General features: G+C 38.8%; 49 protein-coding genes (1 of these 49 only partly in view). 37 read left to right on the top strand and 12 right to left on the bottom strand.

Translation table 11 applies throughout. The annotated features are described in order from the left end of the window. Nucleotides 1–796, bottom strand: the 5' portion of a protein-coding gene (locus tag CFS04_RS11505) for a CdaR family transcriptional regulator (RefSeq protein ID WP_088810834.1). Its footprint begins 86 nt before the window's first position; 796 of the gene's 882 nt are visible here — the first part of the coding sequence; its start codon is at nucleotides 794–796; its stop codon lies off the left edge, out of view. A 177-nt stretch (nucleotides 797–973) separates the two neighbouring features. Between CFS04_RS11505 and CFS04_RS11500 the strand changes: the two genes are divergently transcribed. From CFS04_RS11500 to CFS04_RS11470, 7 genes are all read left to right on the top strand, one after another. Next, nucleotides 974–1,402, top strand: coding sequence for a MarR family winged helix-turn-helix transcriptional regulator (locus CFS04_RS11500; protein ID WP_179946391.1), 429 nt, complete (start codon nucleotides 974–976; stop codon nucleotides 1,400–1,402). Further along, the gene (locus tag CFS04_RS11495; RefSeq protein WP_088810832.1) at nucleotides 1,386–2,738 is read left to right on the top strand and encodes an MATE family efflux transporter; all 1,353 of its coding nucleotides are present in this window, start codon (nucleotides 1,386–1,388) and stop codon (nucleotides 2,736–2,738) included. The genes CFS04_RS11500 and CFS04_RS11495 overlap by 17 nt, the downstream gene beginning before the upstream one ends. Nucleotides 2,739–3,057: 319 nt before the next feature. After that, nucleotides 3,058–5,673 (top strand): HAD-IC family P-type ATPase, encoded by a 2,616-nt coding sequence (locus CFS04_RS11490; RefSeq protein WP_088810831.1) that lies wholly within the window; start codon nucleotides 3,058–3,060, stop codon nucleotides 5,671–5,673. 279 nt (nucleotides 5,674–5,952) lie between these two features. Next, nucleotides 5,953–6,816: an LPXTG cell wall anchor domain-containing protein gene (locus tag CFS04_RS11485; RefSeq protein WP_159457905.1), complete on the top strand. Its 864-nt coding sequence runs from the start codon at nucleotides 5,953–5,955 to the stop codon at nucleotides 6,814–6,816. Between the two features lie 219 nt (nucleotides 6,817–7,035). Next, on the top strand, nucleotides 7,036–8,247 hold the full coding sequence (locus CFS04_RS11480) for an LPXTG cell wall anchor domain-containing protein (RefSeq protein WP_088810829.1): 1,212 nt from the start codon (nucleotides 7,036–7,038) through the stop codon (nucleotides 8,245–8,247). Between the two features lie 374 nt (nucleotides 8,248–8,621). Next, nucleotides 8,622–9,473: a MurR/RpiR family transcriptional regulator gene (locus CFS04_RS11475; protein ID WP_088810828.1), complete on the top strand. Its 852-nt coding sequence runs from the start codon at nucleotides 8,622–8,624 to the stop codon at nucleotides 9,471–9,473. Between the two features lie 63 nt (nucleotides 9,474–9,536). Next, the gene (locus tag CFS04_RS11470) at nucleotides 9,537–10,046 is read left to right on the top strand and encodes a dihydrofolate reductase family protein (protein ID WP_088810827.1); all 510 of its coding nucleotides are present in this window, start codon (nucleotides 9,537–9,539) and stop codon (nucleotides 10,044–10,046) included. 62 nt (nucleotides 10,047–10,108) lie between these two features. Here the strand turns inward: CFS04_RS11470 and CFS04_RS11465 are convergent, their stop codons facing one another. Next, nucleotides 10,109–11,167 (bottom strand): DUF871 domain-containing protein, encoded by a 1,059-nt coding sequence (locus tag CFS04_RS11465; protein ID WP_088810826.1) that lies wholly within the window; start codon nucleotides 11,165–11,167, stop codon nucleotides 10,109–10,111. Nucleotides 11,168–11,299: 132 nt separating this feature from the next. Here CFS04_RS11465 and murQ point away from each other — a divergent pair, with 132 nt between their 5' ends. The 4 genes from murQ (at nucleotide 11,300) to CFS04_RS11445 (ending at nucleotide 15,143) form a co-directional block, all read left to right on the top strand. Then, the gene (gene murQ / locus CFS04_RS11460; protein WP_088810825.1) at nucleotides 11,300–12,184 is read left to right on the top strand and encodes an N-acetylmuramic acid 6-phosphate etherase; all 885 of its coding nucleotides are present in this window, start codon (nucleotides 11,300–11,302) and stop codon (nucleotides 12,182–12,184) included. 12 nt (nucleotides 12,185–12,196) lie between these two features. Next, entirely contained in the window at nucleotides 12,197–13,645 is a 1,449-nt protein-coding gene (locus tag CFS04_RS11455) for a PTS transporter subunit EIIC (protein WP_088810824.1), read from the top strand. A gap of 159 nt (nucleotides 13,646–13,804) precedes the next feature. Beyond that, nucleotides 13,805–14,290, top strand: a complete 486-nt coding sequence (locus CFS04_RS11450) for a tetratricopeptide repeat protein (RefSeq protein ID WP_088810823.1) — start codon at nucleotides 13,805–13,807, stop codon at nucleotides 14,288–14,290. Nucleotides 14,291–14,363: 73 nt separating this feature from the next. Then, entirely contained in the window at nucleotides 14,364–15,143 is a 780-nt protein-coding gene (locus CFS04_RS11445) for a PAS domain-containing protein (RefSeq protein WP_088810822.1), read from the top strand. Nucleotides 15,144–15,187: 44 nt separating this feature from the next. Here the strand turns inward: CFS04_RS11445 and CFS04_RS11440 are convergent, their stop codons facing one another. Beyond that, nucleotides 15,188–17,473: a bifunctional metallophosphatase/5'-nucleotidase gene (locus tag CFS04_RS11440; RefSeq protein ID WP_088810821.1), complete on the bottom strand. Its 2,286-nt coding sequence runs from the start codon at nucleotides 17,471–17,473 to the stop codon at nucleotides 15,188–15,190. Between the two features lie 178 nt (nucleotides 17,474–17,651). Here CFS04_RS11440 and CFS04_RS11435 point away from each other — a divergent pair, with 178 nt between their 5' ends. Continuing rightward, nucleotides 17,652–18,392 carry an EAL domain-containing protein gene (locus tag CFS04_RS11435; protein WP_088810820.1) on the top strand — a complete coding sequence of 247 codons (741 nt, stop codon included), beginning with the start codon at nucleotides 17,652–17,654 and terminating at the stop codon, nucleotides 18,390–18,392. A 42-nt stretch (nucleotides 18,393–18,434) separates the two neighbouring features. Here the strand turns inward: CFS04_RS11435 and CFS04_RS11430 are convergent, their stop codons facing one another. Continuing rightward, entirely contained in the window at nucleotides 18,435–19,949 is a 1,515-nt protein-coding gene (locus tag CFS04_RS11430) for a helix-turn-helix domain-containing protein (RefSeq protein ID WP_088810819.1), read from the bottom strand. 177 nt (nucleotides 19,950–20,126) lie between these two features. Here CFS04_RS11430 and CFS04_RS11425 point away from each other — a divergent pair, with 177 nt between their 5' ends. Together CFS04_RS11425 and CFS04_RS11420 are read left to right on the top strand one after the other, a co-directional pair. Next, nucleotides 20,127–20,837 carry an EAL domain-containing protein gene (locus tag CFS04_RS11425; protein WP_088810818.1) on the top strand — a complete coding sequence of 237 codons (711 nt, stop codon included), beginning with the start codon at nucleotides 20,127–20,129 and terminating at the stop codon, nucleotides 20,835–20,837. A 191-nt stretch (nucleotides 20,838–21,028) separates the two neighbouring features. Then, nucleotides 21,029–23,692 (top strand): collagen binding domain-containing protein, encoded by a 2,664-nt coding sequence (locus CFS04_RS11420; protein WP_088810817.1) that lies wholly within the window; start codon nucleotides 21,029–21,031, stop codon nucleotides 23,690–23,692. Nucleotides 23,693–23,772: 80 nt separating this feature from the next. Here the strand turns inward: CFS04_RS11420 and CFS04_RS11415 are convergent, their stop codons facing one another. Next, nucleotides 23,773–24,012 (bottom strand): hypothetical protein, encoded by a 240-nt coding sequence (locus tag CFS04_RS11415; protein WP_088810816.1) that lies wholly within the window; start codon nucleotides 24,010–24,012, stop codon nucleotides 23,773–23,775. A 100-nt stretch (nucleotides 24,013–24,112) separates the two neighbouring features. After that, on the bottom strand, nucleotides 24,113–25,591 hold the full coding sequence (locus CFS04_RS11410) for a helix-turn-helix domain-containing protein (RefSeq protein ID WP_088810815.1): 1,479 nt from the start codon (nucleotides 25,589–25,591) through the stop codon (nucleotides 24,113–24,115). Nucleotides 25,592–26,007: 416 nt separating this feature from the next. On the opposite strand from CFS04_RS11410, the gene CFS04_RS11405 reads away from it, so the two are divergent. The 15 genes from CFS04_RS11405 (at nucleotide 26,008) to CFS04_RS11335 (ending at nucleotide 41,793) form a co-directional block, all read left to right on the top strand. Next, nucleotides 26,008–28,590: an Ig-like domain-containing protein gene (locus CFS04_RS11405; protein ID WP_088810814.1), complete on the top strand. Its 2,583-nt coding sequence runs from the start codon at nucleotides 26,008–26,010 to the stop codon at nucleotides 28,588–28,590. A 72-nt stretch (nucleotides 28,591–28,662) separates the two neighbouring features. Next, nucleotides 28,663–29,205: a DUF4352 domain-containing protein gene (locus CFS04_RS11400; protein ID WP_088810813.1), complete on the top strand. Its 543-nt coding sequence runs from the start codon at nucleotides 28,663–28,665 to the stop codon at nucleotides 29,203–29,205. Between the two features lie 19 nt (nucleotides 29,206–29,224). Beyond that, nucleotides 29,225–30,379 carry a glycosyltransferase family 4 protein gene (locus tag CFS04_RS11395; RefSeq protein ID WP_088810812.1) on the top strand — a complete coding sequence of 385 codons (1,155 nt, stop codon included), beginning with the start codon at nucleotides 29,225–29,227 and terminating at the stop codon, nucleotides 30,377–30,379. Nucleotides 30,380–30,383: 4 nt separating this feature from the next. Then, nucleotides 30,384–31,052: a YveK family protein gene (locus CFS04_RS11390; RefSeq protein WP_088810811.1), complete on the top strand. Its 669-nt coding sequence runs from the start codon at nucleotides 30,384–30,386 to the stop codon at nucleotides 31,050–31,052. Further along, nucleotides 31,052–31,780 carry a CpsD/CapB family tyrosine-protein kinase gene (locus CFS04_RS11385; RefSeq protein ID WP_088810810.1) on the top strand — a complete coding sequence of 243 codons (729 nt, stop codon included), beginning with the start codon at nucleotides 31,052–31,054 and terminating at the stop codon, nucleotides 31,778–31,780. The genes CFS04_RS11390 and CFS04_RS11385 overlap by 1 nt, the downstream gene beginning before the upstream one ends. Continuing rightward, the gene (locus CFS04_RS11380; protein WP_088810809.1) at nucleotides 31,767–33,182 is read left to right on the top strand and encodes an O-antigen ligase; all 1,416 of its coding nucleotides are present in this window, start codon (nucleotides 31,767–31,769) and stop codon (nucleotides 33,180–33,182) included. The genes CFS04_RS11385 and CFS04_RS11380 overlap by 14 nt, the downstream gene beginning before the upstream one ends. Then, the gene (locus CFS04_RS11375) at nucleotides 33,169–33,942 is read left to right on the top strand and encodes a glycosyltransferase family 2 protein (RefSeq protein ID WP_088810808.1); all 774 of its coding nucleotides are present in this window, start codon (nucleotides 33,169–33,171) and stop codon (nucleotides 33,940–33,942) included. Before CFS04_RS11380 ends, CFS04_RS11375 begins: the two co-directional genes overlap by 14 nt. A gap of 11 nt (nucleotides 33,943–33,953) precedes the next feature. Continuing rightward, complete coding sequence (locus tag CFS04_RS11370) at nucleotides 33,954–34,607, top strand: sugar transferase (RefSeq protein WP_088810807.1); 654 nt, start codon at nucleotides 33,954–33,956, stop codon at nucleotides 34,605–34,607. A gap of 3 nt (nucleotides 34,608–34,610) precedes the next feature. After that, nucleotides 34,611–36,065, top strand: a complete 1,455-nt coding sequence (locus CFS04_RS11365; protein ID WP_088810806.1) for a polysaccharide biosynthesis C-terminal domain-containing protein — start codon at nucleotides 34,611–34,613, stop codon at nucleotides 36,063–36,065. Between the two features lies 1 nt (nucleotide 36,066). Further along, nucleotides 36,067–36,885: a hypothetical protein gene (locus CFS04_RS11360; protein ID WP_088810805.1), complete on the top strand. Its 819-nt coding sequence runs from the start codon at nucleotides 36,067–36,069 to the stop codon at nucleotides 36,883–36,885. Nucleotide 36,886: 1 nt separating this feature from the next. Next, on the top strand, nucleotides 36,887–38,227 hold the full coding sequence (locus CFS04_RS11355; RefSeq protein ID WP_088810804.1) for a nucleotide sugar dehydrogenase: 1,341 nt from the start codon (nucleotides 36,887–36,889) through the stop codon (nucleotides 38,225–38,227). Continuing rightward, on the top strand, nucleotides 38,217–39,410 hold the full coding sequence (locus tag CFS04_RS11350) for a glycosyltransferase (RefSeq protein ID WP_088810803.1): 1,194 nt from the start codon (nucleotides 38,217–38,219) through the stop codon (nucleotides 39,408–39,410). Before CFS04_RS11355 ends, CFS04_RS11350 begins: the two co-directional genes overlap by 11 nt. Nucleotides 39,411–39,426: 16 nt before the next feature. Further along, nucleotides 39,427–39,669, top strand: a complete 243-nt coding sequence (locus CFS04_RS11345; protein WP_240310386.1) for a helix-turn-helix domain-containing protein — start codon at nucleotides 39,427–39,429, stop codon at nucleotides 39,667–39,669. Between the two features lie 16 nt (nucleotides 39,670–39,685). Further along, nucleotides 39,686–40,639, top strand: coding sequence for an NAD-dependent epimerase/dehydratase family protein (locus CFS04_RS11340; RefSeq protein WP_088810802.1), 954 nt, complete (start codon nucleotides 39,686–39,688; stop codon nucleotides 40,637–40,639). Between the two features lie 50 nt (nucleotides 40,640–40,689). After that, nucleotides 40,690–41,793, top strand: coding sequence for an acyltransferase (locus tag CFS04_RS11335; protein ID WP_159457906.1), 1,104 nt, complete (start codon nucleotides 40,690–40,692; stop codon nucleotides 41,791–41,793). 77 nt (nucleotides 41,794–41,870) lie between these two features. On the opposite strand, the gene CFS04_RS11330 is transcribed toward CFS04_RS11335, so the two are convergent. Then, nucleotides 41,871–43,379, bottom strand: coding sequence for an IMP dehydrogenase (locus CFS04_RS11330; RefSeq protein WP_088810800.1), 1,509 nt, complete (start codon nucleotides 43,377–43,379; stop codon nucleotides 41,871–41,873). A 155-nt stretch (nucleotides 43,380–43,534) separates the two neighbouring features. Next, entirely contained in the window at nucleotides 43,535–45,181 is a 1,647-nt protein-coding gene (locus tag CFS04_RS11325; protein ID WP_088810799.1) for a peptide ABC transporter substrate-binding protein, read from the bottom strand. A 142-nt stretch (nucleotides 45,182–45,323) separates the two neighbouring features. On the opposite strand from CFS04_RS11325, the gene CFS04_RS11320 reads away from it, so the two are divergent. Together CFS04_RS11320 and yidA are read left to right on the top strand one after the other, a co-directional pair. Beyond that, the gene (locus CFS04_RS11320; protein ID WP_088810798.1) at nucleotides 45,324–47,663 is read left to right on the top strand and encodes an ATP-dependent DNA helicase; all 2,340 of its coding nucleotides are present in this window, start codon (nucleotides 45,324–45,326) and stop codon (nucleotides 47,661–47,663) included. After that, on the top strand, nucleotides 47,656–48,459 hold the full coding sequence (gene yidA, locus CFS04_RS11315; RefSeq protein WP_088810797.1) for a sugar-phosphatase: 804 nt from the start codon (nucleotides 47,656–47,658) through the stop codon (nucleotides 48,457–48,459). Before CFS04_RS11320 ends, yidA begins: the two co-directional genes overlap by 8 nt. A gap of 23 nt (nucleotides 48,460–48,482) precedes the next feature. Here yidA and CFS04_RS11310 read toward each other — a convergent pair whose 3' ends face one another. Beyond that, complete coding sequence (locus tag CFS04_RS11310) at nucleotides 48,483–49,793, bottom strand: right-handed parallel beta-helix repeat-containing protein (RefSeq protein ID WP_088810796.1); 1,311 nt, start codon at nucleotides 49,791–49,793, stop codon at nucleotides 48,483–48,485. Between the two features lie 197 nt (nucleotides 49,794–49,990). Continuing rightward, the gene (locus tag CFS04_RS11305; protein WP_088810795.1) at nucleotides 49,991–50,821 is read right to left on the bottom strand and encodes an STAS domain-containing protein; all 831 of its coding nucleotides are present in this window, start codon (nucleotides 50,819–50,821) and stop codon (nucleotides 49,991–49,993) included. 175 nt (nucleotides 50,822–50,996) lie between these two features. On the opposite strand from CFS04_RS11305, the gene holB reads away from it, so the two are divergent. From holB to rsmI, 6 genes are read left to right on the top strand one after another with little or no spacing between them, the layout of a single operon-like run. Next, a complete protein-coding gene (holB, locus tag CFS04_RS11300) occupies nucleotides 50,997–52,001 on the top strand; it encodes a DNA polymerase III subunit delta' (RefSeq protein ID WP_088810794.1) in 1,005 nt (334 codons plus the stop codon). After that, entirely contained in the window at nucleotides 51,994–52,818 is an 825-nt protein-coding gene (locus CFS04_RS11295) for a stage 0 sporulation family protein (RefSeq protein ID WP_088810793.1), read from the top strand. The genes holB and CFS04_RS11295 overlap by 8 nt, the downstream gene beginning before the upstream one ends. Before the next feature lie 10 nt (nucleotides 52,819–52,828). Further along, nucleotides 52,829–53,203 (top strand): initiation control protein YabA, encoded by a 375-nt coding sequence (locus tag CFS04_RS11290; RefSeq protein ID WP_088810792.1) that lies wholly within the window; start codon nucleotides 52,829–52,831, stop codon nucleotides 53,201–53,203. 46 nt (nucleotides 53,204–53,249) lie between these two features. Then, a complete protein-coding gene (locus CFS04_RS11285) occupies nucleotides 53,250–53,999 on the top strand; it encodes a tRNA1(Val) (adenine(37)-N6)-methyltransferase (RefSeq protein ID WP_088810791.1) in 750 nt (249 codons plus the stop codon). Beyond that, complete coding sequence (locus CFS04_RS11280) at nucleotides 53,983–54,267, top strand: GIY-YIG nuclease family protein (RefSeq protein WP_088810790.1); 285 nt, start codon at nucleotides 53,983–53,985, stop codon at nucleotides 54,265–54,267. Before CFS04_RS11285 ends, CFS04_RS11280 begins: the two co-directional genes overlap by 17 nt. Continuing rightward, nucleotides 54,245–55,129, top strand: coding sequence for a 16S rRNA (cytidine(1402)-2'-O)-methyltransferase (gene rsmI / locus CFS04_RS11275; protein WP_088810789.1), 885 nt, complete (start codon nucleotides 54,245–54,247; stop codon nucleotides 55,127–55,129). Before CFS04_RS11280 ends, rsmI begins: the two co-directional genes overlap by 23 nt. A gap of 98 nt (nucleotides 55,130–55,227) precedes the next feature. Here the strand turns inward: rsmI and CFS04_RS11270 are convergent, their stop codons facing one another. Together CFS04_RS11270 and CFS04_RS11265 are read right to left on the bottom strand one after the other, a co-directional pair. Further along, entirely contained in the window at nucleotides 55,228–56,034 is an 807-nt protein-coding gene (locus tag CFS04_RS11270) for a hypothetical protein (RefSeq protein ID WP_088810788.1), read from the bottom strand. 10 nt (nucleotides 56,035–56,044) lie between these two features. Then, nucleotides 56,045–57,325, bottom strand: a complete 1,281-nt coding sequence (locus tag CFS04_RS11265; RefSeq protein WP_088810787.1) for a helix-turn-helix domain-containing protein — start codon at nucleotides 57,323–57,325, stop codon at nucleotides 56,045–56,047. Nucleotides 57,326–57,671: the final 346 nt, after the last annotated feature.

The raw sequence follows: 57,671 nt of genomic DNA, 5'->3' as shown, positions 1-57,671 counted from the left end.
GCTCGTGGAATTTGTCAATGCGATATTGAATCGTGTTGCGGTGCATGAAAAGGGCTTTAGCCGTCATGCTGATGTTTCCTTGGTTTTCAAATAGGGTGGCAATCAATGGGAGCAGCGAGTCGTCTTTTTCAAAGGCAGCGTTTAGTTCTGCGGAAAGAGTGCTCGAAAGAAGTGGGCGCGCAAAATGTTTCAAGCTAGCTGATTCAACCGTTTGGACAAGCGCCTTGTCTTGCAAATCGAATAGGCGGCGCTCTTCGTTAAAGGCATCGCGCATGGACAAATGTTTTTTGTGGAACAGGCCGACGAAAAAATGTACAGGGAAATAAAAATCGGCTTCCAGCGTCGTCGCAACAGCCGCAAGTTCGTCCTCACCTAAGATTGAGCCTTCAATTTTCTCAGCGATGACACCGTACGTGCCAAGTTCGATCATTTCTGCTTTTTTGTTGAAAAAACTAAGTAAGGCTTTTTTCCACTCGGAAAATTCTTTTTTTGTGTAAGTTTCTTTCCGAATGTGGAATTGAACGAAGCGATAGCGCGAAGAACTTTCGGTTAGCGGCACCGCTTTTTGGGTGAATAAAAGGTCATACCAAAGTTGACTTTCCGCCGACTTAAAAGCCGGTTTGGGTGCATCAAAAAGCAGATTTAAAAAGGCCGCATCATTTTCTGCCACTTCATGTTTGGCAATAGTAAAATAATAAGGCTCTTCAAAGAAAGATAAGACGGTTTCATCAGTTGAAATTGGTTTTTTGGATACTTGTAAACTTGGGAATTTTTCCTTTAACTGGTAGATGTTCAAAGCGATTGCCCCCACGTGTTTTTAATTTTATTGTGACAAATTGCGTGCGACAAGTCAACCGCAAAATTAGTTGACCAGTCAACTAATTTTTGATACGCTAATTAGGCTGGTATTTAATTTTCAGAATGTAAGGAGCGGCTTCAATTGGGGGGAAACCACGAAATTGTAACGAAATCGATGTCAATCATTCACCGAGCTGAGCACACGTACAAAGAGGCGAAACTGGAGGAAACGGGTCTCCGCGTTTCGCAGCTCCGCTATTTATGGACGCTATATCAGGAAGACGGGATGTCACAAGAGCAACTGCGGCAACGGTTTATGACGGATAAGGCGAATGTAACGCGGCACATTAAACAGCTTGAGAAACTAGGTGTGATTCGGCGCGAATGTGACGCCCGCGATAAGCGAATGCAACGTGTTTTTTTGACGGAAAAAGGTCACAGCATGAAAGACTTGATTGCGGAAGTGACGGATACGTGGAGCGATATTTTAACCCAAGGCTTCTCGAAAAAAGAAAAAGATGATGTGTTGCGTCTCCTTGTGCAGATGGCGGACAATGCAACGCGTTTTGCGGAAGGGAGTTTAAAGAATGAAAGAACAAAGTAAACGGCTTGGTGTAGAGGGAATTGGCTCCCTGATGGCACGCCTTTCGATTCCTGCTTTTGTGGGCATGTTTGTGATGGGCATGTACAACATTGTTGATACGATTTTTGTTTCATATGGCGTTGGCTCAGACGGTGTTGCGGCGCTTTCGATTGCCTTCCCAGTGCAGATGATTTTAATGGCTATGGCGGCGATGTTCGGTATCGGGGGAGCCTCGATTATTTCGCGGTCGCTAGGCGCGGGCGAACAAGTTCGGGCGAATCAAATTTTCCATCAAGTCATTTGGTTGGTCATTTTGTCGAGTATTTTTATTGCCATTGTTACCTTTATTTTTATTGACCCGCTAATTACGATTTTCGGTGCACCGGCAGAAATCCACGGCATGACAAAGGACTTTCTATCACTCATTTTACTAGGCGCGGCTTTTCAGACGTTCGCGATGGCGATGAACAACATTGTTCGCTCGGAAGGAAATGCCAAAACGGCGATGCTGACGATGATTATTTCAGCGGTGCTAAATATGATTTTAAATCCGGTTTTCATTATGGGATTAGGCATGGGGGTGCGCGGTTCCGCGCTCGCAACAGTCATTGCCCAAGCCGTAGGCGCGGTTTGGCTCTTCATCTACTTTTTATCCGGAAAAAGCACGTTATCTCTTAGCGGTTTTAAATTCCGTCTGGACGGCAAACTGAGTCTGCGCATTATGGCAATTGGCTTCCCGTCTTTCATCATGATGTCCGCGGGGAGCGTTGTGACCATCGCCGTGAACTGGATGTTGCAACTTTTCGGCGGAACACTGGCGATTGCGGTTTATGGTGTCGCCAACCGAATTGCGAGCTTCGTCATCATGCCGATAAACGGTATCACACAAGGCATGCAACCCATCGTCGGCTTCAACTACGGATCGCGCCAACTTGACCGCGTTATCCGCGCCGTAAAACTGGGCATAATTGTTGCAACGTTGTTATCGCTCATCGCGTGGGGCATCGTGGAACTTTTCCCAAGTGAACTCGTGCGCATTTTTTCAAGTGAACCAGAGATGATTTCGGAGGGAACGAATGCCCTGCGGCTCATGCTTCTTGCCGCCCCAACAATTGGCTTTCAAATTGTGTGCGGTGGACTCTATCAGGCGCTAGGTCAAGCGCGCATTTCATTTGTTATTTCTCTTATGCGCCAAATCATTTGCCTTGTCCCACTACTGCTTATTTTGCCCCAATTCTTCGGGCTAATGGGCGTCTGGTACGCCTTCCCAATTGCTGACGTCATCGCCTTTTCCGTCTGCTTCTTCATCTTAACAAAAACATGGCGCCGGATGTTTAAAAATCCGGATATGGTGTGATGGGTTTAAAGAGCAAATATAGAAAATGCACAAATATATTCTGATTTTGATTGCATCACTAATAATAAAAAAGCTTTTGATATTTTATATGAATTGCAAGATAATGGCTCCATATTTTCCGACAAAGAAGCTATCTTGAAAACCTACGCTCGCATCACAGAAGAAAATAACCCCAATTAACACAGCCTAAAAACTACCGATTTCGGTAGTTTTTTTATTGGCGGAACCAGCGTTTAGTGCACATTGTTTTAGGGAATTTTAAGGTGAGGCAAGTTAAAATGACGGTGTCAATGTGGCCTGGTTATGAGGAGGGAATTTAATGGATTGGTACAAATTGCCACTTGGTGAAATTTTTGAAAAAATGAGGGCAAATGAAGCGGGACTTGCGAATTCGGAGCGCGGCAGGCGCCTCGCTGAAAATGGGTCCAATATTTTAAGCAAAGGGAAAGAGGACAGCGAACTAAAAAAGTTTTTGAAGCATTTCAATGATTTGTTAATTTATGTGCTGATTGTCGCGGGTGTTTTGAAGGGCGTCGTTGGCTCGTACATTGAAATGGTGATTATTTTCGTCGTCGTGATTATTAACGCGATTATCGGCTACTCGCAGGAACGGAAGGCGACGAACTCGCTAAATAGTTTGACGAATATGTTGAGTGAAGAAGCTACTATTCTTTCGGAAAATCAAAAAGAAATCGTTCCTGCTGAATCTTTAGTTGCCGGTGATGTCGTTTTGCTAGGCCCTGGTGATATTATCCCAGCCGATTTACGTATTATTGAGGCGTACAATTTAGTTGTGGAAGAAGCGATTTTGACGGGAGAATCAACTCCGGTCACGAAAAATAGTGATGTTATCGCTCGCAACGCGGATTTAGGTGACCGTCTGAACATGGTGTTTTCTGGCACGCTTGTTGGAAGTGGTTCTGGGAAAGGGATTGTGACGGAAACGGGCGATAATACGGAGCTCGGGAAAATCAGTCGTAATTTGAAGGAAATGGAAAATACGGAAACGCCGCTCATTAAAAAAATGAAACAGCTTAACAAGCAAGTTTTCTACATTTTATCGGCTCTGATTGTATTTTTACTTTTCTATAGTATTTTCTATCATGATTTTTCCATGAATGAACTAGTGTCGGCTCTAATCGCGCTAGCAGTATCCGCGGTGCCGGAGGGCTTGCCGGCTGTTCTTTCAATTATTTTATCCCTCGGAGTTACACGTATGGCGAAAGAAAAGGCTATCATCAAAAAGATGCCTGCGGTCGAAACGCTTGGTAGCATGAGCGTCATTTGTTCGGATAAAACGGGGACGCTGACGAAAAATGAAATGAGCGTTGTTGCGGTGATAACAAAAGATGAAGTGAGCGACCATACGGAAAAACCGATTGAACTGCGTGATGAAAGCTTGGCGTTTAGGCGGCTCGTTGAGATTGCGCTTTATTGTAACGATACGAAAATTGACTATCATGACGGAAAACGTGAAGTGATTGGGAATCCGACGGAAGGAGCGCTGTTAGAGCTTGCAAATCGCGCTAATTTGAGTCAGGAAAATCATTTGCTCTACAAAATCCCGTTTGATTCTCTTTATAAATATATGGCGGTTCTTGTTACAATTGAAGGTGAAAACTACATTTATTTGAAAGGCGCGCCAGACGTGATTTTAAATCTGGCGAAGTTTCAAGTGGAAGGCGAATCGAGTACGTCGCTTGATCTGGGCTACTGGAATGGTCGCATTAGCGAATTTGCTAGCAAAGGACAACGTGTTTTAGCGGCTGCCTACAAGAAAGTCTCAAGCGAGAAGGAACACTTGACGCACGAAGACTTACAAGACGGTATGATTTTTGCAGGATTATACGGTATTATTGACCCGCCGAAGAAGGAAGCTATCCGTGCAGTTGGCGTATGCCGTGAAGCAGGAATTAGCGTGAAAATGATTACCGGCGACCATAAAGACACTGCGATTGCGATTGCTGAGGAAATCGGCATTGAAAACTATAACAATGCTTTAGTTGGAAGTGAAATTGAAGGGCTTTCTGACGCGGAGCTGCGCAAAGTTGTGGAGGACCATGATGTGTTTGCGCGAACGACGCCAGAGCATAAACTTCGCCTCGTGACGGCGATTCAAGAAAACGGTCACATCGTTGGCATGACCGGTGACGGAGTAAATGATGCGCCGGCGCTGAAAAAAGCAGATATCGGGATTGCGATGGGGATTAAAGGCACGCAAGTTACGAAGGACGCGTCTGATATGGTGCTTGCTGACGATAATTTCGCGACCATTGTTGGAGCTGTGAAAGAAGGGCGTCGGGTTTACGACAACCTCAAAAAGACGATTTATTTCGCGCTGCCAACTGCTTTTGCGCAAGGCTTGCTCGTTGTTGTTTCCCTACTTGCCAACATGCCACTGCCGCTCACATCCGTTCAAATTTTATGGCTTAACATGGTGACAACCATTACACTTTCCTTTGCGCTAGGCTTCGAACCATACGCGAATGACCTTATGAAAAGGAAGCCTCGTGATCCGAAAGAAAATATCCTAGACAGCTATGCAATTATCCGCGTCGCCTATGTCTCCGTTTTAATCGCAGTCCTAGGTTTTGCCGTGGAAGCCTACTTGCGTGGAACAGGCGTCGATACGGCCACGATACAGACGACCTTGCTCCAAACTATCGTATTTGGTCAAGCCTTCTACATGATAAATTGCCGCGAACTAATGAAATTCCCAATTGACGGCGGCATTCTAAAAAATAATGTCCTTTGGGGCTCACTCGGCATTTTACTTGTCCTTCAAGCTATTGTGATTTACGTTCCCGTTTTCCACACTATCATGGAAACAACGTCACTAAATCTCGCGCAACTCGGAATTTCTTTACTTGCCGGCTTTGGAGTGTTTGCTATCGTAGAAATCGAGAAATTTGTTTATCGATTGGTTAAAAAATAAATTTCATAGGACTATTAAAAGAAGCTCCTCAAAATCAGCATTATCGATTTTGAGGGGTTTTTCTAATTGGAAATTTTAAAAAAGAGACATTTTTGTCCGTTTTAAAGCTATTTATTGCTAAAACGTACACAATTTATCTATATATTTCTTTAATGTTACGTGATATAATATATTTGTAATGAAAAAGAAATAAAAGAATTTTGTTTTTAATATAAAAGTACCAAAGGAGGAGCGAAGGAAATGAGAAAAAGTGTGAAGTTGGTTTATGGAGTTCTTATATTGTCAATTGGATTGGTGTTACCTACGTCAGCGTTTGCGAGTGATACGGGTAACGAACAAGTTGTAGAAGAATCTGTTCAAAGTATTTCAGAAAGCCTTGCGGCGGATGAAAACCAAGCTGTACAGGCAACAAATGAAGAGGCTAGCGCAGAAGAAACAGAAGTTGTTCAGCCAAAACAAGTGACAGAACCACTTGCTACTGCTAAAACAGATGTGGAGATTGAAATTAATACGCCCGTTACACCACTGGATTTCGTAACTGTTAAAAGTGGAGTCTCACTAAGTTATAAAACAGAGCCAGACGTCGCATCAACTGGAAATAAGTCCGTCACCATTATCGCAACTGATGGCGTTACAACAGAAGAAATTGTAGTGAATTATGAAGTATGGGATGATACACCACGCTTTGGAATGTATTACGGGGCCCCAATTTTTGATTTTGATAAATCAGATGCACTTAATATTTACGGTCAAACAGTCCCGAACGCGCTTGTGGTTGCATTCTTTAAAATCGAAAATGGCTTTGATGCAACTGCTTGGGCTGATAAGTATGGCAATTTTCATATTAAATTGAAGGAACCACTTAAAAATCATGAAGCGATTCAGGTTTCCAGCATGACCCTTTTTGATGACCAAAAAAGCGAGGTAACAGAATATATCTATACAGAAAAATTGGAAGCTCCAAAACAAACAAATAAACCAATTGTAGGAAAAGTAAAGGTTGATAAAATGACAAAAGGAACGGCTAATAATGCTACAGAAATTTTACCGAAAACAGGTGATGCCAATACTTCAAGAGGTATTATAGCAGTTGGAGCATTAACTACATTACTGGCCACTATTTACCTAAGAAAACGTGGCTAAATTGAGAAAGGCGTAAGCGATTACGCCTTTTTGTTATTTCTGAATAAAAACGATATTTTGAAAGCTTTTTCATTGAATAATAGATAAAAAATTCACCATTTGTCTATATGTTTCATAAAAGTTACATGGTATACTAAAAATGTGTATATTTGAAATAAAAATGAAACAAAGGGAAGACTTTATTTTAATGAGCACAATAAAATAAAAGGGAGATTGATTATGAAGAAAAGTGTAAAACTAGGTTATGGCGTCTTAGCTTTATCAGTAGGTCTTGCATTACCAACAGTAGCATTTGCAAGTGAAACGGATACTTCAAACGGTGAAGTTGATCAAGTATTAACAGAAGTATCTGAGCAAAATCCAGCAGATGTTATTCAATCCAATCCAGAAGAAACGGGAACAGAAGATGTAACGAAAGAACAAGTAATTGAAGCACCATCAGAAACAGCAAAAACTGAAAAACCAGCTCTACAAACAACAGATGAAGCGAACACAGCGAATTTAACAGCAACACCGCTTGCGACAGCTAAGTCTGGAGTCAAAGTTGAAGTGAATGCGACGACAACACCGGGTTATTTTGTAACAGCTGAAAATGGTGTAGCTCTTAGCTTTAAAGTGAAACCAAATGTTTCTTCTATTGGAAACAAATCAGTTGTCGTTATTGCGACAGATGGTACAACAACAGAAGAAATCACAGTAAACTATGTTGTCCAAGATACACAAAAGCCTACTATTGAGCTTATGGATGCAGATGTTTATCTTGAGTTAGGTGATGACTTCTGGTATGCGGATGATTTTGTTCTGGTTAATGACAATTCAGATGATTATGAAGTCTTCTTTGCAGATGGTCGTGAGGCACTTGACACATCTAAAGTTGGGGTGTTCAACACAGTGATTGTGGCTCGTGATGCAGCTGGAAATGAAGCGCGTGTCACGATGACATATCATGTTGTTGATCTTAATTCAGATATTAGTGAAGAAGCATCATATGCTGCTCCAAAGATGGATACAATTAAATCAACTGCAAGTGATATTTACGGAAAAACTCGTCCTTACGCATATGTCGGAGTAATAGCTGAAGATAGTGTTACGGTTCTAGGCACAAGTTATGCTGATGTGAATGGGAATTTCCATGTGCATCTTGGAACACCATTAAAGAAAAACCAAACTATCTATATCATGAGTGTAGATATGCATACTTTTGAATACAGCGATGTTGCAGAATATAGATACACTGGCACTGGTGTGGTAGTGAAGGAAGTAAATAAACCGGCTGTAACAAAAACTGTAACAGCTAAAACCGTAGTTAAAGCAAAAGATCCTGTTGTGAAAAGTTTGCCAAAAACAGGTGATACCACTACAGGCGGCGCTGTAGCAGTAGGTGCAATCGCTACATTATTGGCTGCAGTTTATTTGAGAAAACGTAGTTAAGTTGTGCGAGAGAAAAGGCTGGAACATAAATCCCAGTAACAAATAAAGCACCTGACATTTTGATTCATCAAAATGTCAGGTGCTTCTTTTTTAGACATAAAAAAACTGCCATTACAATAAAAAGTACCGAAACTTCATGTAATAAGCCAAAAATTAGCAAGCAGTGAAACTAAATAGAGTTATGTAATGAGTGCGAAAACAAGATATAGAGATATGTCATAAAAGCGACAGCGTATTTTGAAACGTTTCGATTCCGCTCACGGTTTTGAATGCATAAAAATAAGGTGGCTAACATAGACCAGACTTGTTCTGAGTAACGAATCATAAGCGAATATGTTATAATCAAAGAAAACATAGTAGGGAAGAATGATTTTATGGCAAATGGTAGTATTATCAATCTTATTACTGGCATACTGGACTCGCTACCTAATTCGGAGCAGAAAATTGGGCGGACGATTTTAGAGGATCCCAATTTTGCGGTTAAAGCTTCTGTGCAAAGCCTCGCTGAAAAGGCAAATGCAAGTGCGGCGGCGGTGATTCGCTTTTCTAAATCGCTTAACTTGGATAGTTTTCCGGAACTCAAGCGGCAGTTATCAATGGAACTCGCGTTGCCGAAAAAAGCAGGATATTATGATATTGAACCAGATGAGTCGTTTGATTCGATACGCGAAAAACTGGTTTCGAATATGATTCAAACGACACAAGATACGGCTAGTCAATTGAGAGAGGAAGCAATTGTTAGGGTTTGCGCCGAGATGGAACAAGCGGAAACAATTTATGCGTACGGCGTTGGGGCGTCATGGCTCATTGCAGAAGATATTGCGCAAAAATGGTTACGTGCTGGCAAAAATGTCTTTTTATCACAAGACCCACATGTTCTAGCAATGGCACTTTCTGCGGGCAACCCGAATAGTATTTTAATTGCGATCTCAAATAGTGGAGAAACATCAGAAGTTTTACAGCTTGCCAAGGAGGCGAAACGAAGCGGCTTGAAAGTCGTCAGTTTAACACGTTTTGGCAACAATAAACTAAAAACCATTGCGGATTTTGTGTTGGAAACATCACGCGCACCAGAAGCCGAACTACGGAGCACTGCGACAAGCTCCAGACAGGCGCAACTTTTGGTCGTTGACATTTTGTTTTATTATTTTGCCTCAAAACGCTACGAGGACATGATAACGCATATCAAAAAATCACGGGAAGCGACAAACCGCTTTCGGGAATAAAACGAGTACGCGCACACCCTTTTAACTGGATTAGAAGGGCCTTTTGCGCGAAAGGAGAATTGAATGAGCATTTATTTCTACGGCTGTGTTTCGCTTGACGGATACTTGGCAGATGCAAACAATCGCCTAGACTGGCTGCATCAAACGGGTGCTCCGGAGGAAACCAATTACGCCGAGTTTTATAGCCAAATGGACATGATGATTATGGGGAAAAAGACATACGATGAAATTGTGGGTATTGCAGGCATTGAATCGCTTTATGCGCCAACGCAAAATTACGTTTTTACCCATGAAAAAGAACTTGCTCTAAAAAGTTTTCAGCAAGTTGAGGGTAATGTGGTAGATTTTGTGCGGCGACTTCCGGTGGATAAAAACGTTTGGGTTGTCGGTGGAAACAGCATTTTGGCCCCGCTTTTGAATGAGAATATGGTGGATAAATTGTACGTCCAAGTGGCGCCTGTTTTGCTTGGGAAAGGAATCCCATTATTTACGCAAGATGAAGATGTGAAGCGCTTTAAATTGGTGGGCCTTCATCAGTATGGACAATTTGCGGAGATGGTTTTTGAGAAATAGAAACAGAGACTGATGACAAACGGCAATCTTCGTTCTCGTGTCATCAGTCTTCATGACTGTTTCTATTTAAAACGTAATTTTACTTTGCGTCCTGCTTGAATAAATGGTAAACAATCAATGTAATGGTCGTCAATTTGGCCGATTACATTGATTTTTTCGTTTGCAGGTAAATCAAATTTGGCAATATCAATTTCACCAGCGTAACGGCCGTAGTTTTGATTATCCATTGTGATGGCGCCACGTTTTCTTGGGGAAGTATTCTTCGGTGCGGGGGCTAAATTGCTAAGGGAGATGCGGCTTTCTTCAAGGCGGATTAAATCGCGGGCCTCGTCCATTCGGTTTTGGTCGCCGCGCTCTAAATGCGCACGAATTTCGGCAGGGACTTCGTCAGCTAGGATGCCAAGGAGGGACACTGTTTGGTGCTTTGAAAGCTCACGCCAAAATTCAAGATGGGTCGAATCAAGCGCGGGGTCGCCCACGTAAACATCATCGATTCCAAGGGAGAATAGTTCGAGTGTCGCCGCATATGGGGGCTTGTAGCGGTGCTTTTCAAGCGTCGGCAAGCCTTCGAAAAGCGGGTGGCGTTTCGCCGCGTCACCGGGTACAAAAGCGGAAATCCGCATCCCATTTTTCTTCAAAAACGTATTTTTCTCTTGAAAAAAAGCATCGCTAAGACCAGTTTCAGGCTTCGGGTAATAGTTGTGGAATGCTTCGATTTGTTTCATGTTGGCACCTTGTGCGTTTAGTTTGTCCAAAAGATCTTGGTCAATCGTGCTGGCATTTAAGTAAATGGCAATTTTGTGTGACATGGTGGCTACGGGGTGTGCGCCGATTCCGTAATCAATCCGCAAACCAGTGACGCCAAAGTCGCGAATTTGTTCGGCGGTTTCAAATTGCAGCCCAATTTTATGTAAAGCGTTTTCAGAAATGTCTAAAATGAGCTTCATTTGGTGTGCACGTGCGAGTTTCCCAAGTTCGGCCAGGCGTTCTCGGTAATCAATTTTGCTTTCCTCAGGGATATGTAGTGAGCTAAAAATTGTCGAAAAGCCGTTTGTGTGTGCTTGTGTAACAAATTCTGATATATTTTCGGTATCTTGTAAATAAATACTGATTCCTAACATATTTTCCCTCCGTTCTAATACGTTCAGTATACTTGTTTTGAAACAAAATTTCAAATGCATGTTTTAAAAATAAAATAAAGTATTGAAATTTTATTTCAGAACGATTATAATCAATTTGTGAGGAGTGATACTATGTTAGAAAATTTGTCTACAGAAAAACGAAATGAGAAAACGCTCAATTTAGATGAGCTTGATGTAAATGAAGTTTTGGCGATTATGAATGAAGAAGATAGTAAAGTGGCGGCGAGTATTAAGCCAGCTTTGCCTCAGATTGCTAAAATTGTAAGGGGTACCATTAATAGTTTTAATCTTGGTGGTCGCCTAATTTACATGGGTGCTGGAACGAGCGGACGCCTAGGTGTACTTGATGCTGTAGAATGTGTGCCAACGTTTGGCGTGCCGAAAGAGCAAGTGGTGGGACTAATTGCTGGCGGCGAAAAAGCGTTTGTGGAAGCGGTAGAAGGTGCTGAAGATTCTATTCAACTTGGCGAGGATGATTTGAAAGCGATTTCGCTTACGAAAAATGATATCGTTGTTGGGATTGCTGCAAGCGGAAGAACGCCGTATGTGATTGGGGGACTCGATTATGCGCGTAGTGTAGGGGCTGTTACTGCTGCGATTTCGTGTAATCAAGACGCAGCGATTTCAAAACATGCGGATATTGCGGTAGAAGTTGTACCGGGTGCGGAAGTTTTAACAGGCTCGACGCGGCTTAAAGCTGGGACGGCGCAGAAGCTTATTTTAAACATGATTTCAACGGCTGCTATGGTCGGTGTTGGGAAAGTTTACGGCAACTTGATGGTTGACGTATTGCCAACGAACGAAAAATTGGAAGAGCGTTCGAAACGTATCATTATGGAAGCGACGGAATGCACGTATGAGGAAGCAAGTGAAGTATACTTAGGAGCAGATAAACATGTGAAAACAGCGATTGTCATGCTTCTCACAAACTCAACCAAAGAAGATGCAGAACAAAAACTCGTAGCTTCGAATGGTTTTGTAAGAAAAACAATTTAGGGAGTGAGTCAGATGTCAAAAGAAGCAGAAATTGGTAAAAAGATTTTTGAAAATGTAGGTGGCATGGACAATGTATCGCGAATCGCGCACTGTATGACGCGTGTTCGCTTAGGCATTAGAAATCCGGAAGAAGTAAATCTCGAAGGTTTGAAAAAAGTACCCGGCGTTTTAGGTGTTGTAGAAGACGACACGCTTCAAATTATCGTCGGGCCGGGAGTCGTTAACAAAGTGGCTGCCGCAATGGCCGAAGATGCCGGTGTTAAAATTGGCGAAATGATTAATGAAAACTTAGACGGCGCTAAAAAATCTGGTAAAGAGTTAGTAGAAGAAAAAGCGGCAGCAACAAAAGCGAACATGAAAGCGAAACAAAATAATACGTCTGGTTTTAAACGTTTATTGAAATCGATTTCAAATATTTTTGTACCGCTAATTCCAGGTTTTGTCGGTGCCGGACTTATCGCCGGAATTGCCGCTCTTATAGCGAATAACATCGTCGCTGGTAACTTAGATGCCGGCACATGGACACAGTACGTTGATATTTTAACTGTAATTAATAAAGGTATTTTCTTTTTCTTATCTATTTATGTTGGGATAAACACAGCGAACGAGTTCGGCGGTACTCCCGTTCTAGGTGGGGGAATAGCTGGTGTGACAATGCTCTCTGGTCTTGCAGAAGGCCATGTCATTACAAATATTTTCACAGGTGACCCTGTTGTAGCAGGACAAGGCGGAATTATCGGCGTATTATTCGCCGTCTGGTTAATGTGTGTACTTGAAAAAGCATTGCGTAAAGTGATTCCGAATGCGATTGATATTATTGTGACACCGACCATCGTCTTACTCGTTATTGGTCTTATAACAATCTTCGTCATCATGCCAATTGCTGGGCTAATTTCAGAAGGATTAGTATCTAGTATCAATTGGACAATCGAAGTTGGCGGCGTATTTGCCGGATTTGTACTAGGAACATTGTTCTTGCCAATGGTCATGCTTGGTCTTCACCAAGTGTTAACCCCGATTCATGTTGAAATGATTGCTCAAACAGGTGCAACATTGCTACTTCCAATCCTTGCAATGGCAGGCGGCGGACAAGTTGGGGCATCCGTTGCACTTTGGATTCGTTGCCGCAAAAATAAACCTCTCGTTAATATGATTAAAGGGGGATTACCAGTAGGAGTTTTAGGAATTGGCGAACCCCTTATCTACGGGGTAACAGTACCACTTGGACGCCCGTTCATTACAGCCTGTCTAGGCGGCGGTATCGGCGGTGCCGTAATTGGTGCGTTTGGTAACGTAGGTGCCATCGCAATTGGACCATCAGGTGTCGCGCTTATTCCACTTATTGCAAATAATATGTGGGGAGCATATTGCATCGGCCTACTTTCAGCCTACATTGGCGGTTTCATTTTAACTTATTTCTTTGGAACGCCAAAAGATGCTATGGAAGCAGTAGAAGAATAAATTTGAAAGCCTTGCGTTCACGCCGAATCGAACGCAAGGTTTTTTTGACCAAAAAGGGTCTGGATGTTAGTTATTTGTTCACTTTTGTTGAAAAATAGGGTAAGGTAGCTTTGAGGAAATTGCATTTTAACGTCAATTTGTGTGAAAAAGGTGAGGAATATGAACAAGTTGTTAGAAGAGGCGCTAGGGGATAGAGAAAATGGTAATTTGAAGAAGTCGAATCAGTTGCTGCTAAAGTTACTTGAAACCGAGCCAGAAAATCCATACGTTTTATACCAAGTTGCTTGGAGTTTTGATGTTTTAGAAAAAGAAGAAGAGGCAATTGCTTTTTACGAAAAAGCGATTCAAAATGGCTTAAGTGGAGCAGATTTAGCTGAGGCGTATTTAGGTTTAGGCAGTACTTATCGTGCGCTAGGGAAATATGATGTCGCGGAAGAGGTCATTCGAAAGGGCAGGCAACAATTTCCAAATAACTATGCGCTCAGCGTTTTTTATGCGATGGTGCTACACAATTTAGAAAGGCATTCTGAGAGTGCGGAAATTCTGCTTCATTTATTGGCTGAAACGTCGAGTGATGAAGCCATTATTGCGTATAAAAAGGCGATTGTTTTTTATGCGGATAAACTAGATAGAGTGTGGAAATGATAATTTTTTTACGTTAAAAATTCCTTTTTGTAAAAAAATGAGTTAAAGTAAGTAGGAAAGGGGGCTTTTGTCAATGAAAGACTATCCAATTCCAGCTAGTATTATGTATAAAGCTTTGCGCTTATCCCCGTCTTCCGTCATCATCGCAGATCCTCAAATTTCTGGGACACCGTTTATTTTTGTGAATCAGTCTTTTGAAAAATTAACCGGGTACTCAAAAGAAGAAATAATTGGTAAAAACGGGGCTTATTTACAAGGAGCAGATACGAATCCTGAAGCTTTAAACCGAATTTCTGAAGCGATTAAAAATAAAGTGAGCGTTACGGAAATTGTGAAAAACTATAAAAAAAATGGTGAACCCTTCTATAATGAATTGACGATTCAACCCATTTGGGACGAAAATGAGCATCTTTATTATTTCGGCACGCAAAAAGATGTCACAGATATTGTTCGTCTGCGTGAGGAAGTTCAGCGCCATGAAGAAATTATTGAACTATTAAAACCGCCGACTATTTTATTAAGTAAACAAATTGCGATTCTTCCAGTGAGTGGATATGTTCGCGAAGAAAGTTTCGATTTATTATGTGAGAAAAGCAGTCAATGGCTGTACGATAAAGAAGTGGAAACGTTGCTGTTTGACTTTACAGGCACGCAAAAAGGTTATGATGGCTTTATTCAAGCGATTCACGCTTTTTGCAAGCAATTGCAACTTTTGGGCATTCAAGTGATTGTGACTGGACTTAATTCGGAGTTGGTGCAAGAATGGTCCTCTAATCAGGCTTGGCGCAAGGAAGTGAAATTCTATGCTACGGTTTATCAGGCGCTGCGCGAATTACAATTTGAAATGAAATAAAAGAAGCCGTCGGGATATATCCCGACGGCTTCTTTTTGTTTGGTTTATTGCTTGCGACGCAATGCGTAAACGGCTGTGCCAGTTAGGATTAGGCCGATAAGCGATGCAATTCCGACAAGGTCACCTGTTTCTGGCAGCTTGCTAGGTTTGCTTGCTGCATTTGCGCCCGTTTGGACGGTGTTTTTGTCGCCAGATGGGTTTTTGTCAGGGGTTACAGTTGGGGTGGTTCCATCTGGGCTTGGGTTTTCGGGCGTAGGTGTTATGGCGCCGTCACCAGGGTCTGTTGCTGCGGCAGCTACGGTCACGCTAAACGGTGTGCTGTAGCCAGATGTGTCTGTCACGACTACAGAAAGCGTATCGCGAGCTTTGAGGCCGAGTGCTGACACGTCAATTTGGAAGGCGCCATTTGCGTCCGCTGTCGCCGTCAAATCGTTTGCCGCACGTAGGTTTGCGTTACCGCCTTTTTGGACGGAGACAGTTGCCCCCGGAAGCGTCACGCCAGAAAAAGTTTTATCCTTTTCAGCCAAAGTGTTGAATTTTGTTGCCTTTTTTATAGCAGAAATGGCATCTTCTTCGAGTTGCGCTGCTGTTTTGTACGTCTTACGGCCTTCTTTTTCGGCTGTAATGACTTTTCCTTCTGCCGTTTGATTTTTAATGTAGTTGATAAATGTTTCGGTGTCGGGGTCAATCGCTGAAACAAGTTGCCCTTTTGTGAAAGCTTGGAACCCGTCACCCCCGCCGTAGAGGAAGTCGTTAATGATGACGGTGTATTCTTTGTTCGGGTCAAGTGGCGAGCCGTCGTCTGTTGTCGCGCTTACAACGCGGTAAGCTTGGTCTAGGTCAGCATTATCCGTGTACGTATATTTTAATCCCGAAATCTGAAGGAAATATTTTTCGCCGTTGCCATACTGCTGGTTGAGTGCTTCAAGAATGGTGGCGCCATTTAATTTGACGACTTGCAAAATATTTCCGAATGGTTGAACGGCTTGAGCCGCACCCCACGTGATTTCATTGTTGCCTGTTGTGATAAGGTCAGCGCGAATGCCGCCATTATTTGTCATCGCGAAATCGGCATCAACGCCGGCTTTTTTCGCCATGTAGCGCTGGGCATCGGTAATTAAATTGCCGAGTGCAGATTCTTTCGTATCAATTGCTGCGCCCTCCAAATTGGTTTCACGGGAAATGGTCCCGTTTGCAGTATGTCCAATTGGTTCGGTGATGGTGGACGCAATTCGGTCAGCAGCATCTTGAGTAATGGCTGCAACCGTCGCATCAGGCGTGCCCGTGCGGTAATTGTACTCGATTTTTGCGTTTGGTGTGCTAACAAAATCGCCCGTCGCCGGATCAAGTTCACCTGTTACATTTGAAAAGGCCTTGCCGTTGTTATAGCTTTGTACGATGCGTGTTTTCCCAACAACGCCGTTCGTGTATTGATGGTTATGCCCTGCGAGAACGATGTCGACTGAGTTGTTAGCATCCTTCTGGTTCACCGCTTCCATCATCGCTGCCGCGTCGCCTGACACAGTCTGATCCGTTTGATTCGTCGGATTTCCTGACGTAAGCGCTGGAACGTGAGAGAGCACGACAATCGCATTCACGCCTTGATCCCGCAATACTTTGGAATATTTTACGACTGTGTCAGCTTCGTTTAGGAAGTCGTAGTCTTTTATGTAGTCGGCTAAAACAAGATTAGGAATTTCGGTCGTCACGATGCCGATGAAGCCAACTTTTACGCCGCCAATTTCTTCAATCACATAGGGACTAAATCCTTCTGCGACTGTGTCGGTTCCCTTGTTAACCACGTTCGCGGCAACAATTTGCATGTCGCTTTTAACACGCGGATAATTTTCAACAATCGGTCCGAATTTATTAGTGGAAACGCCGTCTAAAATCCGTTTGTATTCAGGGAGCCCTTCGTCAAATTCGTGATTTCCCAGTGTGCCAATTTTGAAGTTCATTTCATTTAAAACTTTCATCGTCGGCTCATCTTGAAGTAAGCCAGAAACCGCCGGACTAGCGCCCACCATGTCTCCAGCTTGAACACGAAGCGAGTTCACAGCTGATGCGCCCGGGTTATCCGCGATAAAACTAGCTTCCGCCTTATCAAGATTGGCCGAAAGATAATCTGCGCCCCCAATTGCTGCCCCGTTCACATCTTTTGAGGTCGTATTCAGCGCCCCGTGAAAGTCATTCACGCCAAGAAGTTGAATAGGTACAGTTGTTTCTGCCGCATGGGCATTTGTAGTTGCAACTGGTAAGCTAAAACTAAGTGTTAAGCCTGCTGCGAGTAAAACGTGTGATACTTTTCTCATTATTTTTTTCACAATCATACTCTCCCTTTTCCGCACTAGGCGATTTGTAAGCGCTAACTAAAAATGCGCTTAAATTTATTTTATCAAAGCAAAATCAAACCAACAACCGTAAAATGTATCATTTACGTCAATTTTTTGTTATTTGTTTTATAAAATCAGCTTTTAGAGTAGAATAGAACCGAAAGGAAGCGATGAAGTGGAGATTTCAACGAATGAAATTGTGAAAGCCGTGCGAAATGAAAAGTATTTAGTTTACTATCAGCCCAAAGTTGAGGCCACGACTGAAAAAATCGTTGGCTTCGAAGCTTTAGTTCGCCTGCAAACAGAAAAAGGCATTTTGACCCCAATTGATTTTTTCAGAGAAGTGGCGAAGCAAAAGGCCGCAAGAACCATGCAAAATTTCGTTATAAACACTGTTATGAAACAAATTGATGCTTTTGAAGGAAAATATACGATTTCGGTCAATGTTATTTCCAGTGATGTTATCGACGATGCTTACATGGATGCGCTCTATGACCGGATTAGGCTGACCATGAAACACCCCGGGGCACTTAATCTCGAAATTGTCGAACGCACAGAAATCACCCACCTCACCGAAGCATGCCACAACTTAATGAAAATTAAGTCGCTCGGCCCAACAGTTAGCCTCGATGATTTCGGCAAAGGCTACAGCTCCCTCACCTATTTGCGCGCCTTACCAGTTGACTTCATTAAAATCGATCCAAGCTTCATCTCTCTGATTAAAACGAACGAGCGCCAGCGAATTATCATGCGTGCGATTGTCAATCTAAGCCACGACCTAGGCTGCCCAATTATCGCCGAAGGAATCGAAACCGAAGCGGAAATTGCCATTTTACGTGAAATGGGCGTCGATTATTTCCAAGGGTATTATTACGGGCGACCGATGCCAATTAAGAAGTATATGAAAAAGAACTAACCTACGATAGATTAGTTCCTAATTTTTTTCAATCTGAAGAGGTCATTTGTCCTCTTTTTTTTCTTGTGAAAGTTCATATAAGTTTTGATTAAGCATGATAATATTTCTAAAAGTTAGGATGCGATTTATAAAAGCTATCCGAACTTGTTTATATTCAGGACCATCTCGTGGAAGCGTAATATTAGTTAATAAAATATCTCCATGATTACTTTCTGACGCATCAAGAAATTCAATGTTATAGCTATCTTTAAATACAGTTGAAATTCTTTCTTTTAAACGCAAGTTAACAAGGAAGGGTAAATCAGTGGAGATTTTTATTTTAATTAAGGGTTCAAAAGAAGTTTGGGCATTTAGAAGACTAAACAGCAGACCGTATTTTGAAATCAAATAATTTTCTTCTTGAAAAAGAGAAAAATTTGTTTCTGTGCGTAGTTCTTTAATCAACTCTTGAATATTGCTTTTCAAGTGAGTTAGGATAGGGTTGCCGAAAGGAGAATCAATGATAATAGAGTAGTCATAGCCATTTAAATCTGTTGAAAAATTATGGAAGATATGTGCAAAGAGGTGATAGGAAAAGGCATTTAGTAAAAATACCTTGTGCAATTCTTCAGGCACGGGCGCAATATATTTTTGTAACTTTTCCTCAAGTTTTTCAGTAGCCCTATAGACTACGGTATTATTTTTTTTATTCTCTTCAAAATTTTTCTCAAGGAACTTAATAATTTGAATATTTTCGCTTTGAATGATAAGTAAGAAAAATAAAAATGCAATTTCCCCAGGATGGCTCTCGCTAAATGAAGCAAAAGGAGATATCAATGTTTTAAAATGAGTAAAACTTTCATTATTTTGAATTAATTCGTGCCAAGATTCCTTACACTCAATAAAATGATTATTTCTTCTCCGAATGATGCCAATTGCAAGCAAGAAAACGAGCTGTCTTTTTTGAATGGGCGTAACGTTTAAGTCTGAATGAGTGAGGATATTTTCTGCGATGTATTCCATGCGTTGTTCGCTGACCCCTTCAAATGGCCATCCTTCACCAGCGTAAATTTTCCAGAGGGCCATGTTTAAAAATAATCTAATTTGTGTTTCTTCTCCTGTTAATATTGCGTCACTCCGCGATAAATCAAGTCCAAGAGGTTGAATGGAAGTTCTGAATTTATTAAGTTGACGCCGAACAGTTGCGTCACTAACAAAGTGCTCCATAGCGAAGTTTGATGCAGAGGTATAATCTTCATTGTAAATAGCTGTAAACAAATTAAAACCAATAGTTTCTTCAACCAAAAAAATAAGAAACTTTCGAGGGTTGGCATCAGCGCGCTTAGTAACGAACCTAGCACCTTTTCCTTTTGAAAAAAAGACTTCCATATAATCTGTTCCAAAAGCTTCCATATCACTAATCAGTCGCTTAAGGATTTTTAGTGTTTGTGTAGTGTTAAGTTTTGAAAGCTCGCTAATTTCTTCAGTAGTAAACCAACGATTTTCACTTCGAAGGATTCTTAGCACAGCTAATTCACTTTCCACAGTCTGGTCGAATATCTCAATACCGATTTTCATAAATTAATCACTCCTCCCTAATATTGTGTTTACCCACTAAAAGTAGGAATGAAATGTATCTTCCTGTTTTAATTGAAATTTTGCAAAAAGCATGGTTTGAAAAATGGAAATCTGATTACGGTTTAAACATAAAGCTTGTAGAATAAACTATAGACAAACGGAAAAGAGGGTAGAGATATGTTTAAAAATTATAGTTTATTTGTACAGGAGATTCATGATATAGACAAAGATGAAATTATCATGTATGAGCTGCTTTTAAGAAAATTCGAAAAAGGAAGATGGGGATTTCCAGAAGTAATTTTCCAACAGGAATTTATGGAAACAAAGTATTCGTTTTTTGTGGAGTGGTTTCAAAATGAAGTCGAAAAAGCACTGAAAAATTTAAACTTCGCCCCAGTCTCCATAAATATCAATTCTACACAATTTTTTTATATTGAAACTTTACAAATGTTGGAACGGTTACGTAAATACTCCGATAATATAACAATTGAAATCACTGAAGATTTAATGCTAATACCTGAGCATAAACATCACCTTACATTGAAAGAAATTGATGCCTATTTATACGGCAAAATCTCCTCTTTAAAATCTATGGGATATAAGATTTTGCTGGACGATGTTAGTTGCGGCATTAATAGTCTTGAGCGAGCTACTTATTATACACCAGTTGTTGATGGATTTAAGTTTTCAGTGCGTAATCTTAAACTATCTACGGCTAAATTATTTGTAGAGGCATGGCAAAATTTTGCCGTGCAAAGCAAAAAGCAATTCATATTAGAAAATATTGAGGATTTTAGTATGTCAGAAGAATTCCAAAGCATCGGTTTGAACTTGCAGCAGGGATATTTCCTGGATAAGCCGGCCAATCTTCACGAATGTGTTTCATAAAAAGATTTTAGCATCGCTAAAATCTTTTTTTTTTACATTATTCATTCTGATGCGAGAAACCAAATTCCGTCTTTTAAAAAGCGTAATCTTGGCTCCTAATTGTATTGAAACTTTAATAGAATAACATTGATTCTATTAATATATAGGATTGTAATTGATGAAAGTTAAATTACAAAAAGGAGATGAATAATGTGAGTAAGAAAATAGCAATGATAGTGATAGCGTGTCTTGTTATGTTTTCTACGTTTCTTTCAGGGACTGGTATCGCAGCGCAGAATGATACAGAAGCTGATTTCCAGAATAAAGTGGGAAATATAGGGATTTCATTAGATGTTAATGATCCGATTGGTAGTCAAGAGCAAGTAAACTTACAAGTAACATTAAGTGCGGATGCAGGAGCGATTGTAGATGAAAATGGTCTTATTGCAGTATCGATACCTAGAGAAATATTTTCGGCAGGTGATGTGGAGGACTTACATTCAGAGGAAGGTGCCTTTGAATTTGTTAGTTTAGAAAACCCTTCAGCAAGCGATTCGGATTATATGGTAGTTTATGTTAGACCTAACCCAGAATTTAGTGAAAATGGTGCATGGTCTGCCTCGTTTAATATAGTTTTCCAAGCTCCGTTGATGAGGCCAGATACGACAATTAACCCAGAGCAAACATTTAAAGTAGAATATAATGGGCAAGAGGTTTCTAAAACAGTTTCTATTAAGCCAAGTGAAGGCGGAGAACCGTCTCCATTTGAGAAATGGTGGAAAGGGTCTGTCGATTCGAACGGTGTGGGATTACTTAATACGACGCAATCACGTTATAACACATATCATTTAGCAGTGAATCCTTTTCAGACTGCTGAATTAAACAATGTTACAGTTAATGATACAATCCCGCAAGGTTTGCAGGTGGATCCAAATCCACGATTAACAGATGGGGTTATTGCAACGGATTCATCAACTGTAGATGGTATTAGGATTATTCGTGTTAATGAGGATGATTCAAGAACATACGTAACGAGCCAATTTAAAGATAATATTTCATTTAATGCAAACACTCAAGAATTAAAAGTCACATTTAATCATGTTGGTATGGCTGACTCATATTTGATTGAATACAAAGTTAATGTCACTGAAAATCTAGATATTTATAAGAACACAGCTACGCTTACTAGTGATGAAGTCACAAAATCAGATACAGTTTTAGCTAGACTTAATGGGAATGATAATTTTAATAAAGTCCTAAATAAATCTGTGGATAAAACAGTAGTAACTAAGAACGATACAAAACTTACCTATACATTGACACTCGCTTCTATTACAGGAACAATCAAAGCAGGACAAACGTTCACGGATAAATTAGATGATCGTTTAGTGTATGTTGGGATTACGGAGAATAGTGAGATGTTTGAAATTACAGAGCAAGATAACCTCCTAACACTAACTGTAAAGGAAGATATTCCAATTGGTGAACGCCAAAGTGTAAGTTTTGAAGTTAATACCTCTGCTTTAAATCCAGGTGATAGTGTATCTAATACGGGACAAATAAATCTAAATGGAATTAATTATAATTCAAATACAGTAACCACAAAGAAAATTGATGGAACAGTCATCTTGAAGAAAGTCGGAGAAACTGGCAACCTTCTTGCAGGAGCAAAATTCAACTTGTTTAATAGCGATAATCAGCTTATCCAAACTGGTATAACAAATGAAAATGGAGAATTAACTTTTCTTGATTTATTGCCAGGAAACTATTATTTAGTTGAAACAGAGGCGCCGGATGGCTACGAGCTAGATAGTACACCTATCAATTTTGAGGTGACAAATAATAGCATTACCCCTATAGAATTACAAAAGGAAAATAAATTAATAAAAGGGGCACTTAAGGTCATTAAGCAAGACGGAGCTACTGGTGAAAAATTAAAAGGTGCAGAATTTAAACTGGAATCTGAAAGCGGAGAGGTTTATACAGGAACAACTGATGAGAATGGAGAATATCTATTTGAAAACCTCTTGCCAGGAAATTATGAATTGATAGAAACTAAAGCGCCTGATAACTATGTATTGGATGAATCTGCACATAATGTGACTATTAGTAGTGAGAAAAGTGAAACGGTTGAAATCACTATTGATAATACAGAAATGCTCGGATCCGTTCAACTAACTAAAAAAGATAGCCGGAATAAAAAAGAATTGAGTGATGTAAGCTTTAACTTAGTGGACGAACAGGGCAATGTGGTACAAGAGAACCTAGTAACAAATGAACTTGGCCAAATTTTTGTAGAGAATCTAAAGCTAGGCAAATATTCATTTATTGAAACTGAGGCAAAAGATGGATACATTTTAAATAGTGAGCCTGTTGAGTTTGAAATTACGAAAGACAATTACGATACGACAATAGAACTTATTAAGCTGAATGATGAGATGTTAGGTACAGTTCAGCTTGAGAAGCTCGATAAGGATACAAAAGAAGCATTAAGTAAAACACATTTTAAACTGTTGGATGCGGACGGAAGAGTTGTAATTAGTAATCTCGTTACAGATAATGATGGGAAAATTCAAGTTAAAAATCTGGCTCTAGGCAAATATTCATTTATTGAAACAGAGGCAAAAGATGGATATATTCTTAATAGTGAACCTGTTGATTTCGAAATTACAGAAAGTAACTATGAGACTGTTATTGAATTAGTCAAGTACAATGAAAAAGACTTAGGAACTAAAGAACCGTCTAAGCCAGGGAAACCAGATGAATCAGGGAATAATAAGCTTCCGAGCACAGGAGATTGGATTGGATTTTCAGTCATTCTTGGTGCAATCTTAATTGCCATAGCTATCCAAATTATTAAGAGAAAACGTGCGTAAAAACAGTAAGCCTGAATAAGGCTTACTGTTTTTTTATAAAAATCCCCCCTTTCTAAACTTAAAAAAAGGGGGGGGAGTAATTATTTCTTATTGATAAGGGCTTTATATTTTCGCTCATTCATTTCCATTGCTTCGTTTGTAAAATAAACATTTTCAACGCGGGTTTCAGGAAATACACGAAGCCATCGTTTAGTTATTGTTTCTTCATCAAACAAATCTTTTTCTATAATTGTTCGAGTGAAAAGGCGTTCTGGCTGGCTAGGGAGAGTGAACTGAATTTTATAAATGAATCGTTCATCCCAAGGGTTAATAAAAGTCATTTTTTTACTCCTTCTATAATATTCTTCCAGATTTTATTATAAAACAGCAAGATGTCTAGAAAATGTCAAAAAGACAATTATAGGAGTTGTTTTTTTGATTTTAGTTCAGTTTTTCTAAAGCGGAATTGATTAGAGTTAAATCACGGGGCGCTAGTTTACGATGAATAGAAACAATTTTTGAGTGGACATGATGATTTATCAATCTTTCAAGTGGAATATTCGTTAAAATCAAGTCAGCTTCTTCGTCACTTTCAACCTCAATAAAACGCAAATTAAATTTATTTACAAATGCCGCTTTTAGTTCGTGAATGATACTTTTGTTCATAATATATGACATATCTGTTTCAAGCCGCACCTTAATTTCACGTTCGAAAATATGTAAGGATGAAAATAAATTTAAAAGAAGGGCATATTTAGGTGCTAAATATTTCTTTTCAAGAAAAATAGAGTCATGACTTTCTTCGTATAATGTATCAAGTAGATAATCGATTTTATTTTTCAAATTAACTAACTTATTTTGCGTATAAGGTAAGAACTTAGAACCACTGATTCCTGTTGAAAAATTAGTTGTGAGACTTGCGAATAAATGGTCGGAAAAGGCAGTTAACGTAAATAATCTCTTTTTAGCATTGGGAATGGGGGAAAATTCAGCCTCAAACTTTTCAATGAAAAGTTTATTTGCTCGAAACAAGCGGGAGTTGTTTACATGATTGGTTCTATAATTTGATAGAAGCAAAGGTGTGATTTGGGGTGTCTTACTTTGGATAATCATCAAGAAGTAAAGAAAAGCGATTTCTCCATCGTGTAATTTAATAGTAGGTGTGAATTCTGAAATATGCTTTTTGAAGAGGGAATAGCCGCTATTGTTTGTTAGAAGCTCCTCCCAACTAGGATTAAAAGGAATATAATGCCCATTCCGGCGTCTTATAGTACCAATAGCAAGGAAATAGATAATTTGCTGCTTCTGTACAAGATTTAATTCAAGATTTATTTTTTGTAGCAGTCTAGTTACTACATATTGTAAATGTTTCTCATCAACTTGTGAGAACGGCCATGCTTTTCCCGCAAACAGTCTCCAAAATGCCATATTCATAAAGAAACGGATTTGAATTTCGTCACCAATAACATTAACTTCGCTTCGAGTAAAAGAGAGGTGATAGGGCGTAATAGCTTCACGCATCTTTGTTATCTGCCTTCTAACGGTAGTTTCGCTCAGGAAATTTTCGTACGCAAATTTTTTAGTTGAAATAAATGTCTCAGTAAAAATACTGTAAAATAGCTTGTACATCGTTGTATTTGAAGTTAAATAGATTAGAAAAAGCCCAAAATCTATATTGCTCTCTTGTATCTCAAGATAGACTCCGCGTCCTTTTGATATATGTAGTTGAATTCGATTGTTGTTAAAGTCTGCAAGATTATCTTTCAGAAGAGAGATAGATTTAAGTATTAAAGCAGGTGTTTTTTCTAACTTTGCGGCAAGCTCTTCCGTAGTAAACCACCTATCTTCCTTTCTAAGAATTTCCAATAGATTCCATTCAAGTTCGATATTCGCGTCAAATAAATCTAATCCAATTAGCATGTTAAATCCCCCTCGTGAAATATTAGCTGTATCATGTATTAAAACATAGTGAGTAAGTGGGAAAAAACAAAATTCGAGAAATAAAAAGTGCCTTTTTGTTTGTTTTGATATTTTTTTTATGGTAATGACAAAGGCTTCAAATTAGATTTATAAACCTTAGTAAAATTTTTTACGCAAAAAGTTGCTTTTAATATTTGATTTTTTGATTTTTTAGAGACTAGATTTAGAATTATACTAATAAACGTTGAGTCGCCAATTGGTTATTGCTGCAGCAAATGGAAACTCAAGCACTAAGTCATTTTACTGACTCAAAAAATAAGTTTACATCTAAGAGTTCTCAAAAAGAAAGATTCGGTAATTATTGCATCTTGACTATATAACTTCAAGACGATATATCTTGGGAGTTAATTGGACAAATGATTGCTGACAAAAAACTTACATTCAAAGGAGAAGAATTAATGAAAAAAGGTTTAATCAAAGGGACTGCAATTCTCTTAGTTGCAGGTCAAGTTATCACAACAGCATTGCCATTAGCTGCGAGCGCAGAGGAAGTTCTAGATGAAAATATCCAAGTAACAGCGGATAAAGAAGCAACAGCAAATGACGGCATTCAAGTCTCTGAAGGATCTACTAGCGAAAAAGAAACATCAGCAGAAGACAATAAAGCAACAGCTACTGAGTCAAATGAGAAAAGCCAAGCTATAAAAAATGAAGAAGCAACAGAAGAAGATGAAAATAATGCATCATCACGTTCAGCAAGTCTTTACTATGCAGCAAGCTTTGATGGAGCTAGAAACATCGGAAAAACTAGTTTAAATGGTAATTATTTAAACCTACACACAGCTGCATGGACTGCTTTTTCAGATTCATTAGCTACTGAACGTATTAGAATGCACAATGAAATCACTTTAGATCCAGCATTCTACGAATTCTTCGATAGTGACGATTGGTATGACTATTTAGTTTATGATGGTACAGAAGGTTCTGATAGTCCTCAAATGAGTTCGATTTCTAGAACAACAACGATTGATGAGGGTTGGTTACTTTGGAATCGTGAAAGATATTCAACACAAAATGTAAACTATTATATTATTGAAAGTGGTCAACTTAAAGAAGTGAAACACAACACGCAAAAGCATTACACATATTTGAATTCTTGGAAAGACAAAGAATATGATGATGCAATAGTTTACAATAAAGACAATAAAACATTAATTTACCGTACAGCAAATTATGATGGAACTTTTTCTGCTCTATGGAATACACTAGACTTAAGATTTGATATTCAAAAATGGCAACAAGATACTGGAAAACAAATTGAAAAGAAAAACAAATATAAATTCTTAGTTAAAGGTTATGAAACTAAGAAGGATAGATTATCGTCTAGTCTTTTGAGCGGTGGTTCATTACTTCCAATTAAGAGTAAAACTATCTCTTGGGATAACCGTCCAGGTGCTAACGAAGGAGATATGATTCAAACAACTCTTAATGATTTGACAACTACTTCTACAAAAGCAACTGGTACAGCTGAACCAAATGCAGATATTGAAATTAAAGTAGGCGACAAAGTTATCGGTTCTGGAAAAGTTGATAGTAATGGTAATTTCAGTATTGATATTCCTACACAAGAAGTAGGAACAGTAGTAGAAGCTGTAGCAACTTTAGGTGATCAATCATCAAGCGATACTACAATCGTTACTGAAGAAGTAGTAAATTTAGAAAAACCAACTATTGATGATTATATTGTGAATGATGGATTTGTTACAGGTACAGCTCCAGAAGGCGCAACAGAAATTTGGATTTATGATTCTGCTGATACTTCAGGAAATCCAATTAATAAAGTACCAGTTAACGAAGACGGCACATATAGTGCATATGTAAACAATAGCGATAAAATGCATAATGTAGGGAATGTATTTACGGTTGTAGCAAAAGCAGGTTCAAGTGAAAGCTCTGAAAACTCTGTTGTATTACCAAGAAAACTTGGTGCGCCAACTATCAATCCGTATCTTGTAAATGCAGGTTATGTAAAAGGTACAGCTCCAAAAGGTGCAACTACAATTACTGTATATGACCACGAAGGTAAAAAAATCCGTGAAGTTCCAGTTAATGAAGACGGAACATACTCCGTATATGTCAATGATAATGAATTAATGCATACAGTGGGTAACTATTTCACAGTTGAAGCATCTGATGGACACGGTGGAAAAGGCTCTAATCGTGATACGGTAAGAGAACGTAAAAATCTTGCAAAACCAACAATTGATCCTTATTATGTTGGGACAGGCACTGTGACAGGTACTGCTGTTGGTGCGCAATATGTAACTGCATACGACAAAGATAATCAATTCATCAAACAAGTTCCAGTGAAAGCAGACGGAACATATGCAATTTATGTGAACGACAATAAAAATATGAATGTTATTGGTAATGCCTTTAAAGTAGTTGCTAAAGATGAAAACTGGACTACAAGTGAAGCAACAAGCACAGTTTTAGGTGAAGAAGTAGTGTTGAAACCATTAGATTATACTATTGGTGAAGGCTTAGTTACAGGTAGTTATGAAGGTACTGGTGTAACGAAGATTGAGCTAATTGTCGATGGTCAACGTAGAAATGGTCAAGTAAACACTGCGGATAAAACGTTTGAAATCTGGGCACAAGACATTGTAACAAGTGTTGATCAAGATGTGTATGTTTTGACAACAGTAGGTGGCATTGAGTATAAACAAAAAGTTAATGTTATCCAAAAATCGACAATTACTGCTAAAGATTTCGTAGCAACAGCGAATGAAGGCTGTGTTATTGGTTCATTTGATGGTGGAATCCAAAAAGTAGTATTGTTCGTAGATGGCAAAGAAACACGTAACGGTCAGGTTGATCTACAAAATGGTACATTCAAAGTTTATGCGGCAGATTATACAGGGCGTAAACTTGAAGTGTCTGGACAAACTTCAAATGGTAAAGAATTAGCTCGTGCAACAGTTAAAGAAACAAAATAATTTATAATAGAATCCCTTCTTCTTTCTAAAAGAAGAAGGGAGGATATTTTTAATGAGTGAGGAAGGAATAAAATGAAAAAAGTTTTAAAATTTTTATTTACAACAATGGTAGTAGCGATGCTAGCAGTGACAGTAGTAGGATGCAGTTCTACTAATAATAGCAGTGATTCAGCAACTGATAAAACAGCTGATGCAAAAACAACTTCTACAAGCAAAAAGACTACAGAAAAAAGCGCTTCAGAATTAAATAAAACAAAAGTTATGCAAGACATTGAAATGACGCCTAAGAAATTTACTTACAAACAAGATGATACTTTTAATGAAAAAGGTAAAAAGTTAACAGTTATCGAAATGAATATCAAAAATAAAACGAACATGAGCTTTGGTGTTGGTGCAGGGGACTTCTATTTACAAACTGGAAGTGGCGATAAAATCAAGACTTACGGCTACCACGATAGCTTTGGAGAAATGATTGAAGCAGGTAAAGAATTAACTGGTAATGCATACTTTGCAATCCCTGAAAATCAAACAGATAACTATACACTAGTATATAGCCCCATCAACAATGATAATAATGTGAAAATCGAATGGAAGTTGGGCTCAGTTTCTAAATAAAAAGGGAAGGGAAAAATGAATGGTTAAAGAAAATAAAGTAATGATGTTCAGTTCGGTTCATGTTTGGAATGATACGCGGATTTTTTATAAAGAAGCACTATCTTTAGCAAAAGCTGGATTTGAAGTTGATTTCTTTGCAATTGATAATGGGATGCAATTGCAAACATATCCGGGAATTAATATTCATGTTTTACCAGAAAGCAAATCGAAATTATCACGTGTTTTTAGGTGGCGTAGGCTGTATAAAGCGGCGAAGCAATCTGATGCTAAATATTATCACATCCATGATCCCGAACTGCTCATACTTTTTCCAAAGTTAAAGAAAGTTAAACCCATGGGTTCAAAGTTCATTTATGATATGCATGAAAACTTCCCTAAAGATATTGAAACAAAAAGCTGGATACCTGCTTTTTTGAGAAAGCCTTTAAAAAAGCTGGTTTTAGGCATGGAAAAATATACCATGAGCTACTGTGATCATATCATTTTAGCTGAAGCATCTTATCGTGATGACTACGTTCATCTAGAAGAGAGGCGTGTCACTTCTGTTTATAACTTTCCGGTGTATGTTGAGCGGATAGGAAAAAAGATTGATATAAAGCCGTTTACATTGATTTATGTAGGAAGTATAACCGCTGAGCGAGGAATTTGGGAGATGTTAAAACTTATGAATGCTTTGGAAAATGGATCTCCAAGCAAGTATCGTTTGGAGTTATTGGGTCCAATAACTAAAAGTCTACAGATGGAAATTAAAGAATATTTAAAAAAATGCAATTTAGAAAAAGTAGTAACGTTGTATGGTCGAGTTCCCTATCCAGAGATTTGGAAAGCATACAGTACAGCTGATTTAGGACTATGCCTATTACATGACATTCCGAATCATAGAAATTCGATGGCAACAAAATTATATGAATATATGGCAGCTTCCTTACCGATTTTGGCTACTAATTTGCCAGACTGGGAAAGTTTTATAGAAAAACATCAATGCGGAGAAACTAGTTCACCGTTCAATATTAAAAAACTAGTGAACATTGTAGAAAAACGAGCTGAAAATAGAGAAAAATATTTGCAAGAAGGTTTGAATGGCCGTCATGCTTATGAGATGAACTATAACTGGGAGATGGAAGCGAAAAAATTATTGGTAAATGTTTATCAATATAAAGAGATGGAGAATTAAGAAAATGATACATGTAAAATCGATTAATCAGTTCTTCGACAGTTTAAAAAAATTGTGGTTCTGGTTTATTATCATCCCCCTAGTTTTAGTTGCTTTAACATTTTTAACTACGCATTTTTTAGTGAAACCTACTTATTCAACTTCTACACAATTATTAGCTACACCAGCAAATACTGAAAATGCATCTCAAACGTCAGATAATGTAAGATCCTCTATTCAGTTAGCTGATACGTATAGCACAACAATTGCGAGTAGTCGTACATTGCAAGAAGTCATTAAGATGAATAAATGGGATATCTCTACTGCGGAATTAGCAGATAAAATCACTATTAAAAGTAATACAAATTCATTGGTTTACACAATTAGTGTTACTGATGGTGATCCAAAAGTGGCTCAAAAAATTGCAAATGGTATAGCCGAAGTTGCGCAGAAAGATTTTCCAAAGCTTTTTAATGGTACTAATATCATCATCTTAGAAAAAGCTGATACAGCGCAAACCGTTACTAATGTCACTAAATATATTTTGGCAGCTGGGCTCGGTTTAGGTTTAGCCGTTGTCGTAGTTTTACTTCAAATTAGTTATGACAGTGTCATCCGCCATAAAGAAGCCTTAACGGATTTAGAAATAACTTTCCTTGGGGATATACCGTATATAGAAGGGATAGATAACTAATGTTCAACCAAAAAATTAAACTACATCCTATAAATCCAAAAGGTGACCTAAATGTTTTTAAGCCTAAAGAGAAATTATTGCTTTATAAACGGGGAGAGAAGACGTTTGAGGCCGAAAAGATTCGGGCTATTCAAGTAAGTTTACAACTCTCGTTTTTAGCTCAAAAAAAGCATAAACGCATAATGTTTACTTCTGCTAACAAAGGTGAAGGAAAGACTTTTTGTATAAGTAATATAGCCCAAGAAATAGCAAGACAAGGGAAAAAAGTACTCCTAATGGATATGGATTTGCATAGACCTCGTCTGACACGTCAACTATCATTTGATAGAAATAATGGACTGATGACGGTTATGCAAAATCCTGATTTGCTAAGCCAAAGTATTTTTGACATTGAAGATGATTTTCATTTTATGCCAACAGGTCCTTTGCCTCCTAATCCGCTTGAAATTATAAGTTCAGAGGGTTTTAGAGGGTTACTGGAAAAACTTGACGATATGTATGACATTATTTTAATTGATACACCTCCTATTCGTGTTCTAGCTGATGGCCGGATTATCGCCTCTCTCTGCGATGGTGTAGTATTCGTAGTGCGAGAGGGCGTTACGAAAATTGGAGAAATTGAAGAAATTAAAGCATATGTAGATAGTTCAGGAACGCCATTAATTGGAGCGATATTAAACGGTCACCAATATAACAAGAAAGATAAAAGCACCTATGCTTACTACTAATTTATGGAAAAATAAATTTCATTTAATGCTGTTGCTATTTATTATCGCAGCAATTGTAATTTTAGAGATTTGTATTTTCATGCCATATGGATATTTAATTTCGCTGTTATTTTTACTTGTTATTCCTGTGGTTTTCAAAATCAATTATGACAAAATAACAAATGTTTTAAGTTTTGTTATATTATTTGCTGGTTTTTTTGGGTCTTATTTAGGGATCCCCGGTAGTGAGAATATTTTTTTGTTTCGACTTCTAATTCCTGTACACTTTATCTTATTTTGTGTGACGCAAAAAAAAGATTGGCAACGATTGAAATATGTAAAATGGTTTTTTATAGCCTTTGTATTGTTTCTTTCGGGCATGACAATTACGCTGTTTTGGACACCAGATATGAGTTTAAGTATTCGGTACTTATATTTTACGTTTGAGTGGTTGTATGTCATCTTTCTCTGTGTGTATTACATTAATGATACTAAAAGGTTCCATCTGTTTAGTAACTTGTTAACAATTGTCTACATTGGTATTTTAGGTTTGGGAATCTTTGAAGTATTAACAGGAATTCATTTATCGCGTTCCGGAAGCTACTATTATGAAACTACAACCAGTCAATTTCAACCTACAGGATTTTTACTAAATACAAATGATTTTGCCTCCGAAATCACAATACTATTACCATTCGTAATTTTCACCCTCACGCGGATTAAAATGAGTTGGCTACGAATTACATCCATTGTTTTAGTGTCGTCGCTTGCACTATATCTTGTCATTATGACCTATTCACGACTTTCAATGGTAATTATTTTAGCTGAACTATTTATTTTCTTGCTTGCATGGTCGAAAGTGTGGTCACTAATAAGCATTTATGTTGGGTTAATGGCAGGGATGTTGTTACTTACATTCTCTCGCTCTGACTTTATTAGTAAGATTATATCTATCATTTCGAAAGCTTTTAATGAAAAAGGAGGGTCAACAAGCGACCGCATGGAGATGTATAAATTATCTTGGAAATTAATAAAGGAATCGAAATTCAATGGCATGGGGGCAGGGATTCTGCCAGTAAAACTAGACTATTACATGTATGGCTATGAACGGTGGGAAGACAATTATTTTTCAGCGCATAACTACTGGTTAGAGGCTTTGGCAAACGGTGGGTTGCTTACATTCATTCCTTTACTTATATTTTTCGGGCTTATTCTTTTTTATGGTGTAAAGTATATTTTAGAAAATGGCTTTAATCTAGTGGGTATTGTTGTTCTATTAGTCTTAATGAGCTTTTTCTCAGCAAGTATTGGACTCAGTAATTCAATTGATAAGCGTCACCTTAGTTTGGGAATCGGTCTTGCTATAAGCATGCTGAATATTTATTACTTTAATAAAGGAGAATCAGATTTTGGTACTAGTTAGTATTATTATGCCGGCACACAATGCAGAAGAACATATCGAGTCTTCCATAAATAGCGTCATGCTCCAAACCTATCAAAATTTTGAGTTATTAGTTATTGATGATTGTTCACAAGATCAAACAGTAAATCTTGTGAGGGGCTACCAAGACGAACGAGTGAAGGTAATTGAATTGAAAGAAAATGTTGGTGTAGCAGCCGCAAGAAACCAGGGGCTTAAACAAGCTTTAGGAAAATATGTCGCTTTTTTAGATAGTGATGACTTGTGGAAAGTTGATAAGTTGGAGAAACAAATTCAATTTATGGAAGATAGGGAACTAGCACTTAGCTATACAGCTTATGAAGTGATGGATGCTGCGGGTGAAAAGGTCACCGGGCGTGTGACTATTCCAGAGAACATTTCGTACAGACAACTACTCAAGAATACGATTATTGGTTGTCTTACGGTGATTATTGATATAGAGAAAACAGGAAAAATAGAAATGCCAAATTTAGGGGGAGCGGAAGATACTGCAACATGGCTTTCTATATTAAGAGAAGGTCATAAAGTGGCAGGACTTACAGAATCGCTTGCCTATTACCGAAAAGGTAACACCTCTTCTCTGTCAAATAACAAATTACACATGGCTAAACAAATTTGGTTAGTTTATAGAGAGAATCAAAAATTATCTTTTTTACAATCGTTAATTTATTTTCCTTGTTACGTATGGAATGGATTTTTTAAGCATTTGCGTACAGGGGGATCAGTGAAAACAATAAGATAGGAAGGGATTTCATGGCATATAAAACAGTTGAGCACTTAAGTAATTTAAAACAAAAAGAAAAAAGATTATTAGATGTATGCTTGTCACTTATTGGGCTTATAGTCTTATCACCGTTTTTCTTATTTACTGCCATACTTGTAAAATTTGATTCACCAAAAGAGAAGGTGATTTTTACTCAAACTCGAGCAGGTAAATTTGAACAACCATTTCAAATCTATAAATTCCGCTCTATGCGTAGCGATGCTATAGTTAGCCCTAAACAGAGCACTATTTATGATTGGGAGAACGGGGTTCCAGATGACTTTGTTTTTAAGTCTATTTCAGGAGATCAACCTAATGTTTCTAAAATAGGTGCGTTCATTCGTAAATTTAGTTTAGATGAACTTCCACAACTCTGGAATGTTCTAAGAGGTGAGATGAGCATAGTGGGACCAAGACCCGAAATATTGGATATAACGAAATGCTATTCTCCTAGTCAAAAGAAAAGGCTAGCAGTACAGCCAGGAATAACGGGATGGGCTCAAGTCAACGGACGCAGCAATATGAATCATGGTCAAAAGATGAAGTTAGATTATTATTATGTAGAAAAATTTAGTATGAAGCTGGATTTATTGATTATTTTTCTCACCATAAAACAGGTTCTAATTGGTAAGGACGCAGTATAAAAAATGAATAAAAAAATAACCGTTAATTATATTTTCGTTTTGCTTTATCAAACGTTACTCATTATTACACCCATATTTACCATGCCCTATGTTATCCGAGTATTACAACCAGAAAATATAGGTATAGAAGCTTATGTAGGTTCAGTAGTGCAGCTTTTTATTGCGTTTGCTTCGCTAGGCATTGGTGACTATGGAAGGAAAGAAATTGCCGCCGTTATAGATAAACGTAACCTGAAAACAGAATTTTTCAGTTTATACACAATACAATTTGTGTTTTCAACATTAGTACTAGTTGTTTATCTGGTCTTTGCGTTTTTAAGTACAAGCTATACACAATTATTTTTGATAAACAGTCTAACGATTCTGGCGTATGTATTAGATGTGACATGGTTCTTTACGGGGCAAGAAAATATGAAAAACATTATGATTCGTAATATGGTTGTCCGCATTGTGTCGATTATAGGAATTTTTATGCTAGTGAAAGAACCAGACGATTTATCAATATATATTCTTATCAATGCTTTATCTTTATTGCTGGGACAATTAGTTACGTGGATTCCACTTTTAAAACAATTACGAGGTTTCAGTATTAGCTTTCAATTAGTAAAAAAACATATTTTTCCTATATTAATTTTTGCTGTTGTTCCAATTCTAACACTCATTCCGACAGCGTTAAATAAAGTTATTCTAGGTAATGTTGCCGCTGAAGTAGATGTAGGGTTTTACAACCAATCATTCAAGCTAATTACGTTGTTCGTTGTCTTTGTAACAGCTCTTTCAACTGTAATGAGCCCGCGAATGGTTAAACAATACAATTCTAGGAGCAGAGAAAGCTTTGAAAGTTCATTTTATTTTTCTGTTCAATATGTGTCATTCAGTACTTTACCTATCGTAACAGGATTAATTGCGATAGCCCCGTCCTTTATACCTTGGTTTTTAGGTCAAGATTTTCAGGCCTCAGTCATTAATTTACAAATACTAGCTCCGAGTTTATTCTTTTCTGGCTTGGCAGGGGTTTTTGGGATTCAAGTACTTATCACTTCGGGGAAAAATAAAGCCTATACGAGTTCCGTATTAATTGCTTCTGTGTGCAGCTTTATCACGAACCTTATTTTGATTCCTCACTTGAAAAGCATAGGAACATCTATTGCTTATCTTATATTTACAATGGTGTTGTGTATACTACAGGCTTATTTTGCTAGATCATTTTTCGATGTAAAACAGACAATCAAGAAAATGAGGCCGTATGTATTGGCAAGTGGAGTTGCGTTTTTAGGAGAGATAGCCATTTCGTACTTCCGAATAGGATTAATGTATACAATGGTTTTGCAAGTTGTTGTAGGCATAGTTGTTTATGGTGCATTTTTAATTTTAAAGAAAGATTCCTTTGTTGAAAAGATAAAGCAAATTATTGTTGCGAGACAAGGAATGCGTCGATACAAAAGAAAGGAGTCTTAATATGTTTAATTTTAATAGTATCCAAAACATGCATAATCTTTTAAGGAAGAAAGAAGAACTGCTACAGGAAATATCTGGAGAAAAGATTGTTGTAGCTGGTGGAAGCAGTGTTTTATATAGTTTCAACACAGATGAAATTACTGAGGTTCTTGGGAAAGAAGTTATCAATTTTGGAGTTAATGTTGGGCTAGGATTTTCATATTTAGCCGAGTACATGGAGAAACATTTAAAAGAAGGAGATAGAGTGATTTTACCACTTGAGTTCAATCAATATACAAACCCTCCATATTATGTTTTTGGTTTCGGTATTGATATGTTTCTAGAAAAACAAATCCGTAGAAGACGAAAAAGATACAAGCAGAAATGGAAATTATTTTTACTATCTTTAAAACATGCATATAGTTCTTCAAATCCTGAAAAGATGGCTCGTCGAAAGCAAGCGAAATTTGGCAGAACAGGATGCTATCTAGAGTTAGATTCACAAATTTGTGAACCAGATAAGAAAAAACAAATTGCTTTTCCGAGCCACTATACCAGAACTGCAGCTATAGATGAAATTTTAAAGTTTATTGAAAGAATGGAAAAAAATAAAGTGAGTGTAACAATTCTGCCACCTGCTTTCTTCGCAAATGAAATTAATGAGAGCTATTTAGAACAACTCTATACGGAATTTAAAATATATTTACCAACAGGATTTAATTTTGAACTATTTCGTTTAGAGAAAGAAGAGGTATATGACTCGGTGTACCATGCTAATTCCAAAGGACAAAAGAGAGTAACAAACGCTTTAATTCACTTATTGGGAAAGGAACTAAAATGATATGTTATCCATTTTAAAAGAAAAATTTTTAAGTAAAGATGCAAAAGTTGCCATCGTGGGGCTTGGTTATGTGGGATTGCCACTTGCAATGGCTTTCTCTAGGAAAGGCTTCCAAACAATTGGGTTTGACATTAGCGAAAACAAAATTAATACCTTGCAAAAAGGTGAGTCTGATATTGCAGATATCAGTGATGAGGTGCTTAGAAAAGAATTGGCAAGCAATTTTAGTGTGACAAATGATGCCATAGCAATTAGTGCCGCGGATGCCATCATCATCTGTGTTCCTACGCCATTAACTGAAACAATGGAACCAGATATGAGTTACATTACAAATTCAATGGAAATTATTAAAGCACATGCCAAAAAAGGAGTCTTAGTATCGCTTGAAAGCACAACTTATCCAGGAACCACAAGAGAATTTATTTGCAAAACAATGGTAGATTGCGGCTTTGTTTTGGGAAAAGACTTCTTCGCTAGTTATTCCCCTGAACGTGTTGATCCAGGTAATAAAAAATATGACACATTAAACACACCTAAAGTAGTTGGTGGTGTGGACGAACCTTCAAAAGAACTTGGAGAAATCTTATATAGTCAAGTTATTGAGACGGTAGTTCCTGTTAACTCAGCGGAAGTTGCTGAAATGAGTAAGCTTCTTGAGAATACTTTCCGAAGTATCAATATTGCTTTTATTAATGAAATGGCTCTCTTAGCTGAAAAAATGGATATAGATATTTGGGAAACAATTGAGGCAGCTAGCAGTAAACCATTTGGTTTCATGAAGTTTACTCCTGGTCCTGGTATTGGAGGACATTGTATCCCTCTTGATCCTATGTATTTATCTTGGAAGGCTAAATCAAAAAATTTCTATAGTCGTTTTATCGAATTAGCTCATGAGACAAACCATCTAATGCCTGAAAAAATGGTAGAGCATGCTGCTGTTGCTTTAAATAAACACCAAAAAGCTATTAATGGGTCACGTATATTACTTGTTGGTATGGCTTACAAGGAAAATAGTAATGATTTGCGTGAATCTCCTGGATTGCATATTTACGAGGAGTTAAAAAAACAAGGTGCTCAAGTAGACTTTTGTGATCCTGAAGCGCCAGCTTTTCAAGATGTAAATGGAGACATCAAACATTCAATTAACCTAGAATATGGCACTTTTAATAACTACGATTTGGTTGTCTTATTAACCGGGCATAACATTTTTGATATGGAAGCCATTGGACAAAACAGTAGATTAATATTAGATACGAAGAATCTATTGAAAGATGGATTCGAAAATAAGAAAGTATCTTATGGAAAAATGGAAGAAAGAAAGTATTTGACCTATGAAAAATAAAAAGGTGCTGTTTTTTGTCACTGAATTTCCAACGTTATCAGAAACCTTTATTTTAAATCAAATAACAGGAGCAATTGATTTAGGCTGTGAGGTGCAAATTTTAGCCCTGAAACAGGGGAACATAGAGAAAGTGCATGCTGATGTCCAGAATTATAAATTACTAGAAAAAGTGACGTATTTGAATATTCCGAGCTCCAAAAAGGAACGGTTGAAACTAACTTTAAAAGGGATATTTACTAAACCTGCCATTGCTTTAAAAGGTTTAAACCGAAAAAGATACGGTAAAATTGTTTGGACGCTCGCACCGACTATATGCATGCAAAAAGTTCGTGCTTCAGCAGACTTAATTGTGTCCCATTACGGGAACGTCGGACTCATTGCGAGTATATTGCAAGACACCGGTTTTTTGAAGGGAGAGCAGGTGACGTTTTTCCATGGCTACGATTTAACCCGTACAATAAATCAAAAAGGTAAACAGTATTATAAATTCTTGTTCAAAACAAATACAAAATTATTACCCATAAGCATTTACTGGCGGCAACAGCTAATTAAGTTGGGCGCAAATAAAGAAAAAATTCAAGTACATCATATGGGAATTGATACTAAAACATTTGATTTTTATCCAGCAGTAGAAACTTATTCGGATGTTCGTTTGTTAATTGTTGCACGCCTTACACCTAAGAAAGGTATAGCAGATGCTATTAAAACAGTAAAAATTTTAAAAGCAAAAGGTATGGATGTTGTACTGAATATTTTAGGAGATGGCGATGAACGATTTGTATTAAAAGAGTTAGCTGAGAAATTAGATGTTATGGAGAATGTTAGATTTCATGGATTTAAGGAACAAAAGGCGGTCAAAGAGATGTTCATGCACAGTGATATTTTTCTTTTACCAAGCATTACAGCACCTGATGGCGATATGGAAGGGATACCTGTTTCGTTAATGGAAGCGATGGCACAGGGTAAACCAGTCATTTCAACAGTTCATAGCGGAATACCGGAACTCATTGATGATAAGAAATCAGGGTTCTTAGTTCCTGAAAATAGTCCTGAAGAAATTGCGAATGCTATTATTTGCTACACTGAACTTGATGAGCAAAAGAAATTAGATATGCTTACTGAGGCAAGAAAAAAAGTTGAAACTGAATTTAATATTCACATGTTAAATGAAAAACTATTTTAAAAATATGAGGTGGAAAATGGATAATTTATCACAGAAAGAGCAATTAGATATTTTAAACCAATACTTCCTATCAACCGCTGAAGCGATGGAGATATTAGCTATATCTAGACAAAGTTTTTATTCGCTTATAAATAGAAATAAAATTACAAAGATAAAAAAAGGTGGGGCAGTATTGTTTTTTAGAGATGAAATTTTAGGGAGAGCTGAGAATCAAGTTATACTCAGGAAAAAATATCGCCCTTATGACCGTAAATATTAATCAAGGAGGAGTTATTATGCAAAACACTATCTTAGTAACAGGTGGAGCAGGATTTATTGGAAGCCATTTAGTTCAAGAGTTAGTTAAAGAAAACAAAGTTGTTGTAGTGGATAATTTAAGCACAGGAAAGCTCGAAAATTTACCAAGTGAAGCTGTTTTTTGGGAAGGGGACGTATGTGATCTTCAGACTATCGAAATCTTATTTGAACAATACACTTTTGACTATGTCTATCATCTAGCTGCTATTGCAAGTGTGGCAGAAACAGTCAATCGTCCAATATCTTCTCATTATGTTAATACAGACAGTACAATTTTCTTATTAGAAGCATGTCGAAATCAAGAGGAACCAATCAAAAAATTTGTATTTGCCTCTTCGGCAGCAGTGTACGGGGCAGAACCTACTTTACCTAAAACAGAAACATCGGCCATTGATCCATTAACGCCATATGGCATAGATAAATATAGTTCGGAAAAATATGCCGTATCGTATGGGAAATTATTCAATCTCAATGTATCTGTAGCTAGATTCTTTAATGTCTATGGTCCTAGGCAAAATCCAAGCTCCCCTTATTCAGGTGTATTATCTATAATGGCGAATACAGCTATGCAACTAAAAGAAGGAGTGAAGACGAATTTTAATGTATATGGAGACGGGGAACAAGTTAGAGATTTTGTTTATGTAAAAGATGTTGTACAAGGGTTGAGACTTCTTGGGGAGAAAGAAAGTAGTAATGGTGAAGTATTCAATATTGCTTCTGGCGAAAAATATACATTAAATGAAGTTTTAGAAGTGTTTGAGAAACTGATTCATGTTGAAATTCCAAGAGAATATTATCCTGCTAGAAATGGTGATATTAAGTACTCTTTTGCCACGATTGCCAAGATTAAAACTTTAGGGTATGTACCTAAGTTCAGTATTCTACAAGGTTTGGAAGCATACTTGGATACAGAATTAAGTGTCTTAGTGTAATTAATCAGAAATGAGAATATCTTAAAAGCAATCAAATGGAGGAGAAATTTTTGAAGAAACATATATATTTTCTTGATTCTTTGAGGGGAATAGCAGCAGTAACAGTTGTCTTAGCACATTTTGCAGAAACCTATAGTACAAATCCGATTTTCAAAGAATTATTTGAACCGCTTGGAAGGAGTGCGGTGATTCTATTTTTTGTCTTAAGTGGAATCGCATTAAGTTTAAGTTTAGAAAAAATGAATGAGCTAAGATTTAGGACTTATTTTTCATATCTAATCAAACGATTTTGTAGAATTTACATCCCGTTTTTTGTCATTATTTTATTAGCAGAGGTTATTTTTGCAATCCTTCAACCAGAAGGGATTAGTGGTCTATCGGCTTGGTTCAATAATGTTGGGAGCCGGTACAATGATATGCATACAGTAGTTTCCAACTTATTGATGCTGGGACAAGATGTGGATAAAATTGATCCAGTTATTTGGTCGCTTATCATTGAGTTGCGAATTTCTATTATTTTTCCAGTGCTATACATTTTTGTGAAGAGAAATAATATTTATGTATCAATGGTGGCACTATTTGCCTCATTCTTTATAGGGCTAGCTCTTCTCATGTTGCTAAATTCTAAATTATTAATTGGAGCGACGGTATTTAATGTAGGATTCTTTATTGCTGGAATTTTATTAAGCTTACATTGGCAAAATATAATGGCGTTTAGTGCAAGAGTTAAAATTTTTCTTTTGAGTTTAGCAATAATCCTCTACTTGCATGTTAGCATATTTAATTTGCTCGGGGTTACACAGAAACAGGCTATTTCTGATGTTGTGATAGGAGTTGCTTGCGTTACAATTTTACTTCTATGTTATCAAACGGAGAGGGCGCAAAAGTATCTGGAGAACAAAGTCTTTTTATGGTTAGGAAAAATATCGTTTAGTGTATATCTAGTACATTGTGTAGTGTTCATACCAGCTATCTATATATTGACTTCTTTCGGAGTATCAATAGGGTTCATACAATTAATTAGCGTGCCATTTATTCTAGGAGTGGCGACTATTTATTATCAGCTTATTGAAAAGCAGTCCATTCATATAGGACGTTATTTGAGTAACAATCTGAAATCAGGTAAAGAAGAATATGTAGTTCATAATGGATAGCAAAAAAGGCAGCTTTGAGTGATATGCCCGCTAAGATTAGACTCTTAGGGGCATATCATTCGTAAGCAATGCCTTTTTTACTGCATCAAATTATTCGTTGCGTCTTTCACGACAACGTCATGGGCGCCGCCTTCTACGATGGAAGTCGCCGAAACGAGCGTGATTTTAGCTTTTTGCTGAAGTTCGGGAATGTTTAGGGCGCCGCAATTGCACATGGTTGAGCGGACTTTGTTCAAACTGATTTCCACGTTGTCTTTTAGCGAGCCGGCATACGGCACGTAGGAGTCTACGCCTTCTTCAAAGGACAATTTTTTGTCGCCACCCATGTCATAACGTTGCCAGTTGCGCGCGCGGTTAGCGCCTTCGCCCCAGTATTCTTTCATGTAGGTGCCGTTTAAATTGACTTTGTTAGTTGGGCTTTCATCAAAACGAGAGAAGTAGCGGCCTAGCATGATGAAGTCGGCACCCATCGCGAGCGCGAGCGTCATGTGGTAATCGTAAACGATGCCGCCGTCAGAACAAATCGGAATGTAAATGCCGGTTTCCTCGAAATATTCGTCGCGCGCTTTGGCTACATCGATTACCGCGGTTGCTTGGCCGCGGCCAATGCCTTTTTGTTCGCGCGTAATGCAGATGGAGCCGCCGCCCACACCGACTTTGACAAAATCGGCGCCAGCTTCTGCGAGAAATCTGAAGCCGTCACGGTCAACGACATTTCCAGCGCCCACTTTTACGGAATCGCCGTATTTGTCGCGGATAAAATCAAGCGTCAGTTTTTGCCATTCGGAGAAACCTTCCGAAGAATCGATACATAAAATGTCGGCGCCAGCTTCTACTAGAGCGGGCACTCTTTCCTCATAGTCGCGCGTATTAATCCCCGCACCGACCACATAACGCTTGTTTTCATCCAAAAGTTCTAGTGTATTTTCTTTGTTCGAGTCATAATCTTTGCGGAAAACGAAGTAGGCGAGGTGATTCGTTTCATCTACGAGTGGAAGGGCGTTCAGCTTGTTATCCCAAATGATGTTGTTTGCTTCTTTCAAACTCGTCGTGTGGCTTGCCGTAATTAATTTTTCAAACGGCGTCATGAAATCGCGTACGAGCTCCGTTTTGTCCATGCGCGTTACGCGGTAATCGCGGCTTGTGACAACGCCTAGTAGCTTCCCGTGAGCGGTGCCATCTTCTGTGACCGCCATCGTGGAGTGACCGCTTGCTTCTTTCAAATCCAAAACGTCCTGTAAAGTTTGGTCAGGGCGAATATTCGAATCGCTAATGACAAAACCAGCTTTGTGATTTTTGACGCGCGATACCATGCGAGCCTCACTTTCAATGGATTGTGAACCGTATATAAACGAAACGCCACCTTCTTTAGCGAGAGCAATCCCCATGTTGTCGTCTGAAACAGCTTGCATGATTGCCGAAACGAGCGGAATATTCATCGTAATCGCAGAAGTTTCTCCGCGCTTGAATTTCACAATCGGAGTCTTCAAACTCACTTCTTTCGGCACACACTCCTTAGAGGAATAGCCAGGGACAAGCAAAAATTCACTAAATGTACGAGATGGTTCGTTAAAATAAAATGCCAATGCGAACACTCCTTTAAATGATATTATAAAATACTTTAATTATTTCAAGAAGTGGGTGGAAAGTCAACGCCTAAAATAGATTTAATCAAAATGAAATGTTTTTTCCAATTGTTCGCGCAGAAAATTAAAAGAAATGCCCGCTCGGGGCATTTCTTTTAATTCGCCACTTTCACGAATTTATAACTATACGGTGATCCGAAAGCGTGTTTTTGAACGCCAGTAATCTTTTTGTTTTGCAAAACCGCCGTTTGATGTTGATAAAGAGGGAGAATGGCCGCGTCCTCGTCTAAAAGTACTTTCTCCGAAGCCACAAAAGCATTCCAGCGTTTTAACGGTTCATTCGCCAGTTCCGCATCCGTCGAACGCACAAGTTTATCATATTTCTCGCTATGGTAACTCATCGAATTGTTGTAGTAATCCGATAAAAACAAACTGCTGTACGTCCATGGGTCTTTAAAATCGGGCATCCAAGCGGCTAGAGATAAATCGTAATCGCCTGTACGCGTGAGTTCTGACGCAGCTTTTGCTGGCATCGTTTTTACTTGAATCGTAAGACCAGGCAGGCTCGTTTCAAGCTGGTCTTTCAAGAATGCAAAAATCGTTTTTGTTGTATCTTGGTCATCGCCAAGCAGCTCCAGCGTAATTTTATCCGTCCCAAGCTCAGCCTGCGCCTTCTTAAAGTAGGTTTTCGCACTCGCTAGGTCATACACTAAATGGTCTCCGCTATCCGTTCTAAAATCGGCGCCCGTTTCTGGGTTTTGGACAAAATCTTTCGGCATCAAGCCATTTGCAGGGAATGAACCATCGCCGAGGACATCATTTGTGAGCAGTTCCTTGTTGATGGCTAGGTTAAGCGCGTGCCGCAAATTGTTATTCGCAAGCGGAGTCGCTTTGCCGTCGCGCTTTTGATTGAGCTTCAAATAGCTAATGAGCGCATCTTTTTCGCTAACAAAATCGTCGCGGTCTTTAAATTGCTTCGCATATTCACCAGAAAGTGGCGCGCGATCAGCGCTATTCGTTTCATACAAATTTACCCCAGCATTAATATCTTTCGCCACATTCACGTGAATTTCATCGACCGCCACGTTTTTCTTATCCCAGTAATGGTCATTTTTCGCGTAAGTCCAGCTTTTGCTCGTGTTCCCGTCCCACTCCTTCATTACAAAAGGCCCGTTGTAGAGCGTATGCGCCGCATCAGTTCCGTATTTATCACCCGTTTTTTCAACAAAAGATTCTTTTTGGGGGAAAAATGTCTCAAATGAGAGAAGTGAAATAAAATAAGGAACCGGCTTTTTAAGCTTTATTTGCAAAGTGTGGTCGTCCACCGCAGTAGCTGCCAGTTCTGTTGGCGCAAGCTTCCCGTCATTGATTTCTGCCGCGTTTAATATCGAGTCTTTAAAAAGCGCGGCGTACCCGGGAGCCGTTTTTGGATCAACTGCGCGCTGCCACGCGTAAACAAAATCGCGCGCCGTAATGACTGACCCGTCTGACCATTTCGCATCGTCTTTTAGTTTAATCGTATAAGTCATTTGGTCGTCGCTAATTTCTGGCATTTCAGCTGCCACGCCTGGTACAAAATTATCTTTTTCATCCAATGTATATAAACCTTCAAAAACTTGATTTTGTGCGGTAAAACTCGTAAAGTCTTCTTCGTTTGTCGTATTTAGCGTCAAAAGTTCACTTGTTTCAAGAAAATTGACTTTTTTAGTCGCTGTTTCATTCGCCGAACTATTTCCGCAAGCTGCAAGCACCAAAAATGATAAAATCGAAAAAATGGCAATCCCTTTTTTTATGTGAAGCATGCGTGACCCTCCTATTTTCATATGGTTTATTAATTATAAGTATTCCGACAAGATAAGTCAACATTAGTTTCTTGAAAATGAATTTGTTTTTGTGAGAACATACATTCTATGGTATTCTGTAATAGAGTGAGGGGTGACGATGATGGAAACAGTAAGGATATCTGTTCGAAAGCTTGTTGAATTTCTGTTGAAATCAGGAAGCATTGACAGTCGTGGTATGGGCGCTGAACGCGCACAACTTGGAACAAAAGTACATCAAGAGCTGCAAAACAGTGCGGGCGAAAACTATCAAAAAGAAGTGCCACTTCAAATCGAATATGTGTATCAAGATATCCTTTTTAAAGTTGATGGCCGAGCTGACGGGATTATTGCTGAGTCAACAATTGATGAAATCAAGTCAACCTACACGCCGTTTGGGGAAATTGCAGAAGATGGTCAGGAAGTTCATTGGGCGCAGTTGATATGCTACGGTTATTTTTATGCGAAACAAGAAGAAAAAGCAACTCTCACTTTACAATTAACCTATTATCATTTAGATGAAAAACAAGTAACGCGTTTTGAACGCACGATGAGTTTTGCGGAAATGGAAGCCTTTTTTCAAGATTTAATCGCCGAATACGCGGTTTGGGCGAAACTTCGCCTTGATTTTGAAGCCAAAAGAAACGCTTCGCTACAAAAATTGCAATTTCCTTTTGAAAAATATCGTAAAGGTCAGCGTGAACTTTCCATTGCGGTCTACCGGACAATTAGCAATCAGGATAAATTGTTTTGCGAAGCTCCAACTGGAATTGGTAAAACGATGTCCACTATTTTCCCAACTTTAAAAGCAATGGGCGAGAAAAAGGTGGATAAAATTTTTTATTTAACAGCTAAAACAATTACGCGCCAAGTGGCAGAAGATGCCGTGGAAGGTTTAAGAAGGCAAGACATAAATTTGCGTACTGTCACGATTACAGCAAAAGATAAAATTTGCTTTTTAGATGAACGCCGCTGTGAACCAGCTTTTTGCCAATATGCTAATGGCTATTACAGCCGCGTAAATGATGCCATGATGGACCTCGTGCGAAATGAGCAAACTATTTCCCGGGAAATAATTGAAAAATATGGGCGCAAACATGTCGTTTGCCCGTTTGAATTATCATTAGATATCGCCATCTTTTGTGATATGATTATTTGTGACTACAACTATTTGTTTGATCCAACAGTATATTTAAGACGTTTCTTCTTAGAAAACAAAGGAAACTATGCGTTTTTGATTGATGAGGCACATAATTTAGTGGAACGTGCAAAAACCATGTATTCAGCGGAACTTTCCAAACAGCTCATTTTAAATGTGAAAAAAAGTTTATCCAAATCAGATAAAGCAATTTATACGGCGGTAAACGAATTAAATCGCGATCTCATTCAATTTCGCAAGCTGTGTGATGAAAAAACGCGTATTTTTATTCAAAAAGAACCCGCGACCGAATTTAATCAACATGTCAGTGATTTTGTGGACGCTACTAAAGAATGGCTACCTATGAATGCCGCAGCAAACAATTATGACGAAGTATTAGAATTGTTTTTTGAAGCAACACATTATCTGAAAATGACGGAGTTTTACGCTGAAAATTACAATACACTAATAGAAACTAGCCGAGATACGCGCATTAAGCAAATTTGTATTGATCCCGCAGAAATTTTACGTGGAAAAATGGATTTAGGTGTTGCCAGCATTTTGTTTTCTGGGACGTTAAATCCGTTGGGGTACTACAGTGACGTGCTTGGCGGGGAAGAAGACACAACCAAATTGACGTTTCCATCTCCTTTTTCACCCCAAAAATTAAAAATCATCTCCCCGACATTTGTTCGCACGCGCTACCATGTTCGGGCATCTAGCTACGAGCGGATTGTGGATTGCATCGCGGCGCTTCGTAAGGCAAAAGCAGGGAATTATATGATGTTTTTCCCGTCCTATGCTTATATGGAGGCTGTTTATGAAGCGTTTATCGCGCGCTTTCCTGATGTTGCGGTAATCAAACAAGCCACAAATATGGCTGAAATGGAGCGAGAAACCTTTTTAGCGGAGTTTCAAGAACAGCGCGAAATGCTAGGATTTGCGATATTAGGCGGAATTTTTTCAGAAGGTGTGGATTTAAAAGGCGCGCGTTTAATCGGCGTCGGCGTTGTCGGAGTTGGCCTCGCGCAACCGTCTGAAGAGCAAAACCTCGTGCGAGACTACTACCAAATGAAGTTGAACCAAGGCTTCTATTACGCCTATCAAATCCCCGGATTAAATAAAGTCCTTCAAGCGGCAGGGCGCGTCATTAGAAGTGAAGGGGACAAAGGTGTCGTGCTCCTACTTGATGACCGCTTTCAAGAAGCCAGATACCGAAAGGAATTCCCGGCCCACTGGCAGCATATTTGTTTTGCCACAAATCAAAATCAGTTGGAAAATGAACTAACCCATTTTTGGAAAAAACAGGAGGAAAATCATGATTAAATTAGTCGCAATCGACATTGATGGAACACTTTTAAATGATGAGCATGAAATAACAGAAGGCGTCAAAAAGGCGATTTTAGCTTTACGTGAAAAGAAGGTCAAAGTAGTTTTATGTACAGGTCGCCCGCTTTCTGGAATTGAAAAAAGCCTGAAAGAACTTGATTTGTTCCATTCAGGCGATGTAGCCATTACAATGAATGGCGCTGTTACGCTAGCGACCGAAACGCGTGAAGTCATTGTGGAAACAACACTTGAAAAAGCTGATTTGCAGCGTATCTTTTATTTTTGCGCCCCGTTTCAAGCGCATGTCACCTATTTTGATACGACTAACATGTATGTGCCGCATGAAGAAATTTCGATTTTAACTTGCCAAGATTCGCTACTCCTAAATACGGCACTTTACTACCAACCCGTTGAAAAGGCGGCAAACGACATTCAAATCCCTAAAATTATGTTACTCGACGAACCCGAAAAAATCGTTGAAGTGATGCAAAACTTACCAGCGGAGTTGAAAAACGATTATTATATCGTGCGCAGTGTCCCTTACAACCTCGAATTTCTTCATAAAAATGTTAGTAAAGGCGAGGCACTAAAAGCACTTTCGGCTAAACTTGGTATAGATGCGCGTGAAGTTTTATGTCTCGGCGATGCTGAAAATGATATCACGATGATGGAATTTGCCGGAACCGCTGTAGCGATGGGGAATGCCACACAACATGTTAAACAATTAGCGACATTCGTTACAAAATCCAACAATGAAGATGGCGTTCGGCACGCACTAGAAAAATTCATTTAAACGCACATTTTGGTTAGTGCAAATCATTTAGTATACTTGTATCTTTTAGGCAATTGCCCTTTAAACGAGGTGGATTTAATCATGAGTTTTTTTATCGGGGTAAAAGTATTGGAGTCTTCACGCAAGAAAATGGATTTCGGTGCAATGCCATTTTTCTGACGTGTAGTGATTGTGTTTTTATAGAAGGTAGCAGAATCAATGGTTGATCTGCCTTTAAACGCGAACAGTTTTTGGTAGGTTGCCAGATTTTGCAGAATGATTTTGTTATTTGTAAACGAAAAAGTTTTCACATTTCCAAAAGGGAACACATCAAAATTGCTCGGTGCAGTGTCAAGATTGAACGAATTATCGCGAATATATAGCCTTGTAACAAGTGCTCGCTCTCGTCCTGGACGCCACGTAATGGCACTAGGGCGACTTTTTTTAGTAGCCAGATTTGTGACAACAGAATTGTAAGCAAAGTCTATTGATTGCACGCTATTGTCAACGGCCAAAAATTTATTCCGAACATTCGTCGCCTGATTACTTTTGATGTTAAACGTGCCGCCTGAAATAACAATGCCCTCATCTGCCGAGTTTAGGAAAACGTTGCTATAAATGTCTGCTCGTCCAATAGTAAGCAAATAAAGCGCGTTATCAACAATTTGTTCAAAGCGATTTCCCTTTATAAGAAAAGAATTGACACCAGTACTCATCGCAACAACCGCCTGATTCACCTTGTAAAATTTGTTGTTCAAAAGCTTAAATTGATTACTAGAATTGCCTTGAATGGTTACCGAGCGGTTCAAGTCACCATCTCGATTTGAATATTCAAAACCATTGTTAATAAAATTGTTTCGCTCTATCGTTACATTTTTGGAGTTCTCAAGTAAAACCGAACTATCCGTTTTATAATACCCATATTTTTTTGAATAGCCCGTAAATGTATTGTTAGATAAATTTAAGTTTTGGACTTTCGAGAAATAAAGGCTACCTCGACCTCGTTTAGCCAAATCAAACGTAATATTTTTAATCGTAATATTTTGTTTGCCAGTTGCATATGAGATGAGGTAAGGCGTTTTATTTCGTCCCGTCCCGTTAAAATTTGCTTTAATTTCAGAACCAGCAGCATGCCCAATCAAATTCACTTGCACGTTCGTGATGGGTTTGTCCACCGTATACACAGCCTCTTTTTTACTTTTTAAATAAATCGTTCCCGTTTTCCCTGTTATAACAGATTCAAGTGGAATGGTTGACCTCGCGAACGCATTTTTGCTTGGAAATGCCGCAAAAATACAAATCGTCAGAAGACTGACAAGGAAGATCGTGACATAGAAAATCCCGTTTTTTCTCACTGAAAGCTCCTCCTTCTTTCGAATTTGAATGTGAACTATCCAACACATTCTTTAAACCATACCCGTTTTTAGGAAAGCTAGTTTAAGCGTTTTTTGAATGAAAGGCGCTGTTCTCAGGCGATTACCGCGATTTAGTAGAGCTTGTAAGGAGGATTTAAGCGAAATGAAAAAACCATGAAACATTTGCTCCATGATTTTTAAACCTTATCTTTTAGAACTTCCTTTAGCGAATGATAGGCAGGAATGTCGACGCTTTGGTTAAGCTGTATCATTTGCTGCGCCATTTTTGGGGTGATGCCTGATAAAACGAGCTCGATGCCAAGTAGTTTTAAAACGCTAGCTAGGTTAAACAGCATTTTGACGAGTGTAGATTCGAAAGTGGTGATGGCCGATAAATCGATGCATAAGTAATCAACATTTAGCTGGCTACAACGCGTTGTTGTGGTTTCCATCAACTGTTCAGCACGTTCATGGTCGACGCGGCCAACTAAAGGTAAGATGGCGATATGGTCGGTAATGGAAATAATCGGCGTGCTAATTTCTGCAATTAAATGTTGTTGCGCGTTTAGGTGTTGCATGATTTGTGTGAAATATAAGTCGGTGAATTGTTCGTTAATCGCATCAAAGGCAAAGTTTATCGATTGAATTGCTTCTGAGTATTGCGCTTTCGAAATCGAATCGGTGGCAATCGCAAATTTTCCCGTCCATTTTAGAAATTGATACCGCAGTTTATCCAACGTCATAAGCACTTCGGGTAGTGGAACTTCGTTTTCCATGCGACGCTTGTACATGTGGTCGAGCCATTTTGTAAGCGAATTTTCGAATTGGCTTTTATCCGGATTAAAAAAATCAATAATCAAATTGGCAGTTTGTTTACTATCTGCGCGTAATTCCTCTTTGTAAAGCGGTTCGTACACGAAACTTGTGTACGGTTTTTTCATGGAGTAGATGGAATCAAGCCAGTCGGAAATCATATCAGCAGTGTGCGTGCGCAAAAAATCAATAATTCCTTTTTGCGATTCTTGCATAGGTGATGCCCCCTTTGAATAGCCGCTTTTCTTCTTCCTTATTCTATTCCGAAAATAGTGTCTTGTCTATCGTATTTGGGAAAAATTTAACTTTTTTTAGGAAAATAAAAAAATCACGCGAATTTTTGTCTGTCATGTTATAATAGGAAAGAATGAACTTGAAAGGGAGTTTTTTGTGGGACTACAAGAGGAATTACGCACTTTGCAGCCTGTTGTTATGGATCTTTTTACGCAATCAGTAGCCTCTAACCGCTTGTCGCATGGCTACTTATTTGCTGGGGCAAGAGGCACTGGAAAAAAACAAATGGCGCTTTGGCTCGCAAAAAGTTTATTTTGTTTAGAGCAGACAAAAGAGTCACTTGTTTGCGGGAAATGTGTCAATTGTACCCGAATCGAAAATCATAACCATCCAGACGTTCACTTTTTAAAACCTGACGGATTAAGCATTAAAATCGACCAAGTTCGTGAGCTGAAAATGGAGCTTACGAAACGAGGTATGGAATCCGACAAGAAAGTACTTATTATTGAAGAAGCCGATAAAATGACGCTTCAATCGGCAAACAGTCTTCTTAAATTTATTGAAGAACCAGAGCCGGGCATGCTCCTTTTATTTTTAACCGAAAATCAAAGCCAAATTTTACCGACAATTGCTTCGCGTTTGCAGCCCGTCCAATTTAAAGAATTGAACTTTAATCAGCTGGTCGAGCGACTTGTTGCTACGGGAATTGCGGAACAGAAAGCACGAATATACGCAAGTTTAACCGGAAGTATCGACGAAGCCATGCACTTTGAAGAAGATGAATTTTTCGCAGATGCAAGAAGTGCCGCCGTAAAATTATATGAAGGTTTGTATCATTCGGGCCCAAATCCACTTATTTTTATTCAGGAAACATGGATGCCGTTATTTAAGGAAAAAGAGAATCTTAAAATCGGGCTAGATTTGTTCATGCTTCTGCTCCGGGATGTGCTACATATGGCGCTTTCTCCGGAATATCAACTGATTTGTGTGGGACAAAAAGACATGCTGAAAAACGATGCACTTAAATTTTCGTTAACGAAAATTACCCGTGATATCGAACTAATTTTGAGTTCTAAAACAAAACTGGATTCAAATATGAATCCGCAACTTTTAATGGAGCAACTTGTATTAAAAGTTCAGGGAGGTCATTCAATTGATTAAAATTGTTGGTGTCAGATTTAAAGACGCTGGTAAAATATACTATTTTTCGCCTGGCGATTTAGACATTGCTGAGGATCAGGGCGTTATTGTAGAAAATGCGCAGGGGATTGAATTTGGGCGCGCCGTCATTGAACCTAGGTTTGTCGACGAAGAAGATGTGGTCTTACCACTTAAAAATGTTGTGCGAATCGCAACGAAGGCAGACTATAAATGCGTAGCAGAAAACCGTGAATCTTGTAGTGAAGCGCTCAGTCTTTGCGCAGAAAAAATTATGGAACACAAAATTGATATGAACCTAGTCGATGTTGATTATACGTTTGACCGAAATAAAATCATTTTTTATTTTACAGCAGAAGGTCGTGTGGATTTCCGTGAGCTCGTGAAAGATCTAGCTTCCGTATTCAGAACACGTATCGAGTTGCGGCAAATTGGTGTGCGAGATGAAGCCAAATTGCTTGGCGGAATCGGACCATGTGGACGCATGCTTTGTTGTTCCACTTTCCTAGGTGATTTCGAACCCGTATCAATTAAAATGGCGAAAGACCAAAATTTATCGCTTAACCCTACAAAAATTTCAGGTTTATGTGGACGCTTAATGTGCTGTTTGAAATATGAAAACGATGAATATGAAGTTGCAAAACGAGAAATGCCAGATGTCGGAACGGTCATCACAACGCCAGAAGGAACTGAAGCGAAAGTAACAGGCATCAACTTGTTACAACGTCTTTTGCAGGTACGCATGCCTGAAGAAGAAACGATTCTTGAATACGCATTAGATGAAATCCGTCCGTTTAACTCATTTCTAGCAAAGTCTTGAGGTGAAAATAATGGAGAAAAAAGCACTTTTTGATTCAGTAAGCAACATGGAAGAACAAATTGGTGAGCTTTATCAACAGCTTGGCGAACTCAAAACGAGCTTAGCCCAAATGATTGAAGAAAATAACCGCCTAGAATTCGAAAATGATCTTTTGCGAAAGCGCCAAGGAGAGTCGAGCGAAAAATTGCAAGACTTACATGAAAAAGGCGTCATGGCAAAAGAACGCAAAGAAGCGATGCAACAAATGATTGAACAAAACGCCGGCCACGAAAATTTAGTGAAGCTTTATAAAGAAGGTTTTCACGTCTGCAACGTTCACTTCGGCAGCCCGCGCGGCAATGACGAAGATTGCTTGTTTTGCCTATCATTATTAAATAAAAAGTAAACATGGCCTTTCTCTCGGAAAACGGGGAGAGGCCTTTTCTAAGGAGATGAAACGATTGTTAAGAGATGACGAACGACTTGATTATTTACTTGCAGAAGAAATGCGGATTATTCAGAGTCCATCTGTCTTTTCGTTTTCTCTTGACGCCGTTTTGCTAGCCCATTTTACATACATTCCCCGAAAAAAAGGCGATATCGTGGACCTTTGCAGCGGAAATGGCATTATTCCTCTCCTTCTTAGCAAGCACACGGAAGTTCCCATCACGGCTGTTGAGATTCAACCACGACTAGCCGACATGGCGCGCCGAAGTGTTTCATACAACCAATTAGCTGCCCAAATTACCATTTTAGAAGCGGATCTTCGTGAGGTCACAAAAACGCTTGGTAAGGAAAAACATCAAATTGTGACATGCAATCCGCCGTATTTCAACACGCCCCCATCTAGCAAGGTGAACGCCAATGAGCACTATAAAATTGCGCGCCATGAAGTCATGTGTACCCTTGAAGACACCGTCCGAGTGAGCGCAGAGCTTCTCAGACAAGGCGGCAAAGCAAGCTTTGTTCACCGTCCTGACCGCCTCGTTGACATCATGGATTTTATGCGCAAATATCGCTTGGAACCAAAGCGCGTGCAATTTGTTCACCCCCACCTAGACCGCGACGCCAATATGGTTCTTGTTGAAGGGATAAAGGATGCGAAATCAGGCGTGCGCTACTTGCCACCCATTTTTGTGCACGAACAAAACGGCGACTACACCCCACTTTTAAAGGAGATTCTATATGGCGAAGGCAAGTGAACATTTTTTTTACGTATTAAAATGTAACGACGACACATTCTACGGCGGCTATACGACTGATGTTTTGCGCCGCGAAGCCGAACATAATGCCGGCATTCGCTGTAAATACACCAAAACGAGGCGTCCCGTCAAGGTTATTCACACGGAGAAATTTTTAACCAGAAGCGAGGCCACCAAAGCGGAAGCTGCGTTTAAAAAGTTGTCGCGGAAGCAGAAGGAAATTTATTTGAAGGAGGGGGAAACGGGTGAAATCACAGAAGAGTTTTGAACGAGAGGCCGGCGCGCTTTATTTGGTCCCGACACCAATTGGCAACTTGGAGGATATGACTTTCCGTGCGATTCGCATGCTTAGTGACGCCGATTTAATTGCTGCGGAGGATACGCGAAACACGATTAAACTGCTTAACCATTTTGATATCCACACAAAAATGGTGAGCTACCATCAATACAGTGAGCTTGGTCGCCAAAATGAACTGGTCAAACAAATTGCAGGCGGCATGAAAATCGCGCTCGTAAGTGACGCCGGAATGCCGTCCATTTCCGATCCCGGCCACGAACTTGTTGCGGCGTGCCTTGCCGAAAATTTGACAGTCATTCCACTCCCCGGAGCAAACGCCGCTTTAACCGCACTCATCGCGTCAGGCCTTGCCCCGCAGCCGTTTTATTTCTATGGTTTCCTGCCGCGACAAAATAAAGAGCGAAAAGAAGCACTCCTTGAACTATCCGAACGCCGCGAAACATGGATTTTATACGAATCCCCACATCGCCTCAAAGAAACGCTCAAAGCGATGGCGAAAATCACGGGTGAATCGCGCAAAATCACGCTCTGTCGCGAACTCACGAAACGCTACGAAGAATTTCTCCGCGGCACAATTTCGGAAGCACTCACTTGGGCTGAAAACGAGAACGTCCGTGGCGAATTTTGTCTAATTATCGAAGGAAACGAAAATCCCACGTCAACAACCGCCGCCTGGTGGACCAACCTAACCATTAAAGCGCACGTTGAAAGTGTGATGGCACAAAATGATCTATCCTCAAAAGAAGCAATTAAAATAGTCATGAAAGAACGCGAACTCCCAAAACGTGAAGTTTATGGGGCGTATCATGAGCTGGATCAAAAGAGTGATTGATATGGACAATTTCAAAAGAGATTAGAAAACTTGCTGTCAAGCAGCAACGTAAAAATCCCCAGCAACTCTTGATTTGCTGGGGATTTGTTTTGTGTTTATCATTCATTGAGTATGGCGTGAAACGTTTTTTCTGCCGAACTTTTTGTTTGAATCACAAGTTTTTCAACATTATTTTCCAGATAAATGACTTCAATGACCCTTCCCGGTTGGATTTGGTCGAGTGCTTCATTAAACACCGTTTTTTCAACAGTAACGAGCTTTGTTGTGTGATCTTTTAGCGCTACTTCCAGGTCTAGAGAAACGGTTACTTTGGCGTCAGACATGCTGTTTAGAGGTCGCATTCCAGTTACTGTAGCATAACTTTTGACACCCTCTCTACCAATTTTAACGGCTTCCGCATCCATGAATCCTTGTTTTATCCCGAATTCTTCAAATAAATGTTGTGTTTCATCTTGTGAAAGCGTTGGGTCGCCATTTTTAGGGAGTCCGACTTTTCGCGCATCATTTGTTACAACTTGGATTGGAGCGCCAATTTGTAAGGCTGCTAATTGTGTCAGGGGAACAATGGTTGTCACCTGTCCTTGGAAATTTTCGCCAGAGCGTTTGACGACATCTAATTGGATTTCGACTTGTGGCTGTTCGTTCACGTAAGTTCCTGTTTGGGTGAAGTTGCGAATGATGCCTAATGCGGCTTCCCCGTTTTTCACCTTTGCGCTTTTGAGTCCGAAAAGGGAAAGTAGTGTGGAACAAACGATTAATGCAATACCGCCGTAAATTCCAATTTTGAATAGAGAACTTTCAACGGTGACACTTAAGTCATCGTTACTCAAAAAGAATATATAAATCATTGTTCCGACAATTGACAGAGATCCAAGTGTTGATAATAAACGAGATAATTTTTTCATTTTTATTCTCCTAACCTTCTTTTAGTAAATAGACAATTTTTTTATACATATCTGAAGACTTTTTATATTGCCTTTTTTTCTCGGCGCAAATGCCAAGGGTTTCATATAGCGGGACTAGTCGCTCGATAATCGGGTTCTCTTCAAAATACATTATGCAGGATTCTGCTTCTTCTTCCGCGAGTTGATAGTCACCGTTTGAAATAGCAAGCATCGCTTTGTAAAATCGCAATGCATAACCTTGGTCGCTATTTTTAGGAAGTTTTTCGAGTTCTTCAATCAGTATAGCAAGCCTATCGAATTGTTTTCCTAATAAGGCGATATCGGCCCTGTAGATTTTTATTAATGTAAAAAATGTTTCTTCGACTTCTGAAGAGTGTTGTAAAAACGTATTAAAACGTTCGCTTTCTGACTCAGCCTCAACCAACTTTCCTGTTTTAATAAGCATGACGATGCGATTGTTAAAAATGGTAATGAGATAAGTTCCTTTTATTGTTAAATCCAAATGAGCTACATTTTCTTCGGCTTTCGATAGACTAATCAATGCTTCCTCGGAAAAACCTAAATAAAAATAATAGTTGCTTTGTAAAACATAAAAGCTTGGGAGATGATAATTTAAGTTCTTTAGTTGAATTTTTTGCATTGCCTCATCTAAACTCTTCTTTGCCACCTCAAATTTTCTCAGTGTAAGCAGAATTTCAACTTCTATTTTTTTTACGGCAAGCCAAGGCTCGACATCTTCCGTAAGAAGTGGGAGCAGTAACTTACAATAGCTATAGGCGAGTTCAAAATCATTTTTCGACCTAAAAACTTGGATTTTATAAAAGTAAAAAGCTTTTTTTAACGGGCTTGGAAGGTCTTTGATATCGTCGTCCGAAAACTCTTTTAAATAAAAGTTTAAATAGTTTTTATGTAAAAAAGCATAATTTTTGTTATCCCCGATTGATTGATAATAACAAGCTGCCATAAGTTTAGAAGTTAATTCAATCACAAGTGGGTTGGAACAGTTCGGAAGTGTGGTGACATATGTTTCATCAATATCAATGAAAACAATCATCTGGTTTACGATATCATTTGCGCCTTGCAATATATGGTTAGATATATCTTCGGCTTTAAGCAGATAATCTGCGGGTACCTCAAGTTTTTCAGCGAATTTAGATGCTAAATCTTCAGCGAGGATATAACGCCCTTTTAAAATATTTGAAAAATGGGGTAAAGTGATTAGTCCGCTTACAAGTTCTTTTCGTGACATCCCTTTTTTGTCGAGTAAAAAATTAATTCTTTCTTTGAGCATTGTCCTCCTCCTTGTTGAGTCATTTGCTAGCGATATGTATACTTTAACATATTAAAAAACACAAATATAGTTGCTGAAAGCAATACAAAAATATTTCTTGATAGAAGCTATGAAGCGTATTTCTTTAAATTTTGTATTGTAACAATTAACTAATTAAGACAAAATATGACGAGATTCTGCTGCAAAAGCAGAATTTTTTCAAATATAAATGCAAGGTTAGGGCTGGTTTTCGTTAAATAATACACTAATATTTATCAGGAAATAGCGTATTAATCTATAATACACTTCGAGAAATTTAATTTTTAAAATTCGACGGATGAGCGGTATACAATGCCATCCGCTTTGA

It is taken from the genome of Listeria sp. ILCC796, assembly GCF_900186175.1.
In the GTDB taxonomy this organism is placed as follows: domain Bacteria; phylum Bacillota; class Bacilli; order Lactobacillales; family Listeriaceae; genus Listeria; species Listeria goaensis.
This window is presented reverse-complemented; position numbering and strand designations above follow the sequence as displayed.

Coding starts and splice junctions, on each gene's coding strand:
- CFS04_RS11500 (WP_179946391.1), top strand. CDS start 974: ATGTCAATCATTCACCGAGCTGAGCACACGTACAAAGAGGCGAAACTG.
- CFS04_RS11495 (WP_088810832.1), top strand. CDS start 1,386: ATGAAAGAACAAAGTAAACGGCTTGGTGTAGAGGGAATTGGCTCCCTG.
- CFS04_RS11490 (WP_088810831.1), top strand. CDS start 3,058: ATGGATTGGTACAAATTGCCACTTGGTGAAATTTTTGAAAAAATGAGG.
- CFS04_RS11480 (WP_088810829.1), top strand. CDS start 7,036: ATGAAGAAAAGTGTAAAACTAGGTTATGGCGTCTTAGCTTTATCAGTA.
- CFS04_RS11475 (WP_088810828.1), top strand. CDS start 8,622: ATGGCAAATGGTAGTATTATCAATCTTATTACTGGCATACTGGACTCG.
- CFS04_RS11470 (WP_088810827.1), top strand. CDS start 9,537: ATGAGCATTTATTTCTACGGCTGTGTTTCGCTTGACGGATACTTGGCA.
- CFS04_RS11465 (WP_088810826.1), bottom strand. CDS start 11,167: ATGTTAGGAATCAGTATTTATTTACAAGATACCGAAAATATATCAGAA.
- murQ (WP_088810825.1), top strand. CDS start 11,300: ATGTTAGAAAATTTGTCTACAGAAAAACGAAATGAGAAAACGCTCAAT.
- CFS04_RS11455 (WP_088810824.1), top strand. CDS start 12,197: ATGTCAAAAGAAGCAGAAATTGGTAAAAAGATTTTTGAAAATGTAGGT.
- CFS04_RS11450 (WP_088810823.1), top strand. CDS start 13,805: ATGAACAAGTTGTTAGAAGAGGCGCTAGGGGATAGAGAAAATGGTAAT.
- CFS04_RS11445 (WP_088810822.1), top strand. CDS start 14,364: ATGAAAGACTATCCAATTCCAGCTAGTATTATGTATAAAGCTTTGCGC.
- CFS04_RS11440 (WP_088810821.1), bottom strand. CDS start 17,473: ATGATTGTGAAAAAAATAATGAGAAAAGTATCACACGTTTTACTCGCA.
- CFS04_RS11430 (WP_088810819.1), bottom strand. CDS start 19,949: ATGAAAATCGGTATTGAGATATTCGACCAGACTGTGGAAAGTGAATTA.
- CFS04_RS11425 (WP_088810818.1), top strand. CDS start 20,127: ATGTTTAAAAATTATAGTTTATTTGTACAGGAGATTCATGATATAGAC.
- CFS04_RS11415 (WP_088810816.1), bottom strand. CDS start 24,012: ATGACTTTTATTAACCCTTGGGATGAACGATTCATTTATAAAATTCAG.
- CFS04_RS11410 (WP_088810815.1), bottom strand. CDS start 25,591: ATGCTAATTGGATTAGATTTATTTGACGCGAATATCGAACTTGAATGG.
- CFS04_RS11405 (WP_088810814.1), top strand. CDS start 26,008: ATGATTGCTGACAAAAAACTTACATTCAAAGGAGAAGAATTAATGAAA.
- CFS04_RS11400 (WP_088810813.1), top strand. CDS start 28,663: ATGAAAAAAGTTTTAAAATTTTTATTTACAACAATGGTAGTAGCGATG.
- CFS04_RS11395 (WP_088810812.1), top strand. CDS start 29,225: ATGGTTAAAGAAAATAAAGTAATGATGTTCAGTTCGGTTCATGTTTGG.
- CFS04_RS11390 (WP_088810811.1), top strand. CDS start 30,384: ATGATACATGTAAAATCGATTAATCAGTTCTTCGACAGTTTAAAAAAA.
- CFS04_RS11385 (WP_088810810.1), top strand. CDS start 31,052: ATGTTCAACCAAAAAATTAAACTACATCCTATAAATCCAAAAGGTGAC.
- CFS04_RS11380 (WP_088810809.1), top strand. CDS start 31,767: ATGCTTACTACTAATTTATGGAAAAATAAATTTCATTTAATGCTGTTG.
- CFS04_RS11370 (WP_088810807.1), top strand. CDS start 33,954: ATGGCATATAAAACAGTTGAGCACTTAAGTAATTTAAAACAAAAAGAA.
- CFS04_RS11365 (WP_088810806.1), top strand. CDS start 34,611: ATGAATAAAAAAATAACCGTTAATTATATTTTCGTTTTGCTTTATCAA.
- CFS04_RS11360 (WP_088810805.1), top strand. CDS start 36,067: ATGTTTAATTTTAATAGTATCCAAAACATGCATAATCTTTTAAGGAAG.
- CFS04_RS11355 (WP_088810804.1), top strand. CDS start 36,887: ATGTTATCCATTTTAAAAGAAAAATTTTTAAGTAAAGATGCAAAAGTT.
- CFS04_RS11350 (WP_088810803.1), top strand. CDS start 38,217: ATGAAAAATAAAAAGGTGCTGTTTTTTGTCACTGAATTTCCAACGTTA.
- CFS04_RS11345 (WP_240310386.1), top strand. CDS start 39,427: ATGGATAATTTATCACAGAAAGAGCAATTAGATATTTTAAACCAATAC.
- CFS04_RS11340 (WP_088810802.1), top strand. CDS start 39,686: ATGCAAAACACTATCTTAGTAACAGGTGGAGCAGGATTTATTGGAAGC.
- CFS04_RS11325 (WP_088810799.1), bottom strand. CDS start 45,181: ATGCTTCACATAAAAAAAGGGATTGCCATTTTTTCGATTTTATCATTT.
- CFS04_RS11320 (WP_088810798.1), top strand. CDS start 45,324: ATGGAAACAGTAAGGATATCTGTTCGAAAGCTTGTTGAATTTCTGTTG.
- yidA (WP_088810797.1), top strand. CDS start 47,656: ATGATTAAATTAGTCGCAATCGACATTGATGGAACACTTTTAAATGAT.
- CFS04_RS11305 (WP_088810795.1), bottom strand. CDS start 50,821: ATGCAAGAATCGCAAAAAGGAATTATTGATTTTTTGCGCACGCACACT.
- CFS04_RS11290 (WP_088810792.1), top strand. CDS start 52,829: ATGGAGAAAAAAGCACTTTTTGATTCAGTAAGCAACATGGAAGAACAA.
- CFS04_RS11285 (WP_088810791.1), top strand. CDS start 53,250: ATGAAACGATTGTTAAGAGATGACGAACGACTTGATTATTTACTTGCA.
- CFS04_RS11280 (WP_088810790.1), top strand. CDS start 53,983: ATGGCGAAGGCAAGTGAACATTTTTTTTACGTATTAAAATGTAACGAC.
- CFS04_RS11270 (WP_088810788.1), bottom strand. CDS start 56,034: ATGAAAAAATTATCTCGTTTATTATCAACACTTGGATCTCTGTCAATT.
- CFS04_RS11265 (WP_088810787.1), bottom strand. CDS start 57,325: ATGCTCAAAGAAAGAATTAATTTTTTACTCGACAAAAAAGGGATGTCA.